47 protein-coding genes and 1 tRNA gene (1 of these 48 only partly in view) are annotated in these 57,671 nt (G+C 55.7%); 27 read left to right on the top strand and 21 right to left on the bottom strand.

The window, feature by feature from the left end; all coding sequences use genetic code 11:
* The 3 genes in view from I4V53_RS03050 to I4V53_RS03040 are tightly spaced (at most 13 nt apart) and all read right to left on the bottom strand, a layout consistent with a single transcriptional unit that may run on beyond the window.
* Positions 1-145 carry the 5' portion of a helix-turn-helix domain-containing protein gene (locus tag I4V53_RS03050; protein ID WP_195983923.1) on the bottom strand. It extends 86 nt beyond the left edge of the window, so 145 of the gene's 231 nt are visible here — the first part of the coding sequence; it begins with the start codon at positions 143-145; the stop codon falls past the left edge of the window.
* Between the two features lie 4 nt (positions 146-149).
* Positions 150-2,243 (bottom strand): U32 family peptidase, encoded by a 2,094-nt coding sequence (locus I4V53_RS03045; RefSeq protein WP_195983922.1) that lies wholly within the window; start codon positions 2,241-2,243, stop codon positions 150-152.
* Between the two features lie 13 nt (positions 2,244-2,256).
* Complete coding sequence (locus I4V53_RS03040; RefSeq protein ID WP_195983921.1) at positions 2,257-2,820, bottom strand: cell division protein ZapA; 564 nt, start codon at positions 2,818-2,820, stop codon at positions 2,257-2,259.
* Positions 2,821-3,209: 389 nt separating this feature from the next.
* Here I4V53_RS03040 and I4V53_RS03035 point away from each other — a divergent pair, with 389 nt between their 5' ends.
* The 3 genes from I4V53_RS03035 to I4V53_RS03025 all read left to right on the top strand — a co-directional run bounded on the left by I4V53_RS03035 (position 3,210) and on the right by I4V53_RS03025 (position 7,864).
* A complete protein-coding gene (locus I4V53_RS03035; protein WP_195983920.1) occupies positions 3,210-5,681 on the top strand; it encodes a glycogen/starch/alpha-glucan phosphorylase in 2,472 nt (823 codons plus the stop codon).
* Positions 5,682-5,792: 111 nt separating this feature from the next.
* Entirely contained in the window at positions 5,793-7,715 is a 1,923-nt protein-coding gene (locus I4V53_RS03030; RefSeq protein ID WP_195983919.1) for a glycoside hydrolase family 13 protein, read from the top strand.
* A gap of 72 nt (positions 7,716-7,787) precedes the next feature.
* A tRNA-Arg gene (locus tag I4V53_RS03025) sits at positions 7,788-7,864 on the top strand.
* A 342-nt stretch (positions 7,865-8,206) separates the two neighbouring features.
* Here I4V53_RS03025 and I4V53_RS03020 read toward each other — a convergent pair.
* The gene (locus I4V53_RS03020) at positions 8,207-8,500 is read right to left on the bottom strand and encodes a DUF2442 domain-containing protein (protein ID WP_207747821.1); all 294 of its coding nucleotides are present in this window, start codon (positions 8,498-8,500) and stop codon (positions 8,207-8,209) included.
* Between the two features lie 16 nt (positions 8,501-8,516).
* The gene (locus I4V53_RS03015; RefSeq protein ID WP_195983917.1) at positions 8,517-8,777 is read right to left on the bottom strand and encodes a DUF4160 domain-containing protein; all 261 of its coding nucleotides are present in this window, start codon (positions 8,775-8,777) and stop codon (positions 8,517-8,519) included.
* Positions 8,778-9,556: 779 nt separating this feature from the next.
* On the opposite strand from I4V53_RS03015, the gene I4V53_RS03010 reads away from it, so the two are divergent.
* Positions 9,557-9,733, top strand: coding sequence for a hypothetical protein (locus tag I4V53_RS03010; RefSeq protein ID WP_195891736.1), 177 nt, complete (start codon positions 9,557-9,559; stop codon positions 9,731-9,733).
* 142 nt (positions 9,734-9,875) lie between these two features.
* A complete protein-coding gene (locus I4V53_RS03005) occupies positions 9,876-10,193 on the top strand; it encodes a hypothetical protein (protein ID WP_195983916.1) in 318 nt (105 codons plus the stop codon).
* Positions 10,194-10,364: 171 nt separating this feature from the next.
* On the opposite strand, the gene I4V53_RS03000 is transcribed toward I4V53_RS03005, so the two are convergent.
* Complete coding sequence (locus I4V53_RS03000) at positions 10,365-11,567, bottom strand: TerD family protein (protein WP_195983915.1); 1,203 nt, start codon at positions 11,565-11,567, stop codon at positions 10,365-10,367.
* Between the two features lie 213 nt (positions 11,568-11,780).
* On the opposite strand from I4V53_RS03000, the gene I4V53_RS02995 reads away from it, so the two are divergent.
* Positions 11,781-11,993, top strand: coding sequence for a hypothetical protein (locus tag I4V53_RS02995; protein ID WP_195983914.1), 213 nt, complete (start codon positions 11,781-11,783; stop codon positions 11,991-11,993).
* Positions 11,994-12,081: 88 nt separating this feature from the next.
* On the opposite strand, the gene I4V53_RS02990 is transcribed toward I4V53_RS02995, so the two are convergent.
* Together I4V53_RS02990 and I4V53_RS02985 are read right to left on the bottom strand one after the other, a co-directional pair.
* Positions 12,082-12,387: a DUF3795 domain-containing protein gene (locus I4V53_RS02990; RefSeq protein ID WP_195983913.1), complete on the bottom strand. Its 306-nt coding sequence runs from the start codon at positions 12,385-12,387 to the stop codon at positions 12,082-12,084.
* 80 nt (positions 12,388-12,467) lie between these two features.
* Entirely contained in the window at positions 12,468-12,836 is a 369-nt protein-coding gene (locus I4V53_RS02985; RefSeq protein WP_195983912.1) for a hypothetical protein, read from the bottom strand.
* Positions 12,837-12,992: 156 nt separating this feature from the next.
* On the opposite strand from I4V53_RS02985, the gene I4V53_RS02980 reads away from it, so the two are divergent.
* From I4V53_RS02980 to I4V53_RS02945, 8 genes are all read left to right on the top strand, one after another.
* Positions 12,993-13,721, top strand: coding sequence for a metallophosphoesterase family protein (locus I4V53_RS02980; protein ID WP_195983911.1), 729 nt, complete (start codon positions 12,993-12,995; stop codon positions 13,719-13,721).
* On the top strand, positions 13,709-14,353 hold the full coding sequence (locus tag I4V53_RS02975; RefSeq protein ID WP_195983910.1) for an epoxyqueuosine reductase QueH: 645 nt from the start codon (positions 13,709-13,711) through the stop codon (positions 14,351-14,353). The genes I4V53_RS02980 and I4V53_RS02975 overlap by 13 nt, the downstream gene beginning before the upstream one ends.
* Before the next feature lie 110 nt (positions 14,354-14,463).
* The gene (locus I4V53_RS02970) at positions 14,464-15,636 is read left to right on the top strand and encodes an MFS transporter (RefSeq protein ID WP_195983909.1); all 1,173 of its coding nucleotides are present in this window, start codon (positions 14,464-14,466) and stop codon (positions 15,634-15,636) included.
* Positions 15,637-15,686: 50 nt separating this feature from the next.
* Positions 15,687-16,112, top strand: coding sequence for a winged helix-turn-helix transcriptional regulator (locus tag I4V53_RS02965; RefSeq protein ID WP_195983908.1), 426 nt, complete (start codon positions 15,687-15,689; stop codon positions 16,110-16,112).
* A 25-nt stretch (positions 16,113-16,137) separates the two neighbouring features.
* Entirely contained in the window at positions 16,138-16,743 is a 606-nt protein-coding gene (locus I4V53_RS02960; RefSeq protein WP_195983907.1) for a helix-turn-helix domain-containing protein, read from the top strand.
* Positions 16,744-16,854: 111 nt separating this feature from the next.
* Entirely contained in the window at positions 16,855-17,595 is a 741-nt protein-coding gene (locus tag I4V53_RS02955) for a phosphatase PAP2 family protein (RefSeq protein ID WP_195983906.1), read from the top strand.
* Entirely contained in the window at positions 17,570-17,944 is a 375-nt protein-coding gene (locus I4V53_RS02950) for a DUF4180 domain-containing protein (RefSeq protein ID WP_195983905.1), read from the top strand. Before I4V53_RS02955 ends, I4V53_RS02950 begins: the two co-directional genes overlap by 26 nt.
* Positions 17,945-18,016: 72 nt before the next feature.
* Complete coding sequence (locus I4V53_RS02945; RefSeq protein WP_195983904.1) at positions 18,017-18,736, top strand: MBL fold metallo-hydrolase; 720 nt, start codon at positions 18,017-18,019, stop codon at positions 18,734-18,736.
* 99 nt (positions 18,737-18,835) lie between these two features.
* Here the strand turns inward: I4V53_RS02945 and I4V53_RS02940 are convergent, their stop codons facing one another.
* From I4V53_RS02940 to I4V53_RS02920, 5 genes are all read right to left on the bottom strand, one after another.
* Complete coding sequence (locus tag I4V53_RS02940) at positions 18,836-19,075, bottom strand: ribonuclease HII (RefSeq protein WP_195983903.1); 240 nt, start codon at positions 19,073-19,075, stop codon at positions 18,836-18,838.
* 124 nt (positions 19,076-19,199) lie between these two features.
* Entirely contained in the window at positions 19,200-20,123 is a 924-nt protein-coding gene (locus I4V53_RS02935; RefSeq protein ID WP_353616462.1) for an AraC family transcriptional regulator, read from the bottom strand.
* Positions 20,124-20,236: 113 nt separating this feature from the next.
* A complete protein-coding gene (locus tag I4V53_RS02930) occupies positions 20,237-21,988 on the bottom strand; it encodes a serpin family protein (protein WP_195983902.1) in 1,752 nt (583 codons plus the stop codon).
* A 972-nt stretch (positions 21,989-22,960) separates the two neighbouring features.
* Entirely contained in the window at positions 22,961-24,214 is a 1,254-nt protein-coding gene (locus I4V53_RS02925) for a serpin family protein (RefSeq protein WP_195983901.1), read from the bottom strand.
* A 25-nt stretch (positions 24,215-24,239) separates the two neighbouring features.
* The gene (locus tag I4V53_RS02920; RefSeq protein ID WP_195983900.1) at positions 24,240-25,271 is read right to left on the bottom strand and encodes a DUF4349 domain-containing protein; all 1,032 of its coding nucleotides are present in this window, start codon (positions 25,269-25,271) and stop codon (positions 24,240-24,242) included.
* Between the two features lie 186 nt (positions 25,272-25,457).
* Here I4V53_RS02920 and I4V53_RS02915 point away from each other — a divergent pair, with 186 nt between their 5' ends.
* Entirely contained in the window at positions 25,458-26,369 is a 912-nt protein-coding gene (locus I4V53_RS02915; RefSeq protein WP_195983899.1) for a zinc ribbon domain-containing protein, read from the top strand.
* Positions 26,370-26,435: 66 nt separating this feature from the next.
* Positions 26,436-28,043 (top strand): zinc-ribbon domain-containing protein, encoded by a 1,608-nt coding sequence (locus I4V53_RS02910; protein ID WP_195983898.1) that lies wholly within the window; start codon positions 26,436-26,438, stop codon positions 28,041-28,043.
* Between the two features lie 90 nt (positions 28,044-28,133).
* Here I4V53_RS02910 and I4V53_RS02905 read toward each other — a convergent pair whose 3' ends face one another.
* Positions 28,134-28,526 (bottom strand): hypothetical protein, encoded by a 393-nt coding sequence (locus tag I4V53_RS02905; protein WP_195983897.1) that lies wholly within the window; start codon positions 28,524-28,526, stop codon positions 28,134-28,136.
* 268 nt (positions 28,527-28,794) lie between these two features.
* Here I4V53_RS02905 and I4V53_RS02900 point away from each other — a divergent pair, with 268 nt between their 5' ends.
* Together I4V53_RS02900 and I4V53_RS02895 are read left to right on the top strand one after the other, a co-directional pair.
* Positions 28,795-29,040: a helix-turn-helix transcriptional regulator gene (locus I4V53_RS02900; protein WP_195983896.1), complete on the top strand. Its 246-nt coding sequence runs from the start codon at positions 28,795-28,797 to the stop codon at positions 29,038-29,040.
* A 138-nt stretch (positions 29,041-29,178) separates the two neighbouring features.
* Positions 29,179-29,385: an XRE family transcriptional regulator gene (locus tag I4V53_RS02895; RefSeq protein ID WP_195983895.1), complete on the top strand. Its 207-nt coding sequence runs from the start codon at positions 29,179-29,181 to the stop codon at positions 29,383-29,385.
* A 109-nt stretch (positions 29,386-29,494) separates the two neighbouring features.
* Here I4V53_RS02895 and I4V53_RS02890 read toward each other — a convergent pair whose 3' ends face one another.
* Both I4V53_RS02890 and I4V53_RS02885 read right to left on the bottom strand, forming a co-directional pair.
* Positions 29,495-29,977: a hypothetical protein gene (locus I4V53_RS02890; RefSeq protein WP_195983894.1), complete on the bottom strand. Its 483-nt coding sequence runs from the start codon at positions 29,975-29,977 to the stop codon at positions 29,495-29,497.
* A 15-nt stretch (positions 29,978-29,992) separates the two neighbouring features.
* The gene (locus I4V53_RS02885; RefSeq protein ID WP_195983893.1) at positions 29,993-30,967 is read right to left on the bottom strand and encodes a hypothetical protein; all 975 of its coding nucleotides are present in this window, start codon (positions 30,965-30,967) and stop codon (positions 29,993-29,995) included.
* A gap of 255 nt (positions 30,968-31,222) precedes the next feature.
* Between I4V53_RS02885 and I4V53_RS02880 the strand changes: the two genes are divergently transcribed.
* The 3 genes from I4V53_RS02880 (at position 31,223) to I4V53_RS02870 (ending at position 36,114) form a co-directional block, all read left to right on the top strand.
* The gene (locus tag I4V53_RS02880; protein WP_195983892.1) at positions 31,223-34,138 is read left to right on the top strand and encodes a hypothetical protein; all 2,916 of its coding nucleotides are present in this window, start codon (positions 31,223-31,225) and stop codon (positions 34,136-34,138) included.
* An 894-nt stretch (positions 34,139-35,032) separates the two neighbouring features.
* Entirely contained in the window at positions 35,033-35,446 is a 414-nt protein-coding gene (locus I4V53_RS02875; RefSeq protein WP_195983891.1) for a DUF3788 domain-containing protein, read from the top strand.
* 224 nt (positions 35,447-35,670) lie between these two features.
* Positions 35,671-36,114 (top strand): GNAT family N-acetyltransferase, encoded by a 444-nt coding sequence (locus I4V53_RS02870; RefSeq protein WP_195983890.1) that lies wholly within the window; start codon positions 35,671-35,673, stop codon positions 36,112-36,114.
* Between the two features lie 39 nt (positions 36,115-36,153).
* On the opposite strand, the gene I4V53_RS02865 is transcribed toward I4V53_RS02870, so the two are convergent.
* Entirely contained in the window at positions 36,154-36,441 is a 288-nt protein-coding gene (locus tag I4V53_RS02865; RefSeq protein ID WP_195983889.1) for a helix-turn-helix domain-containing protein, read from the bottom strand.
* Positions 36,442-36,624: 183 nt separating this feature from the next.
* Between I4V53_RS02865 and I4V53_RS02860 the strand changes: the two genes are divergently transcribed.
* Positions 36,625-36,879 carry a hypothetical protein gene (locus I4V53_RS02860; protein ID WP_195983888.1) on the top strand — a complete coding sequence of 85 codons (255 nt, stop codon included), beginning with the start codon at positions 36,625-36,627 and terminating at the stop codon, positions 36,877-36,879.
* Between the two features lie 153 nt (positions 36,880-37,032).
* Positions 37,033-37,878 carry a collagen-like protein gene (locus I4V53_RS02855; protein WP_286167005.1) on the top strand — a complete coding sequence of 282 codons (846 nt, stop codon included), beginning with the start codon at positions 37,033-37,035 and terminating at the stop codon, positions 37,876-37,878.
* A 176-nt stretch (positions 37,879-38,054) separates the two neighbouring features.
* On the opposite strand, the gene I4V53_RS02850 is transcribed toward I4V53_RS02855, so the two are convergent.
* Positions 38,055-45,539, bottom strand: coding sequence for a beta-L-arabinofuranosidase domain-containing protein (locus I4V53_RS02850; protein ID WP_195983886.1), 7,485 nt, complete (start codon positions 45,537-45,539; stop codon positions 38,055-38,057).
* A 1,019-nt stretch (positions 45,540-46,558) separates the two neighbouring features.
* Between I4V53_RS02850 and I4V53_RS02845 the strand changes: the two genes are divergently transcribed.
* The 3 genes from I4V53_RS02845 (at position 46,559) to I4V53_RS02835 (ending at position 51,702) form a co-directional block, all read left to right on the top strand.
* Positions 46,559-47,827 (top strand): collagen-like protein, encoded by a 1,269-nt coding sequence (locus tag I4V53_RS02845; protein WP_195983885.1) that lies wholly within the window; start codon positions 46,559-46,561, stop codon positions 47,825-47,827.
* 180 nt (positions 47,828-48,007) lie between these two features.
* Positions 48,008-48,637, top strand: a complete 630-nt coding sequence (locus tag I4V53_RS02840) for a CatB-related O-acetyltransferase (protein WP_195983884.1) — start codon at positions 48,008-48,010, stop codon at positions 48,635-48,637.
* Positions 48,638-48,999: 362 nt separating this feature from the next.
* On the top strand, positions 49,000-51,702 hold the full coding sequence (locus I4V53_RS02835) for a sensor domain-containing diguanylate cyclase (RefSeq protein ID WP_195983883.1): 2,703 nt from the start codon (positions 49,000-49,002) through the stop codon (positions 51,700-51,702).
* Positions 51,703-51,864: 162 nt separating this feature from the next.
* On the opposite strand, the gene I4V53_RS02830 is transcribed toward I4V53_RS02835, so the two are convergent.
* From I4V53_RS02830 to I4V53_RS02820, 3 genes are all read right to left on the bottom strand, one after another.
* Positions 51,865-52,452 carry a DNA-3-methyladenine glycosylase I gene (locus I4V53_RS02830; protein WP_195983882.1) on the bottom strand — a complete coding sequence of 196 codons (588 nt, stop codon included), beginning with the start codon at positions 52,450-52,452 and terminating at the stop codon, positions 51,865-51,867.
* A 189-nt stretch (positions 52,453-52,641) separates the two neighbouring features.
* The gene (locus tag I4V53_RS02825; protein ID WP_195983881.1) at positions 52,642-54,195 is read right to left on the bottom strand and encodes a Na+/H+ antiporter NhaC family protein; all 1,554 of its coding nucleotides are present in this window, start codon (positions 54,193-54,195) and stop codon (positions 52,642-52,644) included.
* A gap of 144 nt (positions 54,196-54,339) precedes the next feature.
* A complete protein-coding gene (locus I4V53_RS02820) occupies positions 54,340-55,803 on the bottom strand; it encodes a helix-turn-helix domain-containing protein (RefSeq protein ID WP_195983880.1) in 1,464 nt (487 codons plus the stop codon).
* Between the two features lie 139 nt (positions 55,804-55,942).
* Here I4V53_RS02820 and I4V53_RS02815 point away from each other — a divergent pair, with 139 nt between their 5' ends.
* Positions 55,943-57,604 (top strand): hypothetical protein, encoded by a 1,662-nt coding sequence (locus tag I4V53_RS02815; protein ID WP_195983879.1) that lies wholly within the window; start codon positions 55,943-55,945, stop codon positions 57,602-57,604.
* Positions 57,605-57,671: the final 67 nt, after the last annotated feature.

Genomic DNA, 57,671 nt, shown 5'->3' with positions numbered 1-57,671 from the left:
TTTCGATATTGGCGAGGGTAGTCCGGGACATGGTACTGCCCATCAGCTGCAACTGTTCCGCGACCTTCTGCTGCGTCATCTGTTTTTCCATTCGGACGGTTTGGATGTTTCTGCCCAGCGGGACATCCTGTAAAATCCACTGCATGGCGTTATCTCCGCTCTCTGTCCGCCGGTTCCGTCTGGAAGCCGCGGTAATACAACCCGCGGGTAAAGGAGCCGGGCGGGGGCGGGGCCGCGTTTCCGGAGCAGTATGCCTCCAGGACGCGCTGGCGCTCGTCCATATGCTCCGTGGTAAAGCGGAGGGTCAGGAAATCCATATTGCGGATTTCGTTCAGACGGTCCGCCATCCAGACCGGCACGGAGTTGACCACCTCGCTGCACGCGCCGGTACAGCGAATGGGAAACTGCACGCCCTTTCGGTCCGTCAAAACGGGCGGTGTTTTGCATTGCAGACAGCCCTGCGGTCCGTTTGCCGCCGGGCAGTTGCGCGTCAGCATCAGCGGCACGCGCCCGTAGGCGATCAGGCCGCGCGGCAAAGCGCCGCCGAGCGCGGCGGCCTGATGGACCGTCAGCTCAAAGCTCAGCTCCGCGTCGGACAGGCCAAACGCAGTATACCATTCGAGCGCGGCGGAATTGGTCAGATTTAAAGAGAACCCGCCATGGACGCGCAGGCCCGCCTCCTTTGCCAGCGCCGCCGCGTCCAGCGTTCCGGCCCAAACGTCCGTCACGCCCGCTTCCTTCATCTGCTGTAATCGCTTCCGCGCCTGTGCTTCCAGGCCGAACAGGCCGCGCGGCAGTTCCAGCGCGCAGGGAAACCCCTGCGCGCGCAGCGCCGCCATGCGCTCCGGCGCGGTTTTATAGGGCAGGTAGACCAGTTCGCAGTCTTTCGCGGCCTCCGGCAATGCGTCGTCCCAGAAATGGGCGCGCAGCTTGCGCGGTCCGGCGGTATGCGGCTCCTCATGGAACGCGCAGGGTGTAAAGGGAACCGGTTCCCGTGCGGCGCGCTTCTGTTCCAGCTCGTCCAGCACGGCGCGGCGCAGGCGGTTCAACGCGGATACGGGCACGCTCAGCCCCTCGCCGATTGTACAATCGATCTGCTCCACAAAGAACGGCGTGCCGCCCGTTTTCTGGAGCTGCTCCCGGCAGCGTTCCGCTGTCATCGGGCGGTTGACCGCCGGTTCCGGCGGCGCGTCCTCCGCGCACGCGCTGTGGCTCTCGCTGTCCCGCGCGGTCAGGCGCACCGGTTTCCCAGCATGCACCTCCAGCGCAAACCGCACCGGCACGCGCGGCAGCTCCCTGCGGTACAGCTCCCGCAGGTCGGAAAACACCGCCTCCGTGGCGCTGGTGACGTCCTCCTTCGTGCGGGTGCCGAACATGGCGCGGCCTCGTTCTCCATCCAGATACCCCGTTGTAAACCCGGAACGCGAAAACACCGCGCCCAGATTCCGCATCAGGTCCGGCGGGACCTCCTCCCCATCCGCCGCCAGACGGCAGGCGCGCGACGCGGCGGCGGCGTACTCAGGCCGCTTCATGCGCCCTTCGATCTTTGCGCTTGCCACGCCCGCCTCGGCCAGCTCTTCCATGCGGCGTATCATGGACAAATCCTTGAGGCTCAGGTCGTGGCCGGTGCCGCCGGGCGCGGAAAACGGCAGGCGGCACGGCTGGGCGCACATGCCCCGGTTGCCGCTGCGCGCACCCAGCATCGAGCTGAAATAGCACTGGCCGGAGACGGACATGCACAGCGCCCCGTGGACAAAGGCTTCCAGCTCCACGGGACAGGCCGCATGAATCTCCGCGATCTCTTGCAGGGACATTTCCCGGGCAACGACGACGCGTTCCATGCCCGCCTGCGCCGCGGCCTTCGCGCCCGCGGGCGTGTGCAGAGACATCTGCGTGGACGCGTGCACCGGCATTTCCGGCGTGCAGCGCCGCGCAAGCAAAAGAAGGCCTGTATCCTGCACGAGGACGGCGTCCACGGGCAGGGTGCAGGCTTCCGCAAAAATGTTCAGGGCTGCTGGCAATTCCTGTTCTAAAAGCAGGGTATTCAGGGCAAGATACACCTTGACGCCGCGCGCATGGCAATACGAGACAGCCTCCCGCAGCGCCTGCCGGTCAAAATTCTGTGCGCTGGCGCGCGCGCTGAACGCCGAAGCGCCCAGGTAGACCGCGTCGGCCCCGGCGCGCACGGCGGCGGTCAGTCCCTCCGGCCCGCCCGCGGGGGCAAGCACCTCCGGCTTTTTCATCCTATTTTTGCTCTTACTGTTCATCGTCTTTTTTCTCGAAGAAGCTCATGAAGCCCTCCGGGTCCTCCACGACGGTCTGGGCGTGCTCGCCCGGGATGTGCTCCCGCGCCGCGCGCGTGTAAGCAGACTGCGGACGGGGCGCCTTCTGCGCGGGCTTGTCCGGTTTTTTCTGCGCCGGCTTGTCCTCTTCCACAGGCTTATCGGACGCGGCCTTGGCCGCCTGTTCCGTCTGTTCCGACAGGCGGGCGCGCAGGGTCTGCAATTCTTTCTTTAAACGCTCGCTCTCGCGGCGGGCCTCGTCGGCCTCCGTGCGGGCGCGCGCGGAATCCTCCAGATAATCTTTGATCTGAGAGCGCAGGTTATCCGCGGAATCCACGGCCTTGCGGCGCTCGTCGCAGTAATTGAGCGCGGTCAGCAGCGCGGCAATGGTGACGGAAATGCGGTCGTTCCGGTCCACGATGTCCTGAACCGCGGTTTCCACCTCTTCCGCAATGGCGCGGATATACGATTCGCTGTCGTCCGCGGTGAGGGCAAATTCAACACCGCAGATGTTCAGTTTGATGCGGTTTCTGCTCATAATACGGTTCCCCCTGTGACTGCCTGCGCGGCGGCGCAGCGCATTTTGCTGAATCATTCGTCTTTATATTATAGTATACTTTGCCGGAATAAGAAAGCATTTCTTTCGCCGGGGCAGAAAAAGCGGCCCATTTTGACAAAAATTTTGATTTTTGTTCAATGTATACAAAATTTGGGTGAAAATCGTCTGTAAGGTAAATTTTCGGCCCGCAAAACGCCGGCGACCAATTTTTGGCTTTACCATGCGGAATTTGCATGATTATGGAAATCTTTGGACCCGGAAAGGATTCTGTTGTAAGTTAGTAATAATTGGTATATAATAAGTCTGTATGACCAATCGAAACGTTTGTCAGACAGAGATTACTTCTTGACATTTGGAGGACTTCTATTATGAACTACAAGCAGCCGATCAGTAAGATCAAAGAACAGATTGAAGCCAAGCTGCAGCATAATTTCGGCCTGACGCTGGAAAATGCGACCGACGAGCAGTGCTACAAGGCGGTGGCGCTGGTGGTGCGCGACCTGATGGCAAAGGGACGCCACGAATTCATGACGCGCGCGGAGGAAACCCACACCAAGCGCGTTTATTATCTCTGCATGGAGTTCCTGATGGGCCGCTCCCTAAAGAATAATTTATATAACCTGGGCGTTGAGGACGACTTCCGCAAAGCGCTTGCGGAAATGGGCCTCAAGCTTGACAACCTGTATGAAAAAGAGCCCGACGCGGGCCTGGGCAACGGCGGTCTGGGCCGCCTGGCCGCCTGCTTCCTGGACGGCCTGTCCACCCAGAGCTACCCGGCGATGGGTTATTCCCTCTGCTACGAATACGGCATTTTCCGCCAGAAGCTGGTGGACGGCTGGCAGACGGAGCTGCCGGACTTCTGGCTCCCGGGCGGCAAGGTCTGGCTGCAGGAGGTGCCGGAGAAGGCCGTGGAGGTCCACTTCGGCGGACATATCGAGGATTACTGGAATAACCAGTACCATATCGTCAATCATAAGGACTACGACAAGGTCACGGCGGTGCCGTACGACATGTACGTTTCCGGCATGGACGGCACGGGCGTCAACTGCCTTCGCATCTGGTCCGCGCGCTCCGAAGAATTTGACATGAAGCGCTTCAACAGCGGCGATTACCTGCGCGCGATGGAGCAGAACGCCATGGCCGAAGTCATCACCAAGGTCCTGTATCCGGAGGACAATCACCTGGAGGGCAAGAGCCTGCGCCTTTCCCAGCAGTATTTCCTGGTCTCCGCGACCATCCAGGACATCATCCGCCGCCACCTGTTCAAGTACAGCACGCTCGACAACCTGCCGGACCTGGTGGCGATCCACCTGAACGACACGCACCCCGTGCTCGCGATTCCGGAAATGATGCGCGTGATGCTCGACGAGTGCGGCTACGGCTGGGACGCCGCGTGGGACATCGTGACCCGCACCATCGCCTACACCAACCACACCGTCATGGCGGAAGCGCTGGAATGCTGGGGCGAGGAGCTCTTCAAGTTCCGCCTGCCGCGCATCTACCAGATCATCGAGGAGATCAACCGCCGCTTCTGCGCCGACATGCACGCCCGCCATGTGGACGGCTACAAGGTCGGCCGCATGGCCCCGCTCAACGACGGCTATGTGAAGATGGCAAACCTTGCGGTGATCAGCGCGCACTCCGTCAACGGCGTTTCCGCGCTGCACAGCGATATTCTGAAAGACACCGTTTTTAACGATTTCTATACCGAGATGCCGTATAAGTTCCAGAATGTGACCAACGGCATCGCCCACCGCCGCTGGCTGAACCAGTCCAACCCGGAGCTGGCCGCCCTGCTGACCGAAAAGATCGGCGACGGCTACATCCGCGACGCGTCGCAGCTGGAGAAGTTCCTGGAATATAAGGACGACGCGGCGGTTCTGGAGCAGCTTGCGAAGATCAAGCACAACAATAAGGTGCGCCTTGCCGAGTATGTGAAGAAGGCCAACGGCATCACGCTGGATCCGGATTCCATCTTCGACGTGCAGATCAAGCGCATGCACGAGTACAAGCGCCAGCACCTCAACGCGCTGCACATCCTGACCCTGTACCAGTGGCTGCGCGAGAATCCGAACGCCGACTTTACGCCGCACACCTTCATCTTCGGCGCGAAGGCCGCGCCCGGCTACTATTTTGCCAAGCAGATGATCCGCTTCATCGTAGACCTGGCGGAGACCATCAACAACGACCCGCGCGTCAATCAGAAGCTCAAGGTCGTCTATATCGAAGATTACCGCGTCACACTGGCGGAGATCCTGACCCCGGCGGCGGACATCAGCGAGCAGATTTCCCTTGCGGGCACGGAAGCGTCCGGCACCAGCAATATGAAGTTCATGATCAACGGGGCCGTCACGCTGGGCACGCTGGACGGCGCGAACGTGGAGATCCACGAAGCCGTGGGCGACGACAATATCCTGCTGTTCGGCATGACCACGCCGGAGGTGAACGCCCTCAAGCGTTCCGGCTACCGCCCGCGCGTGTTCTACGAAAACAACCCGATCGTCCGCAAGGCGATCGACGAGATGAACAAGGGCTTCTGCGGCGTTTCCTTCCGCGATATCACCGATTCCCTGCTCAACGTGGACCCGTACATGGTTCTTGCGGACTTCGAGTCCTATGTGCAGGCACAGAAGAAGGCGGTCGCGCTCTATGCCGACCAGAAGCACTGGCACCAGATGGGCCTGGTGAACATCGCCAAGGCGGGCCGCTTCGCCGCGGACCGTTCCATCCGCGAATATGCGGACAACATCTGGCACGCTACGCCGGTTCCGCCCGCGCCGCCGGTTGACAAGACGGTAAAACCGGTTGCGAAAAAGCCGATTTTCAAAAAAATGCGCTAATTTTACAACTTCCTTTTCACCACCGTCCAATGGGCGGTGGTGAATTTCTCTCCGGAGCGGCTTTCGCCTGCTTTTCGGGGCATTGAGTACTGTGTAAAAGGGGTAGACTTCATGTTCAATTCACGCAATCCGGCGTATCGCGATCCAACGGGCGCGGTTCCCGCGGGTACGTCGGTCCATTTTAAAATCAACGTGGCGCGGGACCTGCGCTGTTCCGGCGCGCGCCTGGTGGTGCAGGACGATCAAAACGGACAGACGGAGAATTGCGGCATGTACTGGTGCGGCATGTCCGGCGACACGCACGAATGCTGGGAGTGCCACTACACACCGCAGCAGCCCGGCCTGTACTTTTACCGCTTCTATGTCGACACCTGGCGCGGCACGCTGCCCATCACCCGGGGCTTTGGCGGAGAAGGCTCCGTCGACGCGCACGGCGGCCCGTGGCAGCTCACCGCATACGACCCGGAATTCCAAACGCCGGACTGGATGACCGGCGGCGTGATGTACCAGATTTTCCCCGACCGCTTCCACAATTCCGGGCAGCCGAAGGAGAACGTGCCCGCCGACCGCAGGCTGCATGAAAAATGGGGCGAGCCGCCGGACTGGATGCCGAACGAAAAGGGGGAGGTCACCAACTCCGACTATTTCGGCGGCGACCTCAAGGGTATTGAGGAAAAGCTCCCGTACCTGGAATCGCTCGGCGTGACGTGCATCTATCTCAACCCGATCTTTGAAGCGCATTCCAACCACCGCTACAACACGGCGGATTACTCCAGAATCGACCCGCTGCTCGGCACGGAGGAGGACTTCCGCAGCCTGTGCGACGCCGCGCACAAGCGCGGCATCCATGTGATCCTGGACGGCGTGTTCAACCACACCGGCAGCGACAGCATCTATTTCAACCGGGAGAAGCGCTATTCCACGGAGGGCGCGTACAACTCCCAGCACTCGCCGTACAGCTCCTGGTTCAATTTCCATCCCTGGCCGGACAGCTACGACTGCTGGTGGAACTTTATCACCCTGCCGGATGTCAACGAATGCAATCCCGACTACGACAACTACATCAACGGCGAAACCGGGATCATCCGCAAATGGCTTGCCCTGGGCGCGGACGGCTGGCGTCTGGACGTCGCGGACGAGCTGCCGGACCCGTTCCTGGAAAACCTGCGCGCCGCCGCCAAGGCGGAAAACCCCGACGCCGTAGTGCTGGGCGAGGTCTGGGAAGACGCGTCCAACAAGGAGGCATACGGCCGCCGCCGCCGGTACTTTGCGGGCCGGCAGCTCGACAGCGTGATGAACTACCCGTTCCGCAACGCGATTATCGGCTTCCTGACCGGGGCGGACGCGGCGGACATGATGGAAATTATCATGAATATTGTGGAGAACTACCCGCCGCAGGTCACGAAAATCCTGATGAACCACATCGGCACGCACGACACGGAGCGCGCGATCACCATGCTGGCGGGCGAACCGCTGCACGGCCACGGCCGCCACTGGCAGAGCAACGCGCACCTGACCCGCGAGCGCCGCAAAAAGGGCCTGACGCTGCTGCGTCTGGCCGCCCTGATGCAGTTCACCCTGCCGGGCGTCCCGTGTATCTACTACGGCGACGAGGCCGGGATGGAGGGCTACCGCGACCCGTTCAACCGCGGCTGTTACCCGTGGGACAGAGCCGACGAGGGGCTGATCGAATGGTACCGCCGTCTGGCGCGGCTGCGCGCCGCCTGCCCCTGCCTGCGCGAGGGGCGCATTGAGCCGGTGATGGCGGGCGACTGCTGCATGGCCTACGTCCGCGACGACGGACAGGAGCGCCTGCTGGTGGCGATCAACGCCGGGGATCAGGAAAAACCGGTTTATATCTCTCCGGAATGGAACGACGCGGAAATCCTGATGGGCCGCCTGCCGGACGAACGCCACGCGCTTCATCTGGGCCCGCGCGACTGCGCCGTGCTCAAGTGGGCGTATCCCGGCCCGGAGGAACCGCAGGGACCCGCGCCCGGCCCGGCGACCACGGCGCAAAAAGATTTAGCATAATTTTGGCGAAAAGCCTTGCACTTTTCCAAAAAGTGTGGTATTATACTCTGGCAGCTTTATGAAGCTGCTTATGCGCTCGTAGCTCAGCTGGATAGAGTGCTTGACTACGAATCAAGAGGTCAGGGGTTCGAGTCCCTTCGGGCGCGCCAAAAGAAAGTCGATTCAGTGCTTGTCACTGAATCGACTTTTTTGTTTTGGCGCGTCCCGACATCCTCCAATCGCGCTTCGCCTTGCGAGGCTCGCGTTCTTGGGAAGGGACGTCGGCGGTAAAACCGTCCACTGGACGCTTTTCCTCGCCTTTACTTCGGGCGCGCGTGCTACAAATTGGCTATTCTTAATATTTCACTATAGGATTACTGAAATAAAAAAACATATATCTTTTTTATTGATTTTCTCAGTATATAGTATATTGAAAACGATCAATTTAACGCCTCTTGTAAAATGTTCCGTTCCCATTGAGGCCGGTTTAAAAAGCGACATGCCCACTCTCATCAGACCGCACTTTGCAAAGGATCCTCTACAACCACGGTTTTATAAATTTCAATCGGGTCTAAATCAATACAGGCGGTTTCATCCCGGTTGCCGGTTATATCCCATGCAACGGTGTCGTTCAACACGGTCAGGCGGCTTTTGAAAAAATCGACATCGCCCAGCGGTGCAAAGACGCCGCCTTTTTCAATCAGCGGCTTTACATCTACCAGACGGACCGTGCCGTCGATGAAATAGGCGTACACGGTAAAATCATCGCCGGGAATCGCCTGCACAACCTTTGGGTAAAAGTACATGTTCATACCCCTTTCATCAGATCAAAGGATTGATGCGGTTCAGCGGCTTTGCGTCTTTGGAAAGCTCCCAGTTCTGCATCAATTCGTCTTTGTGAATTTCACACCATGCCAAAACGAGTTTTAATTGCCTGCCGGGAAGAGAACCGGTCATCACACAACCGTTTAGAATATCGATTAAAGCCTTATACCCAGCATATTCTGCATGGAAATGCGGTGGATTGTGATCGCTATAGAACATCATAATGCGGATTCCATAAAACAGTGAAATTTCAGGCATTTTTCATTCCTCCTATTTTTTGCTTCGATGTCCGGTCGTATTCCCGGTACGATTCACAGGTTTTGTTTGGTTTTCCGAAAAAAGTCGCAGTTTAACTTTACAATCGAATGATACCGGTATCTGTAATCCCGAATTTTCGTATACTTGCCGCATGAAATACCATTTAAAAAACAACGGTTCTTAAGATAAAAGATTTCGCCATTATTTAGCGTATTTTCTATATATACTTCTCTAATGGTAGTATAACATAATTCGATCTATATTTTGGTATCAACTTTGAAAAACACGACAGAATCCAAGAAAAATCAAAATAGGTACGTTGTACTCTTGACAAATAGGACTAACCTAATTTATAATTAGGTTAGTCCTATTTCCATTGGGAGGTGATTTACTGGAAACAGGTAAAAAAAGAGGGCCCAAAACGGATAATCCCAAAACGTATAAAATAGGGGTAAAGCTTGATTTAAAATCAAAGGATATATTGACCGCCTATTGCGCACAGGAATCTGTCTCGACTGCCGAAGCAGTGAGACGCGGGATTGCCAAATTGGAACCCGAGATAAAAAAATAAGGAAGTGACGCACCCCCTACGAAAAGAGTCGTCACTTCCCAACACCGGCACATGCCAAAAGGCAAATACGGCGTAAATATTATACCATGCGCCGCAGTTCCTTTCAAGCCGTGCCGGTTTTCCCTATCGGAAAGAATGTTTTTCAGATTTGACTTGACTTTTGATATACATAAGCATATATCTATGTATATCAAAAGGAGGTGAACGTTTGACAAGTCCTAAAATAGGACGCCCTACGGATAATCCCAAGGACAAAACGCTCTTTGTTCGCCTTGATAATGAAAGCAACGACGCATTGGAAGCCTATTGTAAACAGGAAAACGTAACAAGGGCAGAGGCCGCAAGGCGTGGGATTAAGAAGTTGAAGGACGACCTGAAAAAATAAGGAAGCGACGCGTCCCCTCTAAAGACACACGTCACTTCCCCAACACCGGCACACGCCAAAAGGCAGATGCGGCGTAAATATTATACCATGCGCCGCAGTTCCTTTCAAGCCGTGCCGGAACACAGAGAAAGGAATAAAATTTATGATTCTACGGCAATTGAGTGAATCACATTTTGAATGGTTCCACCGCTCCCTGATGGAGGAAGCCCACGCCGAACCGCTGGACGCGGGCTACACGGTCAAGCTGAAAATCAACGGCGTGGAATACGACGTCAAGCTCCAGCCGGAGGACAATCGCCAAATCGCGGTCTTGCAGGCTCTGCGCATCGACCGAAACCCATACGGCCCCGACTTCGAGTTAATTACAGAAGACAAGCTGTTATCCTCTTTCCTTGAAGTTTTGCTTTACCAGGGAATCTGTTCCTACAGACGGCCGGACGGTTCCCCGCGATCCATATAAAAACGTAAAGAGCGCGCCGGGCCGACTGGGCTTGGCGCGCTCTTCGTTATCAATCCCGTTCACGATCGCCGTTTCGGGCCCATCCGTTCATCACGCGCAGCCTGTCCGAAACGCCGCCACTTTTTGCGTCCCGCGCTTTTATCGGGCGTGATCCGGACACACCAGAATCCGTTACTTGCTGCCAGGCGTCCACCGCAGCCCAAAATGATAATACCGGTCAATTTCTTTATGGCCTGTGAAGAACCGCTCCTCCCGTTTCACCTCCAGCTGCCCATTTTGGCCCGACAAACTGGCAATGACGCAAAAGCGGTCGCGATTGCTGGGGTTTTGAATATGGATTTCAATATCCGGAGAACCGTTTTGCTTTAAAACCACCGTTGCGTCTGTGGCACTCCAGTTTGATGTTCCCTCATAGATGTACGCAAAAATTACGGCGAAGTCGATCGTCTCCGGCTTCCGGAAAACCATATTCTCTCCGTTCACGCTTGCCCCTGTGCGGTCGTCCTGATCCAGCCGGATATAAGGGGGCTTCGTTTTATAGCCAAAAGCTTTTCCCAACGCCTGAACAACGCCTGTTTCCCCCGTTTTTAAACGATACAGGCACGCCAGATCGAGGTCAATATTGGTCCGGCCGCCAAACAAGCCCCGTTTTCCGACGCTCCAATTCAGGTTTGCATGAATCTCTCCGCTGTTTTTCTGCAGATTAATCCGATGTGTATCGCCGCTTTTCACCAGATTGATCCGCGTAGGCCTTGGCGGCGCGGGCGTAACCGGGGCGGAAGCCGCCGGTTTTGCTGCTGGCGCGGGCTTTGCCGGTTTTGGTTTCTCCGCGGGAGGACTCACCGGAGCCGGAGTTTTGATTTCTTCGCCCCCAAAATGTGCCAGCAGCGCGCTCAGTCCTCCGTTAAACCCGCCCGCTACAACGGACATACGCCATATGCCGTCCTTCTCATAGAGTTCGCAGAGGATAAGCGCTTTTTCCTGGGTAAAATTATCCCCTGTAAATAGGAACCCGGCAACCTCCTGCTGGTTGGCAGACAAAGAAAGGGTCCCTCTCTGGATTTCACGCATGGTGACGTCATTGTCAGCCGCGACGGTAACCACCAGTTTTTTGATAAAGGAGGGCAGCTTTTGAAGATCAATCGAAAAGCGTGTGCACTCCCCATTCACTTTCATGGTAATCGCGTTTTCCGGCGTATTGTTCTGATTATAAAAAACAAAATATCGGTCGTCCGACAGCTTTCCCTGTGCGTCAACGCCAAAACAAGTCACATCGGCGGTTCCGGTTTTCATGCCAACTTGAATGTTTAATTCGATTTGCCGGCTCACGGTTACATCCGTCAACTTTATTTTTTGTCCTTTTTGCAGTTGCATCTCCACTCCCCATTTCAACAAATTGTTCGGGCGGCCAGGAAGGATTTCCGCCGTCCTTACAAAGCGCGCCTTCTAAAACAGCGTCTTCCGCCGCGGCAAAAGGCCTGCTGCCAAATAAAAACGATCGATCTGTTTACAATTTTATTATATCATGGGAAAAAATGGCGTACAAGGAAAGGATTTTTCACCTTACAACTGCCGGAACACAGAGAAATGACGATACGGCAATCGAATGAATCGCGCTTTAAATGGTTCCACCGTATGGAGGAATCTCACGCCGCGCCGCTGGACGCGGGCTACACGGTCAGGCTGAAAATCAACGGCGCAGAATACGACGTCAGGCTCAAGCCGGAGGACACTCGCCAAATCGCGGTCTTGCAGGCCCTGCGCATCGACCGGGACAAATACGGCCCAACTTTCAGCTGATTACAGATGGAATCCACCCTGTGTGGACAAAACGGCGGTTTTTCTGTTTCCGGCGCAAGGCGGAAACCCGTTTATCCTACGGAACTGCTTATGGAGAATCGCGTTCCATCCTGCGGCGCAGCTGTTCCAGCTGCTTTCGGTGATCCTCCGCGTTTTCCTCCGGCGATTTTGTGGGGTCCTCCCCCTCGTACCGGCGGCAGGGAAGCTCCCCGCACAGACCGCAGTGGGGCTGATGCTTCGTGTTGACGCAGCAGTCGTAAATTTCACACACCGGTTCGCCGGTGTATGCCAGCCAGAAGACCTTTCCCTGTATCTCCGGGCAGCCTCTGCACGCATCGGGAAAATACTGGCAGTCGGAGCAAACGCATCCGCAGCAGCTCAAGACTTTGTCCATTTCATCGCCTCCTTTTCTTTTTATAAAAAAGCCTGTCGTCACGCATCATGGTGGCAACAGGCTTTCTCTTATATCGTATCTCATTGTGCGCGCTTCAATTCACCGATCTCCTGACTGTGCTCCGTCACAATCCGTTCCAGCGTGCGCACACGGCTGCGCAGGCTGTCGATCTCCTCCGCCTCCGGCAGGCGCTCCAGAATCTGCTCATGCCCTTCCGCCAGCAGGCGGACCTGTTTCATCACACCAGATTCGATAAACGCATGGGTGCGGGTTTCACTCGCTTGAACCTCTCCCTGCATGTAATCTTTCATGCGGGTTTCGCTCGCGCGAATTTCCTCTTGTACATAACCCTTCATCCGCTCTTCGCTTGCCTGGATTTCTGTTCTCATTCGATCTTCGCTTGACAGAATCAGTTGCGCAATCGCCTGTAAATCCTTTTCTTCCAGCATGTTCCTTCTCCTTTCTTCAAAAACTCATAATCCCGTTCTGTTATTTCTATTATAGTATAGCATGAGGGGGTATTTCACGCAAGGAAAGGATTTTTCACCCCGCAATTGCAAAATTGCCGCCAACTTGTTACAATGAGAAAAAGGAGGGAAGGCCGCATGATCTATGTTACAGGCGATACGCACATCCCGTACGACGTCGCCAAGCTGACGACGCGGGCCTTCCCGGAGCAGCGGCGGCTGAACAAAAACGACTATGTCGTCGTCTGCGGCGACTTCGGCGGCGTGTGGACCGGCCCGCGGGGCGCGGACCGCTTCTGGCTGAACTGGTTTGGCCGCAAGAAATTCACCACGCTGTTCCTCGACGGCAACCACGAGAATTTTGACCTGCTGAACCGCTATCCCGTCACATACTGGAACGGCGGGAAGGTCCACCGCATTACGGACAGCGTCATCCACCTGATGCGCGGCCAGCTCTACACGCTGGAAGGCAGCACCTTCTTCGTGATGGGCGGCGGCGCGTCCGGCGACGTGGAATTCCGCACGGAGGGCGTCTCGTGGTGGAAAGAGGAGATGCCCTGTGAGCGCGAGTACGGCGAGGCCATGCAAACGCTTCTGGCCGCCAATTTCCAGGTGGACTACGTGCTCACGCACACCGCGCCGCTCTCCATTGCGCGGCAGTTCCGCAAGCGTGAAAGCGAGGAGGAACTGAACCGCTTTTTAGAGGAAATCGACCGGCGGCTGCAATACAGGCGCTGGTACTTTGGCCATGTCCACCACGACGTGGACGTGGATAAAACGCACACAGCGGTCTATCAGCATCTGCTGCGCCCGCCGCAGAGCCAGGAAAGTTTTCAACAGGAAGAGGGGAAACAGTGGAAAACCTGAAGCGCAATTACCAGAAGGAGCTGGAAAAACAGCTGGCCGCCCTGGAGCAGGCGGGGAAAATCCCCACCCTGCTGCTGCACGCCTGCTGCGCGCCCTGCAGCAGCTATGTACTGGAGTATTTGTCCCGTTTTTTCTCCATCGTCCTGTTGAACTACAACCCCAATATTTCCCCGGAAACGGAATTCCACAAGCGCGAGGCCGAAATCCGGCGGCTGCTGGACGAAATGCTCCTCGCGCGGCCCGTGGAGCTGGTCTCCGGCGCATACGACCCGGAGCGCTTTTTCGCCATTGCCAAAGGCCATGAACAGGAGCCGGAGGGCGGGGCGCGCTGCGAAGCCTGCTACCGGCTGCGGCTGGAGGAAGCGGCGCGCGCCGCCAGGGAGCGCGGCTGCGATTTCTTCACCACCACATTGTCCATCAGCCCATATAAAAACGCGGAAAAGCTGAACGCCATCGGCGCGGAGCTGGCGGAACGCTACGGCGTACCGTACCTGTTCTCCGATTTTAAAAAGCGCAACGGCTACAAGCGTTCCATTGAGCTGAGCCGGACTTATCAGCTCTACCGGCAGGATTACTGCGGCTGCGTTTTTTCCCGGGCGGAGGCGGCGCGCAGGGCCGCCCAACAACAATAAAAGGAGTTTCCAAATGAACAACGTTCTGCATTAAACCCATCCATCTGAAACAGGGCTTCCCGCGGGAGGCCTTGTTTTGTTGCATACTCATCAGATGAATGGAGCGATTTATGATGCAGAAACGCAATATCCGGCTCTGTTACGCCATCGCGTTTTTACAGGGCCTGTTGTTTTACGCGCCGATTGCCACGCTGTACCGGCAGGCGAACGGCGTCGGTATTTTTGAAATCACCCTGATCGAAAGCCTTTCCCTCGCGCTCAGTCTGGCGCTGGAGCTGCCGTGGGGCTGGCTGGCGGACCGCATCGGCTACAAAAACACGCTGGTGCTGTGCCACCTGCTCTATTTCCTGTCCAAAATGATCTTCTGGCAGGCGGACGGCTTCGCACTGTTTCTGGCGGAACGGCTGCTGCTCTCCGCCGTCCTCGCGGGCCTCTCCGGCTGCGATACGGCCTATCTCTTTCTGTCCGCCGGGGGAAAGGACTGCCCGCCGGAGAAAACGCGCCGCATCTTCGGCCTCTGGGAATCGCTGAATACGGCGGGTCTCGTGCTGGCCTGCGCCGTGTTCTCCGTATGGATCCGGGACGACTACCGGCTGTCCGCCCTGCTGTCCGTCTTTTCCTATGGGGCGGCGTTCCTGTTGTCCCTGTTTTTGCAGGACGTCCCAAAAGAGGACAACGCGCCGCGGCCAAGGGCGCGCGAGCTGGCCGCGCTGCTTTTCAAGGACCGCCGGTTTCTGCTGTTCCTGCTGGGCGCGGCGCTGCTGGCGGAGTCCGACCAGACCATCACGGTCTTTTTAAGCCAGCTGCAGTATCTGCGCAGCGGCATCCCGCCCGCCGCAATGGGGTTCTGCTCCGTCGTTCTGACGCTGGCGGGGCTGGCGGCGGCGCGCTCCCACCGGCTGGCGGCGCGATTGGGCGAGCGCCGGACGGTCAAGTTGCTGTTCGGCGCGGCGGGAACCGCCTGCGTTCTGCTGGCGGCCTTTGCACAGCCCGTTCTGTCCGTCGCCCTTGTGGCGGTCCTGCGGGCGGCGCAGTCGCTGTTCCTGCCCCTGCGTTCCGACCTTTTAAACCGGCGCGTCTCCACCGCCAACCGCGCGACCGTATTGTCCGCCTATTCGTTCGCCATGAACCTCGCGGCGATCGGCACAAACCTGGCGTTTGGCAGGCTGGCGGAACGGTCCGTGGTCCCCGCGCTATCGTTGGGCGCGGTATTTTGCTTCTGCGGGCTGTTTTTTGTTCTTTGGGGATTGCAACCGCCCCGAAAACATGATACGATCAGTTAAAAGAATCCGCTCAGGAAGACGGAGTAAAAAAGAGGAAAAGAGGCGGCGCGTTGAAAAAGGAAAAGGAAAAAAAGAAAAAGCGGGCCAAGCGCCCGGCGGTTCCGGCGGCAGCCACGTCCGTTCCACAGGTACAGGCAGACGCACCGGCGGAACCGGCTCTGCCCGACGCGCCGCTGGCCTACTTTTTGCAGACAGCGGGCGGCAAATGGAAATGCCGGATCCTGTGGGCCCTGCGGGACGGCAAAGGCCTGCGCTACAGCGAGCTGAAGCACGCGGTTTCCGGCGTTACGGATATGATGCTCAGCCAAAGCCTGAAGGAGCTTTACGCAGACAAGATGGTTTCCCGCAAGCAATACCAGGAAATCCCGCCCAAAGTGGAATACCGGTTGACGGACAAGGGCGCCGCGCTGGCGCCCGCGTTGATGGCGGTATGCGAGTGGGAAGGGGCCTATGCGCCGAAGGAACAGGATTTATAATGACAGAATGATACAGGTAAAGTATATGGATTTTTCAGAAAAATTACAAAACCTGCGCCGGGATCGCAACTGGACGCAGGAACAACTGTCGGAACAGCTTTTCGTCTCCCGCACGGCGGTCTCCAAATGGGAATCCGGCCGCGGCACCCCAAGTATCGACTCCCTGAAGGCAATCTCCAGGCTGTTTTCCGTATCCATTGACGATTTGTTGTCCGGCGAAGAGCTGATTACGATTACGGAGAATGAAAGCAAGGAGAAAGCCCGGTCGATCGGCACAACGATCTTCGGCGTTCTGGACAGTATGGCGGTCCTGATCCTCTTTTTGCCGCTGTTCGGCCAACAGGGAGAAACCATGATCGAGATGGTCTCTCTTCTTTCTCTTGTGAGGGCTCCCATCTATATCCGGGCCTCCTATTTTATTTGGACTGCGGCAACCACCCTTTGGGGCATCCTGACGCTCGCGCTGCAATCCGTCCATAATTCACTCTGGTTGAAAACCAGCGTGTCTCTGTCTCTTGCGCTGTCAATATTGGGCACTACAGCTTTTGTCATCAGCCAGCAGCCGTATGCGGCGATTCTTATCTTCTCCACCCTGCTGTTAAAGGGTATTCTGCTGATTAAACGGGCATGACACGAATCGTATCGTCCCTGTGACGGTGCGATTCTTTTCTTTTCACAGGCTCCGTACTACGCTGATAACGGATCAAACATCCGAAATCAGTACTGAAACGGGGTTATTGTCATGCAGAAAAAAACGAAACGCAGCTTTCTCTTAACCGGGCTGTTATTCCTGGCGTCCATCGTATTCACGCTGTTGGTTCAAACGGTCGACGTGCAGCCAATCGGTCCGGAGCAATCCCTGGTAGGATTCGCCGCCATCAACCGGTTCCTGTTTCAACAGACTGGCTTTCAGCCTTTTTGGTATACCGTCACAGACTGGATCGGTATACTCGCGCTCCTTACGGCAGCCGGTTTTGCCATCACCGGGCTGGCACAGCTGATACACAGAAGAAGCCTCCAAAAGGTCGACCGCAGCCTGCTGCTTCTGGGCGGGTTTTATATCCTGACCGCCGCCGTCTACGTGTTGTTTGAAATCTTTACCGTCAATTACCGGCCGGTCCTGATCGGCGGGGTGTTGGAGGCGTCCTTCCCTTCCTCACACGTCATGTTTGTCTATTGTATCATGGCCACTGCCGTGATGCAGTTTCACCATCTTGTAAAAAACAGAGCGGCAAGGGCCGCGTTTGGCGTATATGCCGTCATCGTCATTGCCGTCACGGTGATCGGCCGGTTCCTTTCCGGCGTCCATTGGTTCACCGATCTTTTGGGCGGACTGCTGATCGGTTCTGCACTCATCCTGTTATACCGTTCGGTTGTGCAAATGGCCGGGGAGAATCCACAGCATAAAACCGGTGTGAATAAAAAGAAATCATCTGAAAAAGCGAGGGATACAACCTATGAACATAAAAAAAACCGCTATTAACGGAATCACAGTTGCTGTCATTGAGCCGGAAGGCGGCGAGATCGTCCTTAGAGACACCCCGTCCGCACTGGATCTTATCATGACAGCCAAGTTTGAGGCAGAGACAGACCGCATCGCCATTCATAAAAAAGCCGTCGCCGAGGATTTTTTCATACTCAGCACGGGCGTCGCCGGAGAAATCCTGCAAAAATATATCAACTACGGCATCAAGCTGGCGATCTACGGAGATTTTTCGCGGTATACCAGCAAACCGCTCAGGGATTTTATCTACGAGAGCAACCGGGGAAACGACTTTTTCTTTGCCGCCGATGAACAGGAAGCCGTGCAACGGCTCTGCGGCGCCAGATAAATCTGGCGTTTCATGTCATCGCGCATCCGCACCGGTCAGTCGGTCAAAACATTTGAAAGTGAGGGCCGCGCCATGTTAAACGCCGGAACCCGGATCGTAAACGCCTGGCTGTATCCCATTTCGAACGGGTACGTCCTGGTCGATACCGGATACGAAAACGGGTTTGCGTCCTTTCAAAGACGCCTTCGACAACAAAGCATTCCGATGGAACGCATCCGGTATCTATTCCTGACACACGCGCACGACGACCATGCCGGCTTTTTAAATCGGCTTCTGACAGAAGCGCCAAACATGCAGGCTGTCATGAGCGTCAAAGCGCCGGAGATCTTGTACCGGGGGCAAAACGCCTTTCTTGGCGGCTGCACGAGCCGTACGGCGCGCTCCTTCTGCCATCTGATGAAGCTGTTTGGAAAAGGCGCACACCGTTTCCCTCCCATGGAGCGGCACCACGCGTCAAGATGCCTGCTGATGTCTGAAGAAAACAGCGAAAAAATCGGCGCGCTGCTGGGCGGCACAATCCTTTTTACGCCGGGGCACACAGCCGATTCCCTCTCGCTGCTCCGCCGCGACGGAGCGCTGTTCTGCGGCGACGCCGCAATGAACGGTTTTCCAAGCTTTCATCGAATCACCATCTGGGCGGAGGACAAGGCCGCTTTTGCGCAATCGTGGGAAACCATTCTGGAAGCGAAGCCCACGCGGATCTATCCCGGGCACGGAAAGCCTTTTGACCGCTGTGAATTGGTGCGCAACCTTTCCCATGTCCGCGCAATGACCCTGCATCCACTTTCATAATTTTTCTGGCAATCACAGTCGTAACCTATTAAAAACAGGGCGAAGGGACTTTCATCCCCTCGCCCTGTTTTGCTACTCCCCAATCATGCCACACGGCATTCAGCAGTCCCCAATGGCATAGAAAACGATCTGCTGGTAATCCTTTGGATCGGGAATTTCCAGCGAGAGCGGCAGGCAACGATGATATTCCCGGTGCTTCTCCTGCAAATCGCTCTGTACCTGGTACTGCTTGTTGATGTTCTCTTTCCTGCCGTCCGAATAGAGCAGGTTTACCGGCCCGGTACACTGGTCCACCGTCCGCAGAAATTCCTTCATGTTAAAAATTCGCAGCTTAATCATTGCACGCCCCTCCAATCATAAAAAAGGCAGCCGCCATCGGGCGGCTGCCGCGCGTGAGGTAATACCTGATTGCCTTATCGCCCTTGCAACCTTATTATAGTGCAAGTTTTTTTGTAAAACTATGTTATTTCCGCCTGAATCCGTCACTTTCCTGCCATCTGCGGCGATACTCCAACGGCGTGCAGCCGAACTGCTCCCGGAAGACTTTTCCAAAATAGCTGCTGCTGCCCAGGCCGCACGCCTGGCTGATGAACGTGAGGGACTCCCCGCCCTGCGCCAGAAGCTGGCACGCCTGCTGCAGGCGGTACCCTTTTAAATACTCCACCGGCGTGGTGTGTAGCGTGTCGCGGAACGCGCGGTAACATTCCCGCTCGCTGATAAACGCGGCCGCGGCAATTTCCGCCACGGAAAGCCGTTCCGCATAGTGCTCGTGCATGTAAGCCATCATCGTTTTCAGATGGTCGCTTGTCTTGTCGCGCCGCGCTTTTTCCCGCAGCAGGGGGTCCGCCAGCGCAAAAATCTGACACCAGATATTTGAAAGCGCCGCGCGCAGCCGGACCTCATACGCATAGTCCTCCGTGATCTGAAAGGACGCGCGGATCGCCTCCAAAATTTGCGCCTGCTCCGGCGTCTCGGGCCGCAGCACAACCATTTCCACCTGCGGCGCGGTGACAAGCGGCGTGATGTACTTCTGCTCAATCCGGCTTCCCTGCCATCCCCCGATCAGGGAAACGTCAAATATGTGGTTGAATTGTGTGGTCCGCACGCTGTCATATTGCGGCCTTGTCATATGGAGCACGTTCGAGTTGACCAATCCGCCGGACCCGGCGGGGAGCACCACCGTCCCTCTGGACATGTGGTATTCCAGTACGCCTTCTTCCACATAGAACAGTTCCGCTTCCTTATGCCAGTGCCACGGCACAAAACGGCCGGCGCACCGGTCAAAGTCCACATAGGAAGCAAGGTAGGGAAAGTCTGGCTGAAAATCCGGCATGATCTCCTCTTTGCTGCCGCTGCGAAGCTCGATACAGCAGATGTTTTTCAGCATGTCCGCACCCCCTTTTCCTCATCCTACCACATCCGGGTGGAAAACGCACGATTTTTCCCCGTCTTCGGAATACGGACAAACAAAAAGCAGCCCCCGCGGGGGCTGCTTTTTCCTTATGAAATCCAGATGGGGAAATCCTCCCCCACGACCCATTCCCCGGACCGGTTTTGCAGAATGCCCTCGTCCGTGCCGATCGCGCCCAGAGGGCTGCTGTACAAATCCGCTGTAAAATGAACCGACCCGTCATCTTGCTTCTCATAGGACAGCTTGATATGACAGCCGTCTTTGATCCCTTTGTCCGGCTCAAGCAGCCCTTCCTCTTCCAGCTGGTTTCTGGTCGCGTACCTGACCGTTCCGCCGCGCGTTTTCTGCACGTACTGCAGGAACGCTTCTTTCCCTGCGTCGGACAGATGTTCCAGCGTGGAGCCGTCGATCGCGGTCAGCTCGCCGTCGCTCAGAGCCGGGTCCTGTTCCACCAGCCAATCGAAAACAGCCTGATAGATTGCCAGCGCTTCCGCGTCTTCCGCCGACAGCTCAGCCTGCGGTTCCTCTTCGTCCTCCGTGGAGGGATTCTTGACAACCCCCAGGAACAGAGGGAGTCTGGACGCCGTATCGTAAATGACGCACACAAACGGGCGGTCAAAGTTGATTTCCCGCATTGCCGGGGCGGCGCCCCCGGCGTCCATGATCACCGCGGTGGCGGCTCCGGCCTTTGCGCCCAGCTCATCCACCTCGATAAAGCTCTTGTGCAGCACCTGCCCGATATAGAGATTGCCGCCTTCGACGGTTCCCATTGGGGAGAAATCCGCCTTCGCGGGATCAAACCCATCCTGCAGGCCCATCGATTGCAGCGCCGGGCTCAGCTCCGTATCGTACGCAAAGCGGAACTTCGGCAATGCGGCCTGCGCATAGCCGTCCGGATACGATTCACTCGTGGAAGAAAGCAGATTTCTCAGTGTCTCCCCCGTCAGGGACTGCACATACGCGCCGACGTCTTCGTCATCGGGTACAATCGCGGCAAATGCAAACCGGTCGTCTGCAAAGGGTTTCACAACGCCCTGTGCTGTATCGTCGTGAATCCATTGCTCCGTGGAATGCATATACTTCACCTGCACCTCGCCATCCGGTGCATGAAAAGCGCCGTCCTGTACCTGATGTTCGCGGTAGACCGACTCCCATTCGGAGGAAAACAGCATGGTATTGATCAAACAGAGCATTGCGCTTTCGTCCAGCCGGTCGATGATCCGGCTGATTTTTCCGTCTGTCTGCTGATCGACCCACTGGTTTATCCGCTCCACCGTTTCAGGGCTGCGGAAATCCGCCTGATACGCCTGCGCGCCAAAATAATCCGCGTTTGTTTGCAGGAACGCCTGGTTGACGGACAGGCTCTTGCCGCCGTCGAACCAAATAGAATTCCCGATCTTCATCACCGCGTCGCCCTCACGCTGCAACCGTTCCGTCAACCCGCGAATTCCGACGTTGAGGCTGTTTACATTCAACGTTCCGTCGCTGAGCAGCCGTTCCATCTGACTCCGCGTTTCATTGTCCGCGCCGTTGGCCGCCATGCCGAGGGCGTAGAGGACGGAAAGGGGGGAGAGCACCAGATTTTTATCCGACGGTTCCGCCGAAAGCGCCTGCTGAAACAACTTGACGGAATAGTCCGCCACTCCGCTTTCAAACGGCTCGTTGGGTATCCCGATGTCCGGCGTCGAACCGGGGGGAACATCGGCCATCAGGTCCTGTACGCCTGACGGCACTGCAATGCCCGGTTGATCGACTTTTCCCGGCACGGAAGTCCCGCAGGCTGTGGAAAACAGGAAAAAAACAGCGAGAAAAAGGGAAAGGACTTTTTTTACCAACTTCATTGGAAATCCTCCTTAGACCTGGACCTCCGGTCGGGACGGCCCGCCCTATCGTGTTGCCGAAATCATATCCGCGCTGTGGCGGGACGGACGGGACAAGCTCCCGGGACTTTTTTCATCTTGCAGGTGAGGGCTAAAATGTGTTTTTCCGCTTTTCTGAAAAGCGGCGGGATCAAAGGGCGGCGCCCTTTGCCGCTCCTCGCAAGGAGCGGAACTCTCTTTCTGAGAAGAGCGAGTGGGAACGAGTGATATTGTTATTTATGAGGCAGGAAGCTGCCTCTGGGGCTTTCCTTTGGTTCCCCGGCTTTCGCCGGGGGTTTTCGTCGCTTTGAAAAGCGACAGCAAAGACTTTTTACTTTAAAAAAGTAAAACAAATTTTACATTGCGGAAGCAATGACATTCTTTGCTTTCAAAAAGCAAAAGGAAATTTTCATTACAAAGCAACGGGGTTCTTTTTATTGCATAAACAACATTTCTTTTAAAACTTTCATTTTACTGCATTACCATAGTCTCATATATCGTTGCGTAAACAACCTATATCTTATCAAATATCTAAACCTATTAATTGCATGTGCAATCTTTATTGCTGATTCGCTTTTGATAAAGCGAGAGAAAACCGCTGGTCGCCCTCATGCCGGGCGGCACCTCCGGTGGGGACGCTCGCTTGAGGCTAAAGCCTCGCTCGATGCTTCAAACGACCATCGCCGGAGGCGCGTCAGACACTGCGTGTCCGGTCTTGCCACGAAAGTAGACAAAGGCACGCGAAGGGGGGCGTGAGAGCTGGGCTCCGGGTCGGTACGACTCGCGCCCCCCTTCACCCCCGGTATCCCCCGTATACCTGAGTTGCTCAGGGAAGGCGGTGTGCGCTTCATTGCCGGCGGAGCTAAGGCTTTTCTTTACTTTATGGGGATGCTTGGCCCAGGGTCGGCTGGATATTTCTCATTCTTGACAGACCTGATACCAAATTAGCAGTTCTTATGCTTCTACCGCGGGCTTCTGGATGGTGGCAAGGAAGAGCGGGAGGCCGGAATCAGTATCGACGATTGCGCAGACAAAGGGTTTGTCAAATTTCAATTCGACCGGCTCGCCGATCGGCATGGACATGCGCGCGATCATTTCAACAGCGGTTGCCGCGCCGGCCTTTGCACCGGCTTCATCCACCTCGATGAACGCCTTATGCAGGACCTCGTTGATGGAGATATTGCGGTTCTCGTAGGTGCCGAGCGTCTTAAAATCGGCGTCGCGCACACTGAACGCGTCGGTCAGGCCCATCTTCTGGAGCAGAGACGCCATCTTGACGTCATATTCAAACTTGAACTTCGGCAGATGCGCGTTCGCGCGTGTGCCGTTCTCGCTGCCCAGCAGGGCGTTCCATTTATCCCCGGTCAGGGACTTGACATAATTGTCAGCGCTCATGCCGTCCGGCGGGAGAATCGCCGCCAGCGCCGTATGCCCATCGCGGAAATACTTCAGCATGCCCTTCGCGCCGTCCTTGTTCAGGTAGGTTTCCTCGGAGGTCATAAAGGTGGCCTGCACATCGCCGCCCGGCGCATGGAAGGGGCCCTTTTCCACCTTGTTTTCCGGATACGGGTTCATCCAGTTCGCCTCAAACAGGATGGTGTTGATTAAGTACATGATCGCGTCTTCGTCCATCTCGTCGATGATCGACGGAATCTTGCCGTCCGTGCTGGTCTTGACCCAGTTGTTGATCTGGCCCAGCGTGGCGGGGTCTTTAAAACTCTGCTGGAACACGCCCGCGCCATAGTATTTTGCATTTGTCTCCAGGAACGGCTGGTTGACATGGAGCGCCTTCGCGGTATCGAACCAGATGGAATTGGAAATACGCATCGTGCGGTCCTCATTGGAACGCAGATTGTACAGCAGCTCCGCGCTGTTGCGGTTGATCTCCTGCATGCTGCTCTTCCCGCCGCCCAGCAGCGTTTCAAACTGGCTGCGGGTGTTGCCGTCCGCGCCGTTCGCCGTCATGCTCAGCGCGAGGTAGACGGAGAGGGGGGAAATGACGGTGTTTTCGCCTTCCTTCAAACTGTTCTGGAACAGCTTGAAGGAAAAGTCCGCCGCCGCGCTGTTAAAATTCTGCTTTTCCTGATCGGCGGAAATGGTCATGGCGTTTTCCTCCTGCGCCGACGCGGCAAGGCTTCCCAGCCCCGGCATGCTCATCAGCAGCGCGCAGATCAGCGCCGCGGCGGTGATTTTCTTCATGGTTTTCATCGTGTTTTCCTCCGTGTTTTTATTTTTATTGTTTCGTTTCCTCGTTGGAATCGTTGTTCTCCGTTGGTCCCGGCACGCCGACCAGCGCATCGGGGATGTGGTTGGCTGCGTTTTCTTCTTCTGCCTTCCTGCGCGCGGTATGCTTTTTGTTGGAACGCCGCAGCAGCAGAACCACTGTCACAATCGCCACAATCAGCAGAAGAACCGGCGAGCAGCCCACCAGGAAGATCAGAAAGCCTTCCCCAAACGCGCCCAGGCCGTTCATTGTGTCATGGAACTGCGAAGAGATGCGCTCTCCCAGCGTGATAGGCGCTTTGCTGATCTCCGTTTCTTTCGTAACCTCGTTGAGATCGATCGTGATGGTCATATAGCTGATCAGTGAATCGTAGTTGCGCAGGGTTCCGGTCAGCTTTTCAATCTCATAGGTCACCTCGGACAGCGCCTGTTCCAGCTGTACGATGTCCTCCAGCGAACCGGATTTCTCCAAAAGCGCCAGCAAGCGCTCCTCCTGCGCGCGCAGGCTCTTGAGCCGCGCCTCGATGTCGTAGTACTCGTCGGTCACGTTCTGGGTGCTGGTCTCCGTCCGGATCACATTTCCCAGCGAACCGGCCTTTTCCTTCGCCTGCGCGGCTTTCTCCTGCGGGATGCGCAGGACATAGTGCGCGCTGCGCAGTCCTCCAAAGGAGGAGCCGTCCACGCTGGCCTCCTGTATATAACCGCCCAGGCTTTGATACAGGTTTTCCAGCTGCTTGGCGGTGGCGTCGAAGTCCAGCGTTTCAATTTGATAGTACAGGTTTTCAATCAGTTTTTCCCCCTCGGAAGGCCGCGGCGCTGCCGCGCCGGTCAGGGCTGTTTCGCCGCTCTCATACGCCGCTGTCGGCGCGGCGGTTCCATTCGCCGCGGCGGACTCCATCGGCGCGGCATCGTACTCCTTCCCTTCTTCGGCCTGTGAGTACTGCAGCTGGCTCGGGCTTCCCGCGCTGCATGCGCCGAGTACGGCGCCGCACAGCAGGACCAGCGCGGCCAACAGCGCCGCTGCCCTTCGTTTGCTTTTCATGGTTTCTCCTCCTTATCCTGCAGCGGCGATCCCGCCGGTTTTTGCGGGTTTCTATCCATAACACAATGCCGGACGTGAAAATTTTTCATGGTTTCGGTTACAAATGATGACAAAGTGATAAAATATTTCCTGGGAAATCCCGCACGTGCTATACTGGAAGCAGCATCAGGACAGGGAGGAAGAAACATGAAGTGCCAAAACTGTGGTACGGAAAACCCGGAAGAAGCGCGCTTTTGCATGAATTGCAGCGTCCGGCTCCGTCCCTTGGTCTGTTTGAAGAAGGACCCGCTGCCGCCCGCTTTTCTGGACTGCGAACCGGTTCCGGCAGAAGAGGACTTTTATATGGAACCTGTTGACGATCTTTTGGAGGAACTGCCGGAGGAGGACGACACCTGCGAAGAACCGTTTGACGATGTTCTGGAGGAACGATCGGAGAACGACGACATGGATTTATCCAAGGCGTTTGCCGAGGACTTTCCAATGGAAAAAGAAACGCTCGAGGTCTCGACTTCTGATATAATGAAAAAGTTCGCCAAATATATGGCTGTTTTTACTCTCTTTCTTATCGTCGTTTTCGCCGGTTTTTGTCTGCTGATGCCGGGGAGCAACCTGATGCCTTATCCTCCCAGGGATGTACAGATTGACTGCGAAGATCATAGATACACATTTGTCGGGGCAGAGGAATACCTGCGCCTTGCTACCAATGCACCTTCCTCTACCCTGGATAACCTTCAATTTATCAGCTACTATCCAAACGTCGCTACATTTGAACGGGTAAACCGGGACGGCGAAATACAGGGAAAATTGACCGCTGTCAGCGAGGGGGAAACATACATCTGCCTGGATAACAGCAGCAAACGCAGCGAACTTGTCCTTGTCACGGTAATAGACGCGGAATCCGGGCGGCTGGCAGACATGATCGAGGAAGAAATCGCTGCGATTGGAAAAGTCACGTTGGACAAAGAGGATATGATACACGAACTTAAACGCCGCTACGACGCTTTATCGGATCAGGCTAAGGGGCGGGTCAAAAGCGCGGAAATACTAACAAAGGCGGAAGCCCAGCTCAAAAAGCTCCATCAGATGCAATCATTTTAAGATGTCAGCGCAACCGTGCCGCAGGTGAGTGCGGAAATCGTCAAAGCAGGATAAGGAGGAAGAAACATGAAATGCCGAAATTGCGGAACAGAAAATCCGGAGCAGGCAAACTATTGCAATGAATGCGGCGCCAAGTTGAAACCGGCGATCTCTTTGAAAAAAGACGAGCTGCCGCCGGCATTTATGGACCGTACCTATATAAGGGACAACGGACAGTCTGTATCCGCGCCTGTATCTACGCCTGAACCCGTGGCGGAACCCTCCGTGCCGCCAGCAACGCCGGAACCGTCCCCGCCCCCTGCAGATACACCCGTGTTTTCCCCTTCGTCCGCGCCAAACCATACATTTTCCGCGGACCTGCCGCACAATGCTTTCAGCAATCCGCCCACGGGCAGGAATCCCGCTGTTCCGGAGATCTTGTCGAGTCTGCGGCCCGCATGGGGAGATGAGGACGACGATCCGCAAGAACCCTGGTATGAAAACACTTGGGTCTGCATCGCCGCCTTGCTTCTGTTTTTTCCTCTTGGCGCTCTCTTGTTATGGAAATTTCACAAGGACTGGGGCCGGACTGTCAATACCGTTATCACTTGCAGCTTTGGCGCAGTCTTTTTGGCGATTGCGACCTCTTGGTTCCTTCTCTATATCGATTCTACCAAAATACGGCCGGAACAACTTCAAATCCTCTGTGAGCCCCATGCGTTGAATCTTGATGAATCAGAATATATCGATTTCAAAATTACTCCGTCAGACGCATTATATGACGATACTTATTTTCTCTCCACGGAAGACGACGTCCTTCTGGTGGAACAATTTATCGACGACGAGATACTTCGTGGAAAGATTACCGCCAAACACGCAGGAACAACCTATATATATCTGTATGATAACGGAAAAATCAGCAATGGCGTTGAAATTTCCGTTATAGACACTACTGAATATCAAATAAAGGCTGAACAATTTTCTAAAAAAATAAAAGACATTGGAACTGTCACCTTAGATAAAGCGCCCCAGATTAATAATCTTCTAAAAGAATACAACTCTCTTCCTGGCCACATAAAAGAACTTATTCAAAACGCAAATGTTTTGATGAAGGCCAATCGTACATTAGAAGGCCTGCAAAAAGAGGAAGCGGAGCGCCTTGACCAGATGGTGAAAGACGCAGAAGACACCATTGATGAAATCGGAGAAGTAACGCTGGAGAAACAGGATTTGATTGAAGAAACCCGGAAACAAGTCGATGCCATTCCCCTGGAAAAACGAAAAGCTGTGACCAATCATGAGAAACTGAAAGAAGCTGAATCTCTTATAAAGAAACTACAGCTCAAGCAGGACATACTGGAACAAAGCGAACCGGTCACTTCAGCATTTTACAATCAATACTTGCGTGACCCTGACACCTATCAAGGACGTTTCACCACTTTTCAAGGTAAAGTTTTTCAAATTTCCCAAAAAACAAAAAACGCCAACTTTTATCTGGTCCGTTTGTACGACGAGAGCGGAGAAACGGATATGGTTTTCTATTTTGCATATGCTTTGCAAAATCAGCCCCGTATTCTGGAAGGAGATATTGTTACCATCTATGGATACTATAACGGCGTAGTGCAGTATTTCACCAGTGAAACTACAACCGCGTCTGTACCACAGGTAAGCGTGAAAATCCTTGAAACAAGTTAACCCAATGTTTAAAACAGCTCCCTCGTTGGCGATTTGTAACCGCCAGCAGGGGAGCTGTTTTTATATTGTCCGCAATTTAAAAAACCGGATCTATCGCTGCTCTGATTCCCACAGCTCCGTAAAAGCTTCCGCCGGATGTTTGGAAACAATCATCTGGGATGGGATCCCCGGGAACGCGGGCGTTTCAAACACAAGCTTTCCTTCCACCAGCCAAACTCGGTATTCCGCCGTGCCATTTTCCGCGTCCACCGGGCCGACGGAAACGACATAGTCCGGTTGGTCCGCATCCACATTGCCGTCGAACGCCTCATACTCGTTGACCATTGTCATAAACCGCACCTGCAAGTCGGAATCCGTGGTGGAAAACACCTGCTCCGTCCGGCCACCGGTGTAGATTTCCAAATGGTTTTCGTCCACATGACGGCAGGCGGTACAGCAGACCACACATACCACCGGCAAAAGCAGCCAAATCCATCTTTTCATACGAAAGCCTCCTTTCATGATGCCGCATCAGCGTATGTTTCCCTCTTTATTATATCTGTATGGTAAATCCAAGTAAATCACTCCTTTTACACCATCTGTAATTTATCAAGCAAGCCCTATTTCATCGCCAAACAGCAATAACCCTGTATAAAAACCATGTACTTTGGGGGAGTAATTGTTTTTATCAAAAATAAAATCGCAGCCCTACGTTTCATCGATGTAAAAATTCCAGAAAAATATAGTATCCTTTTCCCGAGGTGAATTGCCATTGGAATATTTACGTAACAGAATCCGTGAATTACGGGAAGACCGCGACCTGACCCAGCAGCAGCTTGCGGACATCCTGCACGTTTGTCAGAGTACCTACTCCTCCTATGAGCTGGGCATTTACTCCATTCCCGTTCAGGCGGTGGTGACGCTGGCGTCGTTTTATCAGACCAGTACGGATGATCTGCTGGGCGTTTCCCCCGCGTCTTCCAGAAGAAGAACGTTATTTGAGCAATTACATAAGTAGCGCGTATCCGGCATCTTCCATATAATTGATTGGTAAATTTTAGTAAATTGTTTTTATGGGATTCATACCGCATCGGAAAAATGGTAAGGTATGAAGGACAAATCCCACAACAATACAAACAGACAGGAAGATGCTTTTATGAAACACAACCGTTCCCGCTTCAAAGCCTTTTTGAGCCTGATGCTTTCCCTGTCCCTGCTGCTGCCCGCGGCAACTGGCCCGCTGGCGATCAGCAGAATTGAACTGGATAAATGCACTGTTACCGACTACGAATTGATGTGCTTTTGTAAAATCCTTAACGTGGACGAAAACTGGCTGTACGGTACATTTTATAAAGAACTGTAAAAATCAAAGAAGCAGATACATTTCCTTTGTATCCGCTTCTCTGATTTTCTAGCATCTTTCCAAATGTGTTTTTATAAACATTCTGCCCCTGCAACGCTCTAAAAATTAATTAGAAAAACGAACCTGCTTTTACAACTTCTTGCTGAATTAAAACGCCATTATCATCCCATATGTTGAAATTACCCAATGCACCAGCCTTATTTGGTAATGACATATACATTGTTTCGGTATATTTATAATCTGTTTGCCAAGAAGTTGTGGTTGATTCCGCCTGAACCCCTATAATACTATCCCACAACTGGATATTATGACGAATATCCCAAGTAATGACAAAAGAAAGATCGACCGGAACAAGCTCTGTCGATGCCCACGCACTGTCTTTCGATTGGAAGTTATTTACTCCAACCCTGTCATAACAATACGCATGCCTGTCTGCAGCTGTTCTTGCATTTCCACGCTCATAGCCAGATATTTTTGATGGAGATGCTTGTACTATAATCACCTCTGGCTGTTTTACACCGGCAGCAAATGTTTGGATACTTAATCCAACGGAAAGAACTAGTGCCAACCCAAAAGATAATAACTTTTTCATTTTCTATTCTCCTTTCTAATTACACATTATATTTGATAATACTGCAGGGGCAGAATATAATTGCATTTTATAAGTCTTTAAAAAAGCATCCGTATAGCCTAAAGGATACGGACAGACTACAGGCGTTAAATATTCAAATTCCGGATTTTGAAAAACAGGATCATTAAAATCTGTTGAAATATATAGAGGTTGATTTATTTTCAAATTATAATACTTCTTGTAAGGCAATACTGTTTTCCCGTTTGCGATATAAAAAACCATATAGTCTATTTTCTCTGGATCATTAAAAATTCCTTCGTTGTAAAACTTTGACTCAAATACTGTTTTAGGATAGTTAACATATGAAATACATTTATTATCCTGTAAAAGTTGACTTTTAGAAACAATCGAACAATCAAACGGATTTTCCCCTTCATAAGATAAAATAGAACTGCTAAAATTAGCGCTGGTAACATCGAATATATCAGTGCTGACAGGCAGGCACCTTTCTGGACTGGAATACTCTCTTTTTTCCTTTTCAACATTCACCTGAAATCGATTGAAAAATATTGGCGTGATATATCCATTATGCTGTTCTAGCAGCATAATCACTATATCATTGACTTTATAATTTACATTTGAAATATCGATTTGAATGCAGCTTTCCATTTGAACATCTGACTTTTCCAATAATAATACCTTCGTATCACTTTCAGCGGTTGAATCTAAACAGAAAGGAACTGGATCAAAATTATTCAAAACAATTAATCTTATTTCTTTATCTTCGCTAAACTGATATGTCATTTTCAAATTTACACGAAGAAAGTCTTGTCCATCTAAGATCTGTGGTCTTTGAGGAATTCGTTCTATCATCATAGAGGAATATGATTTATAAGAATGTGATTCTGATCCGTCTTCATGTAATTTTTTAAATCGCATAGGTATTAATAATAAAAAGACGCCTGTTACTACAATAGCACAGCATAAACAAATTTTTTTCAAACGCTTCATTTAGGTTCCCTCTCTTTCTTAAACATTAAAAAGTTCTCTCTATTAACATAAACGATAAAAAAGAGTAAAAGGGGACAATTATTCTAAAAAAAGGTTAACTAATTTTTTTTAAATAGTTAGTTAATGTAAACAAATATAAAATTTTATATAATCATTTTGGATAAAACGCATAAATCTTCCACCCTTTTTGCTATATGCTTTCAAATTATTGGCTCTAGTATATAAAATTGGAAAACTTAAAAGGAGGCAAAGTTTATGAAACACAACCGTTCCCGCTTCAAAGCCTTTTTGAGCCTGATGCTTTCCCTGTCCCTTCTGCTGCCCGCGGCAACCGGCCCGCTGGCGATGGCGGAGACAGCGCCGGAGGAGGCCCCCGCGCAGGCCGTAAAGCTCGCGCTCATCCCGGATCAGATCACCGACGAATCCATCGCGTTCATTGCGGATTCGTACATCACCCCGGCGCAGGTTTTGCTGGACGAGCAGGACAAGCTGCCGGATACGCCGGACGGCAAACTGCTGGAGAAGCCCACGTCCCGGAACTGGAGCCCGCTGAAGAAGAACGACTACTGTCCGATTTCCTGCTACATCGACCTGGGCGCGTACTACTTCATCACGGACATCGGCCTGTTCGACAACAACGGCGTATGCGACGTGACGTTCCGCACAGGCGAACCGTTCCAGTGGGAGGACGCGTTCACCGTGACGACAAACATGTATCAGGCGTGGCGCGTGTTCCCGGTTGAGGCGGAAAGCACCCGCTACGTGCAGATCGAGGCCAATTCCTGCGACGGCGGCACGAACGAACTGGCGCTGTACGGCTACCGCGACGACTCCAAAGAGGTTTCGGACGACGGCTACGTCCCGGACGAAAAGCCCGTCACAACGGCGGACGCGGCCTGCGGCGTGAACGCCTTCATCGACGACCCGCTGGACATTTTGCAGACGCTCGGCAACGTGCGCGAGTATCACAACCTGACCTTTACCACCAAGGACGGCCTGAACTACTTCTCGCCCAGCGCCAACGGCTACTGGGATTTTGACGCGTACTACCGCGACCTGTATGAGCGCGGGGTGGAGGTCATCCCGTGTATTCAGGGCACGGCGGACTGGATTCTGGGCGACGGCGGCAAGTACGAGAGCAGCAACAATATCCCGATCCCCGCCGGGGCGGACGCGTCGGACCCGCTGTCCTACGAGGCGCACGCCTCCGTACTGTACCAGTTCGCGGCGCGCTACGGCGCGGAAAAAGTGGACGAAAGCACGCTGATTCTGGGCGAAAATCAGGAGCCGAAGACCGGCCTTGGCTACCTGCGCATCTATGAGGACTTCAACGAGCAGAACAAGGACTGGGAGGGCAAGGCCAGCTACATGACCCCCTACGAATACGCGGCGATGTGCTCCGCCGATTACGACGGGCACGAAAACGCACTGGGGGACACCTACGGTATTGTCAACGCGGATCCGGCGGCAAAGCTCGCCATGGGCGGGCTGGTCGGCAAGAGCGTGATCCCCTATCTGGAGGCCATGAAGTTCTGGTTTGAACACAACCGCGACGACGGCAGGTTCGTGCCGGACATCATCAACTTCCACAAATACGTGACGGAAAACTGCCCGGAGGAATCGGACTTCAAGCCGTATCTGGAAGAGCTGGCAGCCTGGCGCGACGAAAACCTGCCGGACAAGGAGCTGTGGTGCTCAGAATTCAACGTCGTCGCGTCGGACAAGGTGAAAGAAGGCGTCTGGAACCGCGAGAACGCGGAGTATCTGGAGGCGCGCGGCAGCCGTCTGACCCGCGCGTACCTGCTGGCGCTGTCCGCGGGCATCGACAAGCTGTCCATGTTCATGAGCCGCGACACGAGCTGGGGCGTCTACGCGGACGACGGCCTGGTGACGGAAAAGGGCGCGTGGACGAAAAAGCCCGCGTGGTACTACGTCTCCACCATGAAGGACGCGCTGGAAAACATGGTCTTTGACGAAGCGGTCTGCGAGGACGACGACCTTTATCTCTACAAATTCCGCGACGCGGACGATTCTTCCAAAGAGGTTTACGCGCTCTGGAGCCCGACCATCGACGGCTCCGCGATTGAGGGCTACACGCTCGACGTGGGCGGCGCGGAGAAGGCCACGCTGACGGAGCTGGAACCCGGCTTCTCCGACGGAATCAAGTGCCATCTGGAGATTACGGACGGCACGGTGACCGTCGACGTGAGCGAGCGCCCCATCTTCGTGACGGTCAGCGGCAGCGACGTGCTGCGCCCCGACCCCACGATGCAGAAAATCCCGGTTTCCCCGGAAATGATCTCCACCGACGACGCGTACATGCAGAGCTTCCAGAACCTGTTCGACCAGCAGGACGACGTGCCGCGCGGCCCGACCATGGCGCTGGACAAAAACGTGAACTTTGAAACCCCGTTCGGCAACCACCACCACGTCCCCTTCCCGCTCAGCGCGACCATCGACCTCGGGGAAGAATACGTGATTACCCACATCGGCTTTTACGACACCTACGGCACCGGCAAGATCGAGCTGCTGGAGGGCGAGCCGGGCGACTGGAACGAATCGACGGCGGTTTCCTACGGCTTAAATACTTACATGTGCTGGAAGGTTCTTGAAACCAACCTGCGCACGCGCTACCTCCAGATCAACAAATACGACAACGCGGAACTGACGCAGATCGGCCTGTTCGGCTACCGCGTATCCGAGCTGGACACCGAAACGCCCATCGACACCACGCCGCGGCTATTGTCCCTCAGCCCGGCAGACATTGTGCCGAACAAGGAGAAATACGCGGACGACGTGCAGAAGTTCTTTGACGAGCAGGACCTTGTGCCGGAATTCCCGGACGGCAAACTGCTGTCCGCGCCCGTCACGCGCCACCAGTCCTACTGGGGCAAAAGCGCCGACTTCCCGATGACCGGGATCGTTGATCTGGGCGGGGAATACGTCATCACGCACATCGCGTTCTACGACACGTTCGACGTGGGTCGGATCGATTTTACCGCCGGGGACGGCGAGACCTGGGACACGGATCACACGCTGACCGACCGGCTGGGTTATTATCAGCACTGGACGGTACTGGACGCAAACATGCGCGGCACGCATTTGAAGATCGATAAATTCGATAACGCTGTGCTGAATGAAATCGCGGTTTATGGTTACCGCGTAAAGTAAGATAAAAGGGGCGGTTTGAAACTCGCCCCTTTTGTTTTCCTTGCAGGAAATGGCACAAACGTATTTATCCACCTTTCCAAAAGGTGGCGGGATCAAAGGGCAGGGCCCTTTGCCGCTCCTCGCAAGGAGCGGAACTCTCTTCCTGAGAAGAGCGAGTGGGAACGAGTGATATTGCTGTTTATGAGGCAGGGAGCTGCCTATGGGGCTTTTCTTTGGTTTCCCGGCTTTCGCCGGGGGTTTTCATCGCTTTGAAAAGCGACAGCAAAAACTTTTTACTTTAAAAAAGTAAAACAAATTAGTAAAGAAATTTTTACATTGCAAAAACAATGATATTCTTTACTCTCAAAGGGCAAAACAAATTTTACATTGCGGAAGCAATGGGGTTCTTTGCTTTTTAAAAGCAAAAAGAAATTTTATTTCTTAAACAATATCTTTTAATACTTTTGTTTTGATAACATTTCATTATTATTTATCATCTGCGAATTAATTGCAGGTGCAATCTTTATCGCCTGTTCGCTTTTACAAAAGCGGGAGAAAACCGCTGGTTGCCCTCATGCCGGGCGGCACTTACTTTTCGTCTTGCCACAAAAGTAAGCAAAAGCACGCGAAGGGGGGCGTGAGAGCTGGGCTCCGGGTGGGTTCGACTCGCGCCCCCCTTCACCCCCGGTATCCTCATATACCTGAGTAGCTCAGGGAGGGCGGTGTGCTCTTCATTGACGGCGGAGCTTGGGCTGGGTTTGCTTTTTATGGTTTTCTGAGGATTGTCGGCTACCATTTATCATTATTACATTTCGGTATTTTCAGGTAGAACCTTTATACTTTTTATATCATCTGGCTTTATAAAACCCGCCATTATGCGGTAATACTTTTGCATCAGGGAGGCAGGGGAATACCATGTATGAAAGAATGCTGGACAAGCAGACGGTTCCGACCGTCGAGGAGATGACGGCCTATTGCGGCGAGGTGGGGCCGCTGTTCACGCTGCTCAACGAGTGGCTGGCCCAGACCTGCGATACTGTATCAAGCGTCGTATTTCCCTATGGCAACCGGTACGGTTGGGGCGTCGCGCACCGGAAAAAGAAAAAACTGTGCTGCAACGTCTTTGCGGAGAACAACGCGTTTACCGTGATGCTGCGCCTGTCGGACGCGCAGTTTGATTCCGTATACAGCCAGCTGCGGGACGACACGCGGGAATGCATCGACGCGAAGTATCCCTGCGGCGACGGCGGGTGGATTCACTACCGTGTGACCAGCCGGGAGCGGTTGAACGACATACAAACCCTATTGGCGGTCAAATGCGACTTCTGACCTGCGCCGCTGTTCCGATTGATTCCCGGCTCCATCCGCCGGAAGCCCCTGTTATTCTCATTGCCGGGGAAAAGGCGTGACGGCCTGGGCAAGATACCAATCCTGACAGCACCCGTCATTTTCACCCGCCCATGAAAAGGGCAGAAGAAGACAGGGTATATCATTTTAAAATGATCTTTTCATCTGCCTATGAACAAGGCAAAAGACAATCAGAAGGGACTCATATGAAACAAATCGAAGCAGAAAACCGAAGCGCCGCACTGATCGAGCGGCTTGTTGCGGTCTGGAGGGACTCGGTGAAAAACAGTCACCTATTTCTATCTGATTCAGAAATAAGCGAGATTCAAAAGGAGGTTCCGCAGGCGTTGGCGGAGATTCCGCATTTGATCGTCGCAGAGGACGCGGACGGCGCGCCGCTCGCGTTTATGGGGATTGCGGAACAAAAGCTGGAAATGCTGTTTCTCGCGCCCGACGCGCGCGGGCGCGGGCTGGGAAAGCAGCTGCTGTCATACGGCGTCAGGGAATTCGCGGTCAACGAGGTATGCGTAAACGAGCAAAACCCGCAGGCGGTGGGGTTTTACGAACACATGGGGTTCCATGTCGTCAAACGAACCGCGACGGATGAACAGGGCAGGCCCTACCCGCTGCTCTATATGAAATTACGGTAAAACACAGAATAACGGCTTGCCTCTTACCCAGGCAAGCCGTTATTCACGTTTTAGCACATCAATATAATCTTTCACCATTTCTATTTTTCGCTCTGATAGTCCGGTGACATCTACTGTTTCTTCAATGATTCCGAAGAATCTTGAGATAGGAACATTGAAGAAGCCTGACAACTTAATCAGATTTTGCGGTGAGATGTTCGTCCTCTGGTTTTCGTAATTTGCAATTGTCGGTTGTGGTATTCCTACCGCTTCGGCTAAGTCTTTTTGAGAAAATCGCCGCGCGGTTCTCAATTCATACAATATTGGGCCAAATGTTGGATAAGCCATGGACGTTCACCTCCTCCTACCATATAGTTTACAGAAATATCTAATTGAAGTGAGCATAATTTTATGCTTAGATTGAATTGTTTATTCAAATTCAGCGTTATTTCTATACAAATTTAGATTAATATATGCTTATATGAAATTGAAACGATTCAATATTAGCATTGCCAATACAGGAGGCCCGCCATGCTGAAGATACTCATGCAGATCGAAAACATCAGAGAAGAGATGGACCGGCTGACGGCCCTCATCCTGCATCAGGGCAAGCCCCTGCATGCCAGCAGGCACTACCCAAAGCTGCTGCGGCTCAGCCAGCGGCTGGACCTGTACTACAAGGAGCTTTCCCTGGTGAATCCGGAGCTGTACTTCCGCATTGTGGAAGCCAACACGACAAGGTGCGACATCGTCCGGCAGGTTACAGAGGAGAGGCGGCGCAAATAACCAATTCAGAACCGGCGTGCGGCCCGTGGGAAAAACGGGGCCGCGCGCTTTTTTTCGCCGCCGCATAAGCGGTCCGCCCGGGTGGCGGGTTCCTCCCACGCGCATATTCTGATAGCAGGGACGATCATGTCCTCATATAGGGAGGCTTTTGCCGTGAATATATATCGCAATGAGACAGTACAGCCAAACGGCTGCTGCTGCCCCTGCTATGTTCCCTGTCCCGTTCCCGGGCCGACCGGGCCTACTGGGCCAACAGGGCCGACCGGCCCCACTGGGCCCACCGGTTCGGGCGGGGGACCAACCGGGCCAACGGGTCCCACAGGCGCAACGGGTGTTACCGGCGCAACCGGACCAACGGGTCCCACCGGCACAACGGGCATTACCGGCGCGACTGGACCGACCGGGCCAACAGGCACAACAGGCGTTACCGGTGCAACGGGCGTTACCGGCGCGACCGGGCCAACGGGGCCCACAGGCGCAACGGGACCGACCGGGCCAGCCGCGGACGCCACCGCCTGCGCCTGCGTCGCGCAAATGCGGAACATTCTGCAACAGATTATCCAGCTTTATCCGACCGACAACGTAATCGTCGCAATGGAAAGCGGGAACAACGCCAGCGGAAGGCCGGGAAGCCTGCTGCCCGCTCCGGATACAAACCCCAATTCCGGTCTGTTCCAGCTGACCAACGCGCAGGGCGTCCCGCAGGAGGCCCTTTCCATCTGCCGGATCGCCTCCGTGCGGATCACCAGCGCCACGTACAACAACGCGATCACCTATCTTCCCGCGCCCGCGGCGGAGGGCTGCGGCGCGGACTGCGAAGCGGCGGTCCGCGCGTACCTGCCGGTGGGGACAACCGGCGTGGACATCAACGCCGGTGGCCAGACCGTCGGGCAGGGAACCGTATTGATCAGCGAATTCGGCGTCGTCGTTCTGGTCGGCCCGAATAACAGCGATCCCACGTTTGTTTCCACCTGCAAAGCGGAGGTCATTAACAAATAAGCGCAGCGTTCCTGCAAAACACAAAAAGACGGCGCGTTTTCCGGTTTTTCAACCGCGAAAACGCGCCGTCTTTTTATGGAGAAGCTGTCGTAATCCAATCAGTTTCGTCTCTATCCGCTTTTCGGGGGCGTGTTCAAACAGCCCTTCCCCGATACCGGACAGAGCCGGTCAAAACTTTATCCGATGGCGACTGCGCAATGCTTCACTGCGTTCTGCCCGGGCAATGTTGTGTACACGCCCGTGCTCTGGCCCGGTGCGCCGGTTGCATACACTCTGTAATAGTAATCGTTGCCCAGCTTTGCCACCAGCTGCGTCTTGAGCACGCTGCCGTCGCCCACTGTGAAGGACGGAGCCGCGCTGCCGCCGTTGACGACCGTCATCTTAAAGCAGTATGCGCTGCCTCTTTGCAAGGTGAAGTTCGCCGTTGTGTCGCTGCGCACATACGCCTGTACCGCCAGGCTCTGCGCCGCCGTCAGCACCGGGGAAGCAACGGCCACCGCCGTGCCCGCCGCGTCGTAGGATTTGGAGCGGCCCGCGCCGCCGCCCGCCGGCGTCTTCACAGATGTGGAAACCGGTTGCAGCAGGTTCTTTGCCTGCGCGCCGATATCGCACGCCTCTGCGACCTGCGCTTCCGTCGCGCCCGCATCGTTGTACACGGCCTGCATCAGCGCCAGCTGGCTGCGGAACGCCGCATAGCTGAACACCGTGTAGCCTTCCGGCTTAATAGCGTCCAATTCATCCAACAGCGCTTTCAGCGCCTCTTTGCCCGGCGCCCGCCGCAGGCTTTCCATCGCGCCCAGCAGCCGGGAGGCCATGTCGTCCACGGCCTTCTGGCTTGCGTCCGCGTTGTCCAGCAGGTCGTTCGCGTCGTCCAGCGCCGCCTCAAAGGTCTTCCACGCCTCATTCTGCATATAATCGTCCGCTTCATAGCGCTCCGCCTTGGATACCAGCGATTGCAGGACCGAGAAGTCCGCCCTGCGCTCCAGCGCCAGAATCGCTTCGTTCAGGTCACGATACGCCTTTTCCACGTCCGCCTTGAGCGGCTCTTCTTCATCGCAAACCGCCTGCGCCGCTTCCAGCCATTGGGCAAAGCCCGCCTGGCTTGCCACGGTGAAGTCGTTCAGGTCGATTTCCTCCGCCAGTTCCATCAGCATCTCCAGGGAGGTCTTGTCGCCCTTTTCAAAACTCAGATAGTGCATCGCGTCCAGCAGGTTCTTCCAGGCTTCGTCCACCTGATCCTGTGTGGCGTCCGCATCTTCATACACGCTCTGCGCGTCTTTCAGCGCCAACCGGAATTTTTTCTGCACGGCAGACACCAGCTGGTTGAGCTCTTCTTCGGTGACCTGCTCCGCCTTTTCCAGCAGCGCGCCCAGAATATCCTTTTTGACCATCTGGAACTTGAAGATCAGGGCCTTGTTCTGGTCCGGCATGGTAAAGGTGTACGTGCATCCGCTGGTAGTAAAGCCGACCGCTTCGCCGTTGAGCGTCGCGCCGGAGAAAGCGCCTCCAACCGGCGTAAAGAGCAGCGTAATCTTCTCGCCGTCTTTTACCTTCGCGCCGTAGATGCCGTTCGCGTCGAGGATTACTTCCGTGTCGCCCATCACTTCCAGGACCGCGTTCGCGCCGTACTGAACATTCAGCAGGTGCGTCTTCCCGGAGGGGGCCTTTTCCAGACCCGTCTGCGCCTTGCCCAGCGCCTCGGCTGCCGCGTTGACTTCCGCCTGGGTCGCGTCCGCCGCACCCAGCAGCGCTTTCGCGTCTGTCAGGGCGGTTTGCAGCGCCGCCCAGCTCTCCGCCGTGTAGTCCGTCTCAACATATCCGGCCGCTTCCACGCTGGCGATCAGGGCTTCCAGCGCCGTCTTATCCGCGCCTGCGGAATAGCTGCCGATCAGCTTCCATTCCACAATCGCCGGGGCTGCTTTTTTCACTTCGTTGTTGATAATCATACGGATTTTGCTGGTGACCACCGGTTTGAATGCATAGGTGTTAAATTTGTGATTGATAAACGTGTCGTAATTATGGGTCGGGGCGACCTCCACGAACGCGCCTTCATCGCCCGCGTTGGCGTCCCAGTATTCGATGGTCAGGCCGTCCGGCACCTTGCAGCCGCCGCCGTCGTCGTGCCACATGATCTCACAGCCGGAAAGGGTGACTTCCTTCTTGAATTCGTACATGACCCACGGATTGATGTGAACGGTGGCGCGGTCAAAGGACGACCAGCGGCTGCCGTAATCGGTCTCCGCGATTCCGTCGTTCATGTTGTTCACATTGTCCCTGCCGTTTCCGGTATAGGTATAGGAAGCGGACGGGGTGGCGCGCTGTTCCAGCGGAAGGTCCACATGCTCGGTCAGGTTCAGGAACGCCGCCGCCAGCGCCGCTTTCACGCTGTCGATCTCGCCCTGGGTCGCTTCCGCGTCGTCCAGGACCTTCTTTGCATCGGCCAACGCCGCGGCAAACTCGTCCCAGCCTTCCTCTTCGTAAAGCGTCTTGTCCCTGTCCTTATGCGCATTGTAGAGGGTCTCCAGCAGCGTCTTGCCTTCCGGCGTCTCATTCAGCAGGCTTTCCCTGACGGTTTTGGCAATGATGCCATAGCCTTCCACGTTCGGGTGGAGCTGATCGGGATACAGATGGCTCAGGCCCTGGGTTGCGGTGAACACGTCGATCACCGGACAGCCGGCTTCCGCCGCGGCCGCTTTTTGCAGGGGAATCACCCGCTCCGCAATCACCTTTGCCTGCCCGTCCGGATCCCGGTAGCAGGTCGAGCTGGTCGCAATGTATACCTTCGGGCTGGAAGGCAGGTTCATGTAGCTGTGAATCAGCTTGAGGGCGCTCGCCTTAAAGTTTGTTTCCAGCTTGCCCTCGTTGTCCGATCGGCCGTCGTTGGTGCCGAGCATGATAACGACGATGTCCGGCTCAAACGCCAGGCTGTCGGTATAGCGGGACTTGTTCATATAGGGGTTGCTGCCCTTTATCATCATGGTGGTGTTGTTGACGCCGAAGTTTCCAACCTCATAGCCGCTGCCCAGCATCTTTTGCAGCTGCGCGGGATAGCTTCCCGTAGAGGGGTCGGAAATCCGGTCGCCATAGGTGATGCTGTCGCCCACACAGGCGATCCTGATCGGGGGGCCGGCCACCTCGTCCCGCAGGACCACTGTAATCGTCACCGGTTTTTCCGGCATGCCGAAGCTGTAGCCGTTGTCGTTGTCGATTACGAGGATGTCTTCCTCAGAACCTTCCGCGCGGACCGAGATGTGATCGATCACTTTGCCCGCCTGGATATTGGTGACGGAAAATTGAATAATATCCTCAAAGGTTCCCTTCGCAGGGGCGTTGACGGTGGCGGCGCCGCCGGTCACAGAGGTGGTGATGGCGTTGATCGGGAGAGAGGAGCGGGAACCGATCAGCTTCCATTCATTGATACAGGGCGCTGTCTTGATGGTTTCGTTGTTGATTATCATGCGGATCCGGCTGGTGACCACCGGTTCAAACAGATAGGTGTTGAACTGGGCCGGCTTAAAGGTATCGTTCTCCGCGCCGATCCGGGCGACGTCGACAAATTTGTTCGCGCTGGCGTCCCAATACTGGAAGGTCACGCCGTCCGGGGGCTTGCTGCCGCCGTTGTCGTTGTACCACATGACTTCGCTGCCCGACAGGGTGACCGGGCTGGTAAAGTCGTACTGAACCCACGGGTTGATATCGACCGAACCGGACTTGTAGCTGGACCAGCGGGAACCGGTATTGCCGTCGTTCAGGTTGCTGGCGTAATAATTGCTGTGGACATAGGAGGCGCTTGCGGTAGCCAGCTGTTCCAGAGGCGTTTCCTCCAGGCTGCCCTCCTTGATGTAGACCTGCATTCCCTGATCGCCGCGGTTGCACCAGGCGTAATAGGGGATGAACTTCCAGGTAACCTCGCCTTCCAGCGTTTCACCCTTTGCAGAAAGGGTCATCATCGGCTGCAGGCCGTACTTGTCGGTCTTACCGGTCAGGTTCTCAATCCATTCCCCGGTGAATGTGCTCTCCCCGGGCAGGCCGGCCGCGGCCAGGGCAAAGTTGTTGTCAACCTTTTCCGCCGCGTAAATGAACGGACCGCGGCGAACCGATACCGTATTGGCCAGCGATGCGGCGCGCTCGTCCGGATAAATGCGGTCGGCTTCCATCGGGAAGTTGATCGCAATCTTATCGCCGTCGCTCCACTCGCGGTTGATAACCACATAGCCCGATGCGTTGGGCTCCGCCGAAACGGCCTCGCCGTTGACCGAGATGCTGTTCCCATAGATCGCCCAATCGGGCACGCGCAATCGCAGGGTAAAGGCTTTGGGGGCGTCCACGCCGACCGTCATGGTGGAGCTGCCCTCCCACGGCATGTCGGAATCCAGATTCAGGACGACGGCGTCCCCGCCGACGTCCAGCGTGGCTTCGCTGTCCACATAGAGGTTGAGGGTGATCTCATCCTTCTTCTGGGTGTACATATAGCCGCCCAGGGAAACCACCGTGCGCATCAGGTTGGGCGGGCAGCAGGCGGTGCCGTACCAGGAGTTGCGCGTCTTGCCGCCGTTGCTGCTCTGCGGGTTGTCGTAGAAGAACTTGTCCCCGTCAAAGTTGACGCAGGAAATAATGCTGTTGTAAAGGGTGCGTTCCACCATATCGGCGTATTTGCTCTCGCCGTACAGCAGGTTCATCCGCTGGTTCCACATCGCGTTGCCAATCTGCGCGCAGGTCTCGCAGTAGCCGGGCAGCGGCAGGCTGAAGGAGGTGCTGTTGAAGCCTTCCACAGAGGCGGAAGCTCCCACGCCGCCGGTGACGTACTGCTTGCCGTTGGCGACGTCGTTCCACAGCGCCTGGAGCGCTTCGTCGTACACGCCGTCGCCCTCATACAGGGCGTAGTCCGCCATGCCGGCATACATATACTGGGCGCGCACACAGTGGCCGCGCGCGACAAATTGTTCCACTACGGGCAAGTGGTCCTGGATTCTCGCGCTTCCGTTGTTGGAACAGACGCCGTGGCGGTTCGACGTATCGCCGCGCATATCCAGGAAGAATTTGCACAGGTCAACGTAGCTGTCCGCCTTCTTTTTGTAGTTCACGCCGTCCTTCTCGCCGATCTCGTTGCAGAGGTTGGCAAGCTTGACCAGCGCAAGCTCGATCTCCTGATGGCCGGGAGCGGCCCGCCAAAGGCCGGGGCCAAACAGGGTGGTCAGGTAGTCGGCGTTTTTGACCGCCATATCGAACAGGCGGGTGTCTCCGGTCGCGCGGTAATGCGCCACCGCCGCCTCATAGAAGTGGCCCATGCAGTAGAGCTCATGGTAGCTGAAATCCCAGAAATGTTCTTTGCCGGTGACGGTAAAGTAGGAGTCAAAGTAGCCGCTGTCCTCCTGAGCCGCCTGATAAACCGGAATCCATTCCTCCAGCTTTTCCTTGATCCTCTCCTGTCCGGCGATCGTCTCCGCGTCGCCCATCGGGTCGATCTGCAGGGCGTAGGCCATCGACTCGACCACCTTATGTACGTCGGAGTCGGTATAATACGCGCCCGACCACTGGCTGACGGCGGGCTCCAGCTCGCCGCGGTTGACCTGGCCGGCCTTTCGGATGCCGGGGATGCCGCCCGAGGATTTTTCCACGTTGGTGATGCCGTTGGGGATCACCTGGCAGATGAACGCCTTCTGGCGCGCGCGCCAGAACTCGTCCGTGATGTTCACCTGGTCAAAGGGAACCGCCGTGGCGTTATCGCCCGCGATGTACGCCTCGCGCACGACGACCGTGGCTTCCGCCTGTACGTTGCCGGGGTTGCTGTATTCTTTTGACGGCGCCAGGGTCCCCTTGAAGGTGTACCGGCCCGCCGTTTTGCCGTCGTACGTTTCACAATTCCATTCGCTGATCTGTGCGACCGATTCGGTGTTGGCGCTGATGCCGCAGTCGATCAAATCCTGTCTGGAAACCGTGCGCACTTTGAAGGCGCTGGAATCGAACGCCTGAGAGTAGGACCGGAGCCCGGTGCGCCCGTTGGGGAATCTGGTATCGGTAAACTGGTGCATCAGCTTGCCGTCCAGGAAGATCGAGATGGTATCCTCAAACAGAACCGCCTTCAGGTGGTAGTCTGTGTTGGCCTGGAATCCGCCCTCGATCTTATACGCGGCGGAGTAGTGCCAGGCGCCGTCGGCATAGCCGATGACCAGCACGTCCTTGCCCGCTGTGGAGTTGGTGCCCACGCCCGCGAAATATCCATGATACTTATCGGTTCCGGTATCCTCAATCTTCGTGGCGCGCAGCATAAAGCCGCAGTTGTTATAGGGATTGTCTGTCCCCATGGAAACGGTGGTCTCCACCACATAGTTGCGCCAGGCCTCGTCGCCTGCCGCGGCTTTCAAATTGGTGCTGGTGCCGAATTTCATCCGGTTGTCCTGGTAGGTGATCCCGCTGCCGAAGACGTCCCAGCTCTCCCGGCTCTTGTCCGGGTCGGAGAAATCGTCCTCAAACAGGACCTCCGAGGTCTCTCCCGCTGCGGAAGACGCCAGCAGAACGCTCGCCTTTCCCGGAAGCTTGGCCCGCGCCTCGTCTATGGTGGAGCCATAGGAGATGCGCACGTCGTCGAACGTTTCCGCGCTGATGACCCTGGGCGCGTCCTCGCCGCCGGCAGGCTCTTTTACAACGACCCTGGCCGCCGCCTTAAGGCTCTCCGGATTCAAATAGTCCGCGGAATCCGCCAGCGTGCCCTCAAATGTGTAGGTTCCGGCGGTATCCCCGTCATAACCGGCGCATTCCCACTTGCTGACCGCCGCTTTGCCCGGCGCAGCGACCGGCTCCGACGGGTCGGCCTCGATGCCGAAGAGCGCCTTTTCCTCGCTGCTCAGCGTCCGCACGAGGAAGTCGGAGACTTCAAAGGGGATCAGGTAGGCGCGCAGGCCCGCGGTGCCCTTTGTCAAGTCCTTTGCGACATCCTGGCTGAAGGTGTACTCGTAGCCCAAAGCGCCGTCCAGATAGGACTTGATGGAGTTTCCGGACACCATCACTTTGAGGTCGTGCTCCCTGCCAAACTGGTAGTCCATCGCTTTTTTGCCGATCTGGTTCCAGTCCGGCTTTGACCAGCCGAGCACCATGCCGACCGTTCCCTGGCGGCCGCCGATCCCCACATAGTAGCCCTTGTAGCTATCGCCGCCGCTCTGCTGAAATTCAGAGCTGTGGACGCTTACGCCGTAGTTCTGGGTAGTACTGTCGCTGTCGGAGCGAAGCCTGGCCTCGACTACATAGTCGGTCCAATCCGCGCTTCCCTCGGTCTCAACCGCAATTTTGATATTGCCGCTGTTGCCGACCTTCATTTTGCCGTCTTCAAAGGTGACTACATTGTCGCCGTACACCTTCCAATTGGCGGCGCTTGCGTCGGGGTCTGAAAAGTCATCCTTGAACAGAACGACGCTTTCCGTCCCGTCCTCGACGGTCCCCTCAAGGGTAACGTCTACCTCCTTGGGAAGCAGCTCCAACACGTCGTCGACCGGCGTACCATTGTCCACTTCCACGCGTTCCAGGTCGCCGACCGCAGTAATCTTGGGCGTTGAAGTCCAATCTACTGCCGGCGTTGCGGCCAGTGCGGTCACCGGGCTGCTCAACATCGCCGCGGATAGCAGGATGCTGAGCCATCGCTTGAAACTTGTGCTTTTGCGTTTCATCTGATTTTTTCCTCCTATTAGTAATATAAATTATGGCAATCCCCTGGTAAAATCCCTGGACTTCTTCATGGGATCACACTTAATTCTTACCACGCCCCACAACGGGAAGCAGCCTTCCAAACAGCGGTTGAATGGAAGGCTATACACCCAACCTAACAGTCAAAAATGGATCAGGGTCCCTCTGAACGAACAAAGCTGTAACAAGTACAGTTGAATAGATGTCATGTAAAGAAAAACAAAAGGAGCAGGAAAAAACCGTATGGTTTTGAGATGTACCAGGTGAAGGAGGAAAATGAATAGCCGGTATGAAACGCCCTGTGGATACAGGCGGAGGAAGCCATCTCTATTTTCTCCGCCCGTCGTTCCATCCAGGGGACCAAACGGCAAAACGCCATGGCCCCTCCGGGTGAATTTTGTTTTTTCTCCAAGTGGCTGCGATACTGCCACATCGGAAAGAACGCCGCATTAATATTCGATTGGTTCTATAACAAGTCATTTGTAAGCGAGGAATTTTCTCCGCAGCAAACTTGACAGGCGCATAACCCATTTCCTTAGAAGCAAACAATTTAAATTAAGTAATTGTAAATAATTATTGAAAAAACTAAAGTAATTGTAAATAATTATTGAAAAAACTATAATTATCTTCTGATTTATGTTGGATTGTTAAAATAATTATAGCAGGTAACTTTTAGAAAAGATACCCGATTTTTTATCCAGAGTTTCCGATTTTATAACATGCAGGACGTCCAATTAGAAAAAATGGAATTAACGAAGAAAATATGCGGTCCCTTTACGGGGAATAGCCTCCATGAAATCCGCCGGATACAGGCCTCCATGCTTTGTGGACCCATAAGTAATATTTCCGATTCAACCCTTTTTCCTCCGGCGGCTAAAGAGGGTTTCCGCACATTCCCTTTCTCATTTTCGCACCGGCGCGGCTCTTTTTCTGTAACCATATCTCCGAATCCACATATTTTGATAATAAGGACAGTTATATCGTTTGACAGGGAGGTTTTGCAATGAATATCTATCCGAATGAAAGTTTGCAGCAGAACTGCTGCTCACCCTGCTATGTTCCCTGCCCGATCCCCGGGCCGGAGGGCCCAATAGGCCCAACCGGGCCAACAGGACCAACCGGGCCAACGGGACCTTCCGGAGGGCCGACCGGCGCCACAGGCGCAGCCGGGGCCACAGGTCCTGCCGGACCCACCGGAGCGACAGGACTGACTGGTTCCACAGGTGCAACCGGGGCAACCGGAGCAACCGGAGCCACAGGCACAACGGGAGCGACGGGCACAGCGGAAACCATTACCATCCGCACCACCACCACTTCCGAGCCGGGAACGGCTGCCGCGGTCGTTGACGTCAGCGGCGGCCCGGACCATGTTCTTGATTTTAATATTCCGCGGGGCGATACCGGACCGGCAGGCGCTACGGGCGCAACCGGACCTGCCGGCGCGGCAGGTGCAACGGGCGCGACCGGAGCAACCGGGCCGACCGGCGACGCTGGGGCGACCGGGGCAATCGGACCAACCGGGCCGACGGGACCCACCGGTGAAACCGGCGCGGCGGGCGCAACCGGGGTAACGGGCGAGACCGGACCCACCGGTGAAACCGGCGCAGCGGGCGCAACAGGGGCAACAGGACCGACCGGCGCAACAGGCGAAACCGGCGCAACGGGAGCAACAGGTGAAACCGGCGCTACCGGAGAGACCGGGCCAACCGGCGAGGCGGCCACCATTCAAATCGGTTCTGTAATCACCGGCGAGCCCGGAACGGAAGCATCCGTGACGAACTCCGGCGACGATAACAACGCAATCTTTGATTTTGTCATTCCGCGCGGCGAGACCGGCCCCGGCGGCGGCGGTTCCCTCGACGTACTCGCAACCGTCGACACCTCCGCACAGCAGCCCCCGGCGGGCACGCCGCTGACTTTTAACGAAAACCCGCTGGTTTCCGGCGTGTCGATCACGCACAGCGCCGGTTCCCCCGACGTGGTGATCACACAGCCCGGCGTGTACCAGGCGACCTTCCAGGCGACCGCCACGCCGGCCCCCGGCGCCACCATTCCGGCGGAGGTCACGGTACGCCTGTATCAGGACGGCGTTCCCGTGCCGGGCGGAACGGCGACGCATACGTTTACCTCATCCACCGAGACCGCCACACTGTCGTTTAACATCCCGTTCCGGGCTGCGGCCGCGCCCTCCAACATTACGGCGGTCGTGGAGAACGACGGCGTCACCTTTGAGAACACGGCGATGACCGTGGTCCGGCTGGGAGACGCATAACCGCTTTTACAAACACGTATCCAATAAAAAAGCCGCTCCAGAAAATGGAGTGGCTTTTTTTGCGCGTTCGCGTTATACTGAAAAAGTCAATATGCCTTTTAAAGGGAGTGGTGAGGTGAAACGCTGCATTGCAGTTACTGGAATAGCCGTTTGATCCAAAAAATTTCAGGAGGTATTTCCATGGCTGTTCCAGAAAAAAGATACCCGCGCACCGGCGATCCGGCGACGGTCTATTTAAAACCGGTGATTACCAACCCCAATATCCTTGTGGGGGAGTACACCTTTTATAACGATTTTGTTTCCGACCCCACACAGTTTGAGAAAAACAACGTCCTGTACCACTATCCCGTCAACGGCGACCGTCTGGTGATCGGCAAGTTCTGCTCGATCGCCTGCGGCGCAAAGTTCCTGTTCACCAGCGCCAATCACGCGCAAAAGTCCCTGTCCACCTTCCCGTTCCCCATCTTTTTTGAGGAATGGGGGCTGGAGCAAAAGGACGTCGCGTCCGCGTGGGACAACAAGGGCGACATCGTGATCGGAAACGACGTGTGGATCGGGTACGAGGCCGTGATCCTGTCCGGCGTCCGGATCGGCGACGGCGCCATCATCGGGACGCGGGCCGTGGTCACAAAGGACGTGCCGCCGTATACCATCGTCGGCGGGATCCCGGCCAAGCCGATCCGGAAACGGTTTGACGAGGCGACGGTCCAGCGCCTGCGGCAGCTCAAATGGTGGGACTGGCCCTTTGAACAGATCCAGCGCTTTCTGCCCGCAATCATGAACGGGGAAGTGGAAAAGCTGGTTCCGTAATCCCGTATCAACCCTGCAAAAAGACGGAGCAGGCGCGCCAGAGTGCGTACCTGCTCCGCTTTTTCTGTTCCAGCGCCCGGCGGCCCGTTTCCGCATGGAAAAACGCGGGTCATTTCATCCGCACGGCGGTAACCGCAGCATTTTTATATTGGTAAATTTATACTGAATCTGTGGAAGAATGGCTCAATCTGTCACATTTGAATTGCAATCAGTATGCGGGAACGGTATAATAATTGAAACGCTGCCGGCGGATATCCGGCGGCACAACCCTTGTTCGGCGGCATCCGGTAAGGCGCGGAAGGGAACACAGAACTCCCGTCCCCCTGCTTTTCCCAAAAAGATGATAGGAATGATCGTACATTATGAAAAAGAAAATGCTACCCGTTCTCTTATTATTGGCAGTACTGCTGTTATCGGGTGTCTGGTCCCTGTTATCCGTACGCAATCTCCACAGCAGCGCCCGGGTCCTCAACCGCACCGGCATGGTGCGCGGGGCGTCCCAGCTGCTGGTCAAGGAGGAGCTGTACGGAGAGCCGAACGACGCTCTGATCGGCCGTCTGGACCGGATGATCGACGAGCTGACGGCCGGAGGCGGGGAAAACAGCCTTGATCCGGACTATCAAAGCGCGATGGGAACGCTGAACGAGAACTGGCAGTCGCTCAAAAATGAGATCCTGCATGTGCGGCAGGGCGGCGAACCGGAGACGCTCTACCGCTTGAGCGAAGCCTTCTTCCAGGACGCCGACCGGGCCGCCTCTCTGGCGGAGGCATACACAGAGAAGCAGGCGAACCAAAGCGCAATGCTGTTTTACGCGCTCTTCGGCCTGATCGCCGCCGGTACCTGTTTATTCGCCGCCCATACATACAGAGGCCACCGGAACCGCAGGCAGGCGGAGGCCGTCGCCGCGGACGGCCAGAGAGAAAAAGAAACGCTGGAAAAGATGTCCGCCGCGCTCCGCGCCCCTCTGGACGAACTGTCGGAACTGATGTATGTGGCGGATCTGGAAACCCACGACCTGCTGTTTTTCAATGAAGCGGGCCTGCGGAACTTTGCGCTGGATTCCTACAAGGGCAAAAAGTGCTATCAGGTGCTGAGAGGGCGGGACACGCCCTGCGAAACCTGCAAATCGCATGTATCTCCCGACGGCGACACCTATACGTGGGAGGATACCAATCCCGTCACAGGCCGCCACTATGTGCTGAAGGACCGGGAAATCCTGTGGGAAGGCCGGCCCGCGCGGCTTGAAATCGCCTTTGATATTACAGAAGCGGAAACAGAAAAGCAGAGCCTGCGGTATACCCTGAAAATGGAAGCCCTGATCATGGACTGCGTGCGCACGCTGTACCAGGGACACAGGCCGGCTGAAACGATCCCCAAAATTCTGGAGAGCCTGGGCCAATTCCTGGACGCGGAGCGGAGCTATATTTTCCTTGTCCACGACGGCCTTGCCTACAATGATTTTGAGTGGTGCAAGATGGGCATCACGCCGCAGCGGGACAATCTTCAGGCGCTGCCGCTTTCCTTCTTCGACAGCTGGATGCCCCGGTTCAACCGGCGGGAATGCGTCCTGATTCCGGATCTGGAACAGCTCAAGGAGTCTTCCCCGGAGGAATACGAGATTCTGCACAGCCAGAATATCCACAGCCTGGTGGCGGCCCCCATGGAATGCGACGGCGTCTTCTGCGGCTGCCTGGGCGTTGACAATCCGCCGCGGGAGCGGCTGACCTATATCAGCACCATGCTGCAGACCCTGTGCTATTTCCTGATGCTCTCCATTAAACGCGCCGAGGATGAAGAACAGCTCTCCCGCCTCAGCTTCCATGATACGCTCACCTCCTTCTATAACCGCAACCGCTTTATGAAGGATTCGGACGCGCTGCAAAACTCCCATATCCCGGTGGGCGTCGTCTATCTCGACGTCAACGGCCTCAAGGATATGAACGATAAACGGGGGCACGCCTACGGAGACAAGCTGCTGATGGAAGCGGCCCGGCGGCTTAAGGAGGTATTCTGTAACGCGGACCTTTACCGGATCGGCGGCGATGAATTCGTCGCTGTCTGCCGGCACATCGGGGAACAACGGTTTAACGGGCAGGTGCAGAAGCTGAAACAGCGGTTCCAGGAGGGCAGCGACTGCTGCGCGGCCATCGGCAGCCAGTGGTGCGCGGCGCTTCAGGACATGGATGAAACCACCTCGCAGGCCGACGCGCGCATGTATGAGGATAAAAAACGGTTTTACCGGAAAAATCCAACTTCCAAGCGTTACCGGCATCAAAGCGACGATCTGCTGGAGCTGTCCAACCCCAACATTCTGGAATCGGAGATTAACAAAAACCGGTTTGCCGTGTATATGCAGCCCAAGGTCTCCTCCGTTGACCGCACGGCCATGGGGGCCGAGGCGCTGATCCGCTATTATTCCGAAGCGGGCGTTCCGATCCTGCCCGGCAGCTTTCTTCCCCTGCTGGAGGAAGCGGAGACGATCAGCCAGATCGATTTTTTCGTATTTGAATCGGTCTGTTCCCGGATCAAACGGTGGCTGGATACGGGGAAAGAGGTCTATCCCGTCTCCATCAATTTTTCCCAACACTCGTTGGCCCAGCCCTCCTTTGTCAGGCAAATCTGTGCCATCTGTGAAAAATACGAGGTCGCGCCCAGGTTTTTGGAAGTAGAAATCACAGAGATGGTTCTGGAATCCGAAGAATACGACCTGCCCGCCCTGATCCATGAGCTGCGGCGGGCCGGGTTTATCGTCGCCCTGGCCGACTTCGCCACAAGCACCGACGGGGTCCGTTTCCTCAGCTCCGCGGAATTTGACGTTCTGAAGCTGAACAAGGCGATGATCGTAGACGTGCTGCAAAATGCGGGCGCCATCTCCTCCATTGTGGAGCTTTGCCATGAAAAAGGAATCCGGCTGGTCGCCGAGGGGATCGAAACGGAAGAGCAGATGTGCGAACTTTGTAAGTGCGGTGTGGAGCTGCTGCAGGGCTTCCTGTTCAGCAAGCCGATTTCCATGGAAGAATACGAGGAAAAGTATCTGTCCAAGCCGCTTTTAAATGAATCTTAACGCCAGAAAAGGGCCGCCCGCAATGCGGGCGGCCCTTTTTCATGGATACAATAAGACGCAGGCTGGACGTTGCGGCGCACCCGATAAAAGCAGTGGGACAGGGCGGCCCGCGCCGCAGCTTGTGTGCCTGGTTGTCCGCCGGCCTCCTGTTTTCCCTGCGCATCAACGGACGCATGACTGCGCCTGCTCTTCCTGATAGAGAAAGCAGCCTTTCACATGGTCGTTCACCATGCCCGTCGCCTGCATGAACGCGTAGACGATTGTCGACCCGACAAATTTAAATCCCCTCTTTTTCAGATCTCTGCTGATTTGATCCGAAAGCGGCGTCGTGGCCGGGATGTCCTCCATCGTTTCCCAATGATTCTGAATCAGCGTACCATCCACATATGCCCATATGAACGCATCAAAGCTCCCATATGTCTCCTGTATTTTCAGAAACGCTCTGGCATTCGTCACCGCGGCGTTCACTTTCAGGCGGTTCCGGATAATCCCTTTGTTTTCCAGCAGCGCCTGTATTTTTTCTTCCCCGTAACGCGCAACTTTGTCCGGATCAAATCCATCAAAGGCTTCCCGGAACGCCTCTCTTTTTTTGAGCACGGTGATCCAGTTCAGCCCGGCCTGCATCCCTTCCAAAATCAGCATTTCAAATAGCCTTTGGTCGTCGTGCACAGGCCGTCCCCACTCGTTGTCATGATACTCCACGTATATGGGGAGATCCCCCACCCAGTCGCACCTTGTTTTTTCACACATACTGCCACTCCTTTCCCATCCGTCATTTTTTATATCATACCATATCTGATTTGACATGCGCAGGTCAAGGATACCGAAAATTGACAGTGAAACGGCACTCGCAGCCGCTTCGGAGCTATGAAAACGGCCTCCGTGGAAATTCCACGGAGGCCGCCGTTTTTTATATCGCAGGTTTTCAAATCCGCAGAATCAGGAGGCGTCCGCCGCCTCTGACGCTTTCGCTTTTCTCATGCTCAGGCGATGGAGGACAACCAGCGCGCCCACCAGGACGATCACGCCGCTGCCGAGCGTCAGCCAGACGTTCGCGCCGCTTAATCCGGCCACCAGATAGCCGATAAAGCAGCAGCACGCCACGGTGATGCAATAGGGGAGCTGCGTGGACACATGCTGGATGTGGTTGCAGCCCGCGCCCGTAGAGGACAGGATCGTGGTATCCGAAATCGGGGAGCAGTGGTCGCCGAACACGCTGCCCGCCAGCGTTGCGGAGAGCGCCACCACCAGAAGCTCCGGCGCGATCGCCACGCAGGTGGGGACGACGATCGGGATCAGGATGCCAAAGGTGCCCCACGCGGTGCCCATGGAGAAGCTCAGGAACGCCGCCACGGCGAAGATAATCGCCGGCAGCAGGGACGCCGGCAGGGCGCTGCCCGCCACCATGTCCTTGACAAACTCGCCGGTCATGAGCAGGTCGCGGCACACGCCGCTGATGGTCCACGCCAGGGTCAGGATGATAAACGCCGGAACCATGGACTTCACGCCCATGGTGATGCCCGCCATAAAGTCGCGGAACTTCACCACACGGCGCGGGACAAACAGCAGGAACGCCACAACCAGCGCCGCAAAGCCGCCCAGCACCAGCGCTTCCGCCGCGACGCAGTTGCCGAACGCCGCGCCGATGGAATGATACGCCGGGTCGTCGCCCCAGAAACCGCCGTTATACAGCATCGCCAGGATGGAAAAGACGATCAGCGCAAAAATCGGGATCAGCATATCGAACACGCGGCCCTTTTCGTTGACGGGAATGGCGTCCGTCTCTTCCTTGTCGATCGCGCCCAGGTCGCCCGCCGCCGCGGTTTCCTCCGCGCGCTCCATCGGGCCGAAGTCCAGGTTGACAAAGCAGAGCAAGAAGACCATCAGGATGCTCAGGATTGCGTACAGGTTGTACGGGATCGTGGCGACAAACGCCGCGATGTCGCTTTCAAACTCCCCGGTGATCGCCAGGTTGGAGCCGACCGCCGCCGCCCAGCTGGAAATCGGGGCGATGATACAGACCGGCGCGGCTGTGGCGTCGATGATATACGCCAGCTTTGCCCGGGAAATCTGGTATTTGTCTGTGACCGGCTTCATAACCGTGCCGACCGTCAAACAGTTGAAATAGTCGTCGATGAAGATCAGGGAACCCAGAACGCCCGTCGCCACCATGGCGCTGCGCTTGGATTTGAGCTTGTTGCCGGCCCAGCGCCCGTACGCCTGGGAGCCGCCGGCCATATTGACCACCGCAACCAGCGCGCCCAGCAGGGCGAGAAACAGAATGATGTTGATGTCCACACGGTTCGCCATGAGCTTGAACGCATAATCGACGGTTCCCACCACCGGGTTTCCGCCGCTCATGCAGGCGTAGATCAGCGTTCCGGACAGGATGCCGATCATCAGCGAGGAAATGACCTCCTTGGTCATCAGGGCCAATGCGATTGCAATGATGGGCGGCACGATCGAAAGCCAGCCCGCGTAAATTGGGTCCATGGACTCTCCCCTTCCAATCTCAGGCCCGCGGCAGTCCGCGCGCCCTTTTTTCCTATTTTACCGGACTAAAGCGGGAAAAGTCAATAAATTTTGACAATTTTTTCATAATTTATTCATATTTTTGGGAAATGTTGCGAAAATAAATCAAAATTGAGCTTTTAAACCCTCCATTTTCTGCTGGAGGACCGCGCGCGTCTCCTCCTGGGTGTAAGCACCGCCGCTTTTCTCCAGGGAGGACAGCAGGTCCTTAAAGCAATAGGACAGAGATTTTTCGCACAGGAGGAACGCCGCGTACGCGTTGGGGTGGTGCTCCTGTATGAGACAGACCGCGCCGCCGCGGCAGACCACCGCCTCCAGCCCGACGGATACCCGCGGTATCTCCGGGCGGAGCATCAGGTGGACGCGCGAATCGCTCCACATCGTGCTGTAGCGGCGCAGCAGCTCGTGGCGGTCGCGGGCGGGCAGCGGCGCGCAGTCGAATTCCGGAATCTGCCAGATGCGGCCGGTATTGCAGAAATAGTCCAGGCCCTCCAGCGTGAAATAGTCGATCTGCACGCTGCGCCCGCCCCGTTCTCCGTTCTGCCCGCGGATATACTCCATGAGCTGGTCCACCACCGCGCCGGCGCCGGGCAGGTGCCAGTTGACGCTCCGTTCCAGCATGTCCCGCGAAAGGCAGGGGATCAGGCACGGTTCCGCGGAAATGCAGTACCGCGGCGGCTCCCTGTTCAGGGTCATCTGTTCGTCAAAGGGCAGGTTTTCCGCCAGCGTATGAATTTTCCCGCACAGCGGCTGCGATTTCTTTACAGCTTCCGCAAACAGCTTTTGAAAAAACGCGACCTGCTCTTTCTCCCGGTGGCAGAGCGCGTATTCTGCCCGGCTGGAAATCTGGATAGCGCAGCCCCCGGTAACCACCAGACAGGGCAGCAGGTTGTTATTGGAAAAATGGGCGTGCACGTTGTCATAATAGTAATACGGCACATAGGTGCAGCCGGAACCGGCCGCCTGCATGGCCGCGCGCAGGCAGCGCAGGTTGTACCGGTTGTCGCCGCTTTTTTCCGTCCCTTCCAGGCAGAGGATATGCCGGATCGTGCAATTCCCCTTTTCGAGCGCCAGCGCAGGCAGCGCCTGGAACAGGGACTCGTATTCCGGCTGCGCCATCAGCAGCACCTCGCCGTTATTCCGCTCCATCTCCGCCCGGACGGCGGCCTGCACCGCGTGGTTGATCTCCAGGCTGCCGTACAGCGCCCCCTTTGGACCCGGCCCTGGAAGCGCTTTGGAAACGGGCTGCTCCGCAGGCGCAACCCGGAAGGAGCTGAGGAATTCCGCCGTGCAGCTCCGGCGCAGGTATTCCTCCTCGCCCATATCGGCGATGTTGAAACAGGCCGTCAGCTCCGCCCGTTCCTCGGGACTGAGCCGCAGCCCTTCCGCGAGCTGGCGGAAGACCTCCATGGAGATTTTCCGGTCTCCGTTGACGTATTTGTAGAGCGCCGCGCGGTCGATGTTGCAGAGATTCGCCAGCGTATACATCTTGATCTGCTTTTTCTGAATGATCTCTTTTAATTTTTCCGACAGCATGGACATGGTGAACGCCTCCTTCCTCACCCTCATCTTAACATTCTTCCTTCTTATTTTAACAGCTTTTATTTCTTTTGGGCCGACGGGTGCATTTTTTTCGCAAACGTGCTATGATTTGGGGGTATCAGGCGCAAACTGTTCCCATACGATTCCCAAAGAAGGAGCGAATATATTGAGTACGAAAAAAAGAGTGATCTGGAATCTCCTGCTCGCCGTGCTGTTTGCCGGCTGGGTCTTTGTTACCAATCCGAACCTGAACCCGCTCTATCCGGACGGCGCGTTTATCTGGCTGGCGCTGTTCAGCTGCTATCTGGCGCTGAACTTCATCATCGGCCTCGGCGGCCTGCATATGGAGCAAAACGCGAACGGCGTGCCCGTGGTCCGCATCGGCCACGACGCGCGCGGGACCAAACGCACGCTCAAGGTGCTGGCGGTGCTGTGGGGCCTGTTTCTCCTGCTGAACCTGGCTTCCACGGTGATCGTCAACTACGGCGCGTACCGCGACCAGCTCGGCACGCCGGAGAAGGCGCAGTTTACCGACACGGTGCAGCCCATCTCACAGGACCAGCTTCCCATCGTGGACAAGGCGCTGGCGCGGGAGCTGGCGGACAAAAAGCTGGGTGAGAACCCGGGCCTGGGCAGCCAGGTCGTGCTGGGCGAACCGGTCATCCAGCAGGTGCAGGGCAAGCTGCTCTGGGCCGTGCCGCTGGAGCACTCCGGCTTTTTCAAGTGGCTGAACAATATGGATGGTTCCGCGGGTTACATCGTCGTGTCCGCGACGGACGTCAACGACGTCAAGCTGGTGGACGATTACAAGATCAAATACCAGGCGGGCGCGTACCTGCTGGACAATCTAGACCGCCATGTGCGCCTGGCGGGCGGCGGGCTGTTCCGCGGCGTCACGGATTACTCCTTTGAACTGGACGACAGCGGCCGCCCGTTCTGGGTGGTCACCACGTACAAAAACAACTGGCTGTTCGCGCTGCCGGAGGCCAACGGCATCATCACCGTGGACGCGCAGACCGGCGCGGCGTCCTCCTACGGCATGGACGAAATCCCGGAATGGGTGGACCGCGTGCAGCCGGAGAGCTTCATCACCACGCAGATCGCCAACCAGGGCGAGTACGTCCACGGCTTCCTCAACTTTTCCAATCAGGACAAATTCAAGCCCAGCGCGGGCCACATCATCGTCTACAACGACGGCGACTGCTACCTGTTCACCGGCCTGACGAGCGTCGGCTCCGACGAGTCCGCCATCGGCTTCATGATGGTCAACATGGTGACCAAGGAGACAAAGCTCTACCAGATGAGCGGCGCGACGGAATCCGCCGCGATGAGCTCCGCGCAGGGCAAGGTCCAGCAGTACGGCTATCAGGCGGCGTTCCCGATGATCATCAACCTGGACGGCCAGCCGACGTATTTCATGACGCTCAAGGACAACGCGGGCCTGATCAAGCAGTACGCGTTCGTCTCCGTCGCCACCTACACCAACGTCGGCACGGGCGAGTCCATCAGCGCGGCCCTGCGCAATTACCGCCAGACCCTGCGGGAGAACAACAGCGGCAAGGTGGACGCCAGCGTGGGGGACGAGTCCGCTGCCGGCACGGTGCTGCGCATTGCGGGCGAAGCGCTGGGGGATACCATCACCTACCGCGTCATCCTGGAGAACAAGCCGCATCTGATCTTCACCGTGCCATATGACATGAGCGCGGAGCTGTCCCTCACACAGCCCGGCGACCGCGTGAAGCTGCGGTATCTGCCGAGCGAAAACGGCATCTGCGCCGCCACGTCGTTCGACAATCTGGAGTTTACCCAAACGGGGACGGAGGAATAAGTAAAAATGCCGCCGGAATCCCTGTAAAACAGGACCGCAGCAGTATTTTCAGGACAAATCAAAATCC

The sequence above is a fragment of the Clostridium sp. D33t1_170424_F3 genome, from assembly GCF_015667585.1.
In the GTDB taxonomy this organism is placed as follows: Bacteria; Bacillota; Clostridia; order Oscillospirales; family Acutalibacteraceae; genus Anaeromassilibacillus.
The sequence above is the reverse complement of the archived record's forward strand: the minus strand, read 5'-3'. Positions and strand labels throughout refer to the sequence as shown.

Bases quoted from the DNA above. Each gene is read 5' to 3' on its own strand.
- I4V53_RS02915 (WP_195983899.1), top strand. From the start codon at position 25,458: ATGAAGTGCCAAAACTGTGGTACGGAAAACCCGGAAGAAGCGCGCTTT.
- I4V53_RS03005 (WP_195983916.1), top strand. From the start codon at position 9,876: ATGATTCTACGGCAATTGAGTGAATCACATTTTGAATGGTTCCACCGC.
- I4V53_RS03030 (WP_195983919.1), top strand. From the start codon at position 5,793: ATGTTCAATTCACGCAATCCGGCGTATCGCGATCCAACGGGCGCGGTT.
- I4V53_RS02970 (WP_195983909.1), top strand. From the start codon at position 14,464: ATGATGCAGAAACGCAATATCCGGCTCTGTTACGCCATCGCGTTTTTA.
- I4V53_RS02985 (WP_195983912.1), bottom strand. From the start codon at position 12,836: ATGCTGGAAGAAAAGGATTTACAGGCGATTGCGCAACTGATTCTGTCA.
- I4V53_RS02860 (WP_195983888.1), top strand. From the start codon at position 36,625: ATGCTGAAGATACTCATGCAGATCGAAAACATCAGAGAAGAGATGGAC.
- I4V53_RS02885 (WP_195983893.1), bottom strand. From the start codon at position 30,967: ATGAAGCGTTTGAAAAAAATTTGTTTATGCTGTGCTATTGTAGTAACA.
- I4V53_RS02955 (WP_195983906.1), top strand. From the start codon at position 16,855: ATGCAGAAAAAAACGAAACGCAGCTTTCTCTTAACCGGGCTGTTATTC.
- I4V53_RS03035 (WP_195983920.1), top strand. From the start codon at position 3,210: ATGAACTACAAGCAGCCGATCAGTAAGATCAAAGAACAGATTGAAGCC.
- I4V53_RS02910 (WP_195983898.1), top strand. From the start codon at position 26,436: ATGAAATGCCGAAATTGCGGAACAGAAAATCCGGAGCAGGCAAACTAT.
- I4V53_RS02950 (WP_195983905.1), top strand. From the start codon at position 17,570: ATGAACATAAAAAAAACCGCTATTAACGGAATCACAGTTGCTGTCATT.
- I4V53_RS02870 (WP_195983890.1), top strand. From the start codon at position 35,671: ATGAAACAAATCGAAGCAGAAAACCGAAGCGCCGCACTGATCGAGCGG.
- I4V53_RS02990 (WP_195983913.1), bottom strand. From the start codon at position 12,387: ATGGACAAAGTCTTGAGCTGCTGCGGATGCGTTTGCTCCGACTGCCAG.
- I4V53_RS02825 (WP_195983881.1), bottom strand. From the start codon at position 54,195: ATGGACCCAATTTACGCGGGCTGGCTTTCGATCGTGCCGCCCATCATT.
- I4V53_RS03020 (WP_207747821.1), bottom strand. From the start codon at position 8,500: ATGTACTTTTACCCAAAGGTTGTGCAGGCGATTCCCGGCGATGATTTT.
- I4V53_RS02945 (WP_195983904.1), top strand. From the start codon at position 18,017: ATGTTAAACGCCGGAACCCGGATCGTAAACGCCTGGCTGTATCCCATT.
- I4V53_RS03040 (WP_195983921.1), bottom strand. From the start codon at position 2,820: ATGAGCAGAAACCGCATCAAACTGAACATCTGCGGTGTTGAATTTGCC.
- I4V53_RS02850 (WP_195983886.1), bottom strand. From the start codon at position 45,539: ATGAAACGCAAAAGCACAAGTTTCAAGCGATGGCTCAGCATCCTGCTA.
- I4V53_RS03015 (WP_195983917.1), bottom strand. From the start codon at position 8,777: ATGCCTGAAATTTCACTGTTTTATGGAATCCGCATTATGATGTTCTAT.
- I4V53_RS02995 (WP_195983914.1), top strand. From the start codon at position 11,781: ATGACGATACGGCAATCGAATGAATCGCGCTTTAAATGGTTCCACCGT.
- I4V53_RS02880 (WP_195983892.1), top strand. From the start codon at position 31,223: ATGAAACACAACCGTTCCCGCTTCAAAGCCTTTTTGAGCCTGATGCTT.
- I4V53_RS02865 (WP_195983889.1), bottom strand. From the start codon at position 36,441: ATGGCTTATCCAACATTTGGCCCAATATTGTATGAATTGAGAACCGCG.
- I4V53_RS02935 (WP_353616462.1), bottom strand. From the start codon at position 20,123: ATGCTGAAAAACATCTGCTGTATCGAGCTTCGCAGCGGCAGCAAAGAG.
- I4V53_RS03000 (WP_195983915.1), bottom strand. From the start codon at position 11,567: ATGCAACTGCAAAAAGGACAAAAAATAAAGTTGACGGATGTAACCGTG.
- I4V53_RS02895 (WP_195983895.1), top strand. From the start codon at position 29,179: ATGAAACACAACCGTTCCCGCTTCAAAGCCTTTTTGAGCCTGATGCTT.
- I4V53_RS02840 (WP_195983884.1), top strand. From the start codon at position 48,008: ATGGCTGTTCCAGAAAAAAGATACCCGCGCACCGGCGATCCGGCGACG.
- I4V53_RS02925 (WP_195983901.1), bottom strand. From the start codon at position 24,214: ATGAAAACCATGAAGAAAATCACCGCCGCGGCGCTGATCTGCGCGCTG.
- I4V53_RS02835 (WP_195983883.1), top strand. From the start codon at position 49,000: ATGAAAAAGAAAATGCTACCCGTTCTCTTATTATTGGCAGTACTGCTG.
- I4V53_RS02875 (WP_195983891.1), top strand. From the start codon at position 35,033: ATGTATGAAAGAATGCTGGACAAGCAGACGGTTCCGACCGTCGAGGAG.
- I4V53_RS02820 (WP_195983880.1), bottom strand. From the start codon at position 55,803: ATGAGGGTGAGGAAGGAGGCGTTCACCATGTCCATGCTGTCGGAAAAA.
- I4V53_RS02930 (WP_195983902.1), bottom strand. From the start codon at position 21,988: ATGAAGTTGGTAAAAAAAGTCCTTTCCCTTTTTCTCGCTGTTTTTTTC.
- I4V53_RS02960 (WP_195983907.1), top strand. From the start codon at position 16,138: ATGGATTTTTCAGAAAAATTACAAAACCTGCGCCGGGATCGCAACTGG.
- I4V53_RS03045 (WP_195983922.1), bottom strand. From the start codon at position 2,243: ATGAAAAAGCCGGAGGTGCTTGCCCCCGCGGGCGGGCCGGAGGGACTG.
- I4V53_RS02940 (WP_195983903.1), bottom strand. From the start codon at position 19,075: ATGATTAAGCTGCGAATTTTTAACATGAAGGAATTTCTGCGGACGGTG.
- I4V53_RS02890 (WP_195983894.1), bottom strand. From the start codon at position 29,977: ATGAAAAAGTTATTATCTTTTGGGTTGGCACTAGTTCTTTCCGTTGGA.
- I4V53_RS02830 (WP_195983882.1), bottom strand. From the start codon at position 52,452: ATGTGTGAAAAAACAAGGTGCGACTGGGTGGGGGATCTCCCCATATAC.
- I4V53_RS02920 (WP_195983900.1), bottom strand. From the start codon at position 25,271: ATGAAAAGCAAACGAAGGGCAGCGGCGCTGTTGGCCGCGCTGGTCCTG.
- I4V53_RS02905 (WP_195983897.1), bottom strand. From the start codon at position 28,526: ATGAAAAGATGGATTTGGCTGCTTTTGCCGGTGGTATGTGTGGTCTGC.
- I4V53_RS02980 (WP_195983911.1), top strand. From the start codon at position 12,993: ATGATCTATGTTACAGGCGATACGCACATCCCGTACGACGTCGCCAAG.
- I4V53_RS02845 (WP_195983885.1), top strand. From the start codon at position 46,559: ATGAATATCTATCCGAATGAAAGTTTGCAGCAGAACTGCTGCTCACCC.